Below are 56035 nucleotides of genomic sequence, written 5' to 3'. Positions count from 1 at the left end.
CTGGCCACTGATCTCGAGCAGGCGGATCGCGCGGTAGCGGTGGGGGCGGAGGTCGGCGAGGTACTCGACCATGCCCGCGTCGTCGAGGGGCCGGCCCAGGAGGGTCCAGCCGACGACCGACGCGAGGTGGAAGTCGCCGACGGAGAGTGCGTCGGCGTCGCCGAGGGCGCGCTGGGAGACTTCCGCCGCGGTCCACAGCCCGACGCCGGGGACGGCGCGCAGACGCCGGTAGGCGTCGAGTCGGTCCATGCCGACGGTCTCTTCGAGGCGATCGGCGACGCGGGCGCACGCGACGATCGTCTTCGCGCGCTGCGGGTCGACGTTGGCGTGGTGGAACTCCCACGACGGAACCCGCCGCCACACCTCGGCACCGGGCGGCACCCGCATGCCGTCGGGAGCGGGTCCCGGTGCCGGCGCCCCGAACTTCGTCACGAGCCGCCGCCACGACGCCTGCGCAGCGACGCCGTGTACTCGCTGCTCGAGGATCGCCGGCACCAGTGCCTCCATCACCCTGCCGGTGCGTACGATCCGCAGGTTCGGAAAGCGGCGGTGCGCCTCGGCCAGCTTCGGGTGGGCGGGCGCGAAGTCGTCGGACCGGCCGGCGTCGTCCTCCCCGACGAGACCCGGCAGGTACGTCTCCAACTCCTCCGCACCAGGTCCCCACGCGCGGGCCTCCACCACACTCGGCCCCTGCTGCCGCAGCCGGTAGGTGACCGCGCCCGACGGCAGTAGCGACGTGCGCCACACACTGCCGTCCGGCTCGCGCCGATGGCACGGGTCGAAGCGTCCGCGCCGCAGCGGCGACAGCGTCGGCGCAAGGTCCACGGGACGTCGCGTCGACAGCTCGAACCGCACTTCGGAGGCCGTATCGGTCATCACCGGCAGCCTATCGTCGCCCGGCCGGGACCTGTCCGGCGGCCGTCGGGGCGGCAACGTATTGTCCGAAGCCATGATCATCGTGAGTACCGACGGTTCGTGTCTGAAGAATCCCGGTGGCGCCATCGGGTGGGCGTGGGTCGATCACGAGGGTCCGAGCCGGTCGGGCGGAGCGGTGTCCGGCACCAACCAGATCGCCGAACTGTGGGCGCTGGTGGAGGCGATCGTCGCGCACCCCGGCCCCGAGCCGCTGCTCATCGAATCCGACTCGCAGTACGCTATCAAGTGCGCGTCCGAGTGGCTCCCCGGATGGAAGCGCAAGGGGTGGAAGACCGCGTCGGGCGGACCGGTCAAGAACCTCGAACTGGTGCAGGACATCGACCGCGCGATCACCGAACGATCCGGACCGGTCCGCTTCCGCTGGGTGCGCGGACACGTCGGCAACCACTTCAACGAGATCGCGGACAAACTGGCGGGTGAGGCTGCGCGTGCCGTCGCGTCGACGCCGGAGAAGGCTCGCCCGTGGGCCGGGCTCGGTCCGCGGGAGGTACCTCCACGTCCCGTGGCCGCGGTTACCCCGGCATCCGCGCCGGTGAGGGCGCCGGAGCCGGAGCTCACGCTGTTCTGAAGGCATCCGCTCGGGCGGACGGGCGTGATCCGAGTGTCTTGCGTCGAGAAGCTGTCTTGTTGTCGCGGACGATCGGGGTTGCACCGAGGGCAACCCCGGCAGGTGGGTCGAGCACCGACCTACTGCAGGCGCGCAAGGTACGAATCGAACAGAACAGCCACTTGGTCGAAGCTGAACGTGCGTGGTCGAAGTACCGCGTTCATCGTCAGCCCATCTGTGAAGGCGCGTATCTCCGCACCGGTCACGGCTGGCGCCGAAGCAGGGGCGAGGACGGTAGCGGTCCACTCGCACAGGTGATCGAGTTCAGCGTCGATCGAGTCCAGGACCTCAGCAACCCGCGTGGTCTTGATCGCGACCTGCACTGCCAGCCAAACCTGGGCCTCGAGGCGTGATTCCTCGGTGAGCGGTAACGCCTCCCTCCATAGCTGCTTCACGTGTTGGTGGGGCGTCGCGCTGACCACCATCGAGTCGATTCGGCGCCGTTGCTGTGCCCTGGCGAGTGACAGCGCCTCGGCGAGCATGTCCTCGGAGTTGGGGAAGTAGTGGCGCAACGCAGACGGTGAGCAATTGGCTTCGGCAGCAACCGATCTGACGGAGACCGCACCTATCCCATCGCGCTGCACGACCTTCCACAGTGCTCGACTCAGCGCGTCCCGACGTGCTTGCGGGTCGACAACCTTTGGCATTACCTCTCCTCGGTCAGGCGTTCAGATTTAATAGTACAGTCGTGCGAAATAGGAGGTGGTCATGCATCAAGCGCGCCGCTACACGGCAATCGTTCTGTTCGCGTTCGCAATTGCGACGTCGGCTCCACTCGCCCTCTGGCTCATCGCTGGGTCCGCATCCGTCCTGGCCGAACAGGTTGGGCTCGTCGGCGATCGTCTGGCCGTACCCGTGGGGTGGATGGGGGCCGTCCTCGTGGCAGTTGGCTACATCTCGTACACGCTGTGGTCCGTGCCGTTCGTCCGGGAACACGTCACCGAGATCTCGCCACTGAAGGCGCTCGGCGTGTGGGTGGCCATCACGTCGAGCGCAATCGAAGAGGTCATCTTCCGCAGAATGGTGATGGATGCACTCGCCGATAACGGGATCGGAGCGGTCGGCCAGATCGGCGCATCTGCACTGGCATTCGGCGTTGCCCACGGCGCTTGGGTTCTTCTCGGTCGAGAATGGGCCATAGCGATCCCGGTCGTTGTCTCGACAACATGCCTGGGGGCAGGATTGGCGGCCGTATATCTGCTATCGGATCGCGCACTCCTACCTGCCGTCATCGCGCATATCGCGATCAATCTGGTGATCGAGCCATGGTTGATCTTGTCCGCAGTCACCCGCGACTGGAATCCTCAACACGCGAAGCGATTCCCGCCGCCGCAAGCTCCTTCCGGATGCTCTCCGGAAAGTCTGACGAACGGGACAGGTCTTGACTCGAACACTAGTTCGAACTAAGCTCGTGTCATGAATCCGGGGGGACTCAATACGCTGGTCACGGTCGCCGCGCCGCGACCAGAAGACGTGCACACGCTGCCAGAAATCCTGCTGGTGCAGACCGGCCTCGACATCTGCCACGCGATCGAACAACTCGAAGCACTACGCGCAGCCACCGTCGCCGAGATCGACGAGCGCGCAGTCTCATTCGACACCCTCGGCTTCCGCAGCGTCAAGCAGTGGCTGGCCGCGAACACATTGCTGGAAGTGCCGGCCGCAGCACGGATCCTCGCGTTGGGCCGGATGCTGAGCCGGCAGCCCGAGATCGCCGACGCCTTCAACGCCGGCGATATTTCCGCCGAGCACGCGGCGTTGATCGGGAAGTTCTGCGAGACCCCGCCGCGCGGCATGCCGAACGAAGCGCTTGGTTCGTGCCGGAAAGTGTTGCTGGACGCCGCGTCCGGTCCCGCCGCGACCACCACGACCGTCCGCACCTGCATCTCCCGGCTCGAGCGGATCTTCGAATCCGACGAACTCCCACCCAGCGAAGACACCGAACGCAACGAATTCCACGCCTCGAAAACCCTGAACGGACGGGTCTCGGTCAAGGGTGACCTCGACGCCGTCACCGGCGAGATGCTCCTGACCGCACTGTCCGCGCTGACCAAACCGAGGAATCCGGTCGACGACCCGGCCGAGAAACTCACCCCGGCACGGCAGCGGGCGGACGCGTTCGCCGAGATTCTGCGCCGCCACCTCGACTCCGGCGACGCCCCGATCGAGGGCGGGGAGCGGCCACACCTGTCACTGCACGTGAACGCCAGCGATCTCGCCCGCAGCGAGTCGGCTCACGAGTGGACGCATCCGAACGAAGGGTCGGACCTGTTCGGCGACAAGGACATCGCACGCATGCCCCACATGGGACCGCTCTCCATTGCAACCGCTCGGCGACTGGCCTGCGACTGTCACCTCACCCCCATCGTCATGGACGATGGCGTGCCCCTGAACTTGGGCCGCACCAGCAGAACCGTGTCGAAGAAACAGCGCCGCGCCCTGATCGCCCGCGACCACGGCTGCGCCTTCCCCGGCTGCGGCACACCACCCGCCCACTGCGAAGGCCACCACGTAAAGCACTGGGCAGACGGCGGACCCACCGACCTCGACAACCTCGTCCTACTCTGCCGCTACCACCACCAGCTACTGCATCACAGCCACTGGGGCGTGAGAATCGGCGCCGACCGGCACCCGTGGTTCACCCCACCGAGCACCGTCGACCCGTTCAAGAAACCCGTCCCCGCCCACAACCGGGCGGGCCCACACGCCGCATGACGCTGCTGCCGACACCCCCTTGGAAGGGGGTGCCGGCCACCGGGGGGTGCGGGTCACGCCAGCGTCGGAGTTCACGCCGCCCGGCTTGGCCGGCGGTACCGCACACCGGGCGACGTCGGCAGCGATCATCACGGGCTTCTTTCGGTGGGCCTCGACCCACGGCCCGAGCGGCACAGCCAGTACGGCCCCCGGACATCAGGTGCCCGCGGAGTCGCACTGAGGACGTCGCACCGAGGACTCGGCTCGCCGACCGTTGCGGGTCGGAGCCCTACGCGACGAACTGCGGCCGCCCGCTGTCCAGCCATGCGTGGAAGCGATCGCCGATCCGGTCCGCGATCCGGTCGTAGGTCTCCCAGGTGTCTTCCACCCGGTAGATCTCTTCCGCGGTGGTGTCGAACTCGTCGCAGTAGTCGTCGAGGTAGCGGGAGTCGTCGCTGCGGCCCGCGTAGTACGCGACGGCGAACGCGTTGCCGTCGGCGGTGAGGTCGTCGCTGGCGAACCGCTCGTCGAGCACCTTCATGAGGAAGGCGCCGGGGGTCGTCTCCCGCGTCTCGAGCGGTTCGAGTCGGTCCTCGACCCCTTCGCTCGCGAAGCCGGTGAGCAGGCACCATGCCACGAACATGCCGATGTGGGTGCCGGCCGCAGCCTGGGGGAGGTCGTCGGGGAAGTCGCCGCCGTAGTGCCAGTCGGCGTCGTCGTACTGCGTCAAGGATCGGTTCCTTCGATTCCGGGCTGCGTGGCTGTTGCCGCACAGACGAACCGGTCGCCGCAACGCCTCGCGGAGGTGTTGCGGCGACCGGGTGGATCATGTCGAGCTGGAGGTTACGTCAGCGAGCCCTCGTGGACGTCGCGGACGAACTCGGGCAGCGGCTCACCGGCGCGCAGGCGCGAGGCCAGCGCCGGGTCGGCCAGGTGCAGACGGCCGATCGCGATCAGGTCGAACTCGCCGCCACCGATGCGCTTCTCGAGTTCGGGGATGTTGTCGACGACCGGCGCCGAACCGTCGATGCGGCTGTCGCGCAGCGACTTCCCGATGCCGACGCTGCCGACGGCCATCGTGATCGCGCCGGTGACCTTCTTGGCCCAGCCGGCCAAGGACACGTCGCTACCCTCGAACGCGGGGATGTCGAAGCGGCGGATGCTGGCGTCGAAGACGTCGACCCCGGCGTCGGCGAGCGCACCGAGGATCACCTTCAGTTTGTCGGGCGTCTCTGCGATGCGCGCGGTGTAGTTCTGCTGCTTGTGCTGCGAGAAGCGGTAGAAGATCGGGTAGTCCTCGCCGATCTCGGCGCGAATCGCCTTCACCACGGCGACGGGGAAGCGGGTACGGCGCTCGAGGTCGCCGCCCCACTCGTCGTCACGCTTGTTGGTGCCTTCCCACAGGAACGAGTCGAGCAGGTAGCCGTGGCCGCCGTGCAGGGCGATGCCGTCGAAGCCGACGTCGATCGCGTTGCGGGCCGCGCGGGCGAACGCCGCGATGACGTCCTGGATGTCCTGCTCGGTCATTGCCTCGGTGGGCTCCTGGACCCACGAGGTGTACGACTCCGGGTACGACGTCGTGCCGAGCGGACCCCACTCGCCGGACGGGCGCATCGGCTTGACCGCCGGGTCGACCTTGCTCATCGCGCCCCACAGCGGGCCGACGTGCCACAGCTGCGGAATGATCTTGCCGCCAGCTTCGTGCACGCCGTCGACGACCTTGCGCCAGCCTGCGAGCGACTCCTCGCCGAACAGGCGCGGCACGCGCGGGTTGTCGACCGCGGTCTCGTGGTCGATCGCGACACCCTCGGTGACGATCAGCCCGGTCCCGCCCTCGGCGCGGCGGCGGTAGTAGCCGGCGACGTCGTCACCGGGGACGCCGTCGATCGAGTAGGAGCGCGTCATCGGCGACATGACGATGCGATTCGCGAGTTCGAGCGAACGCACCTTCAGCGGCTGGAACAGGGGAGATGAAGAGGTCATGTCGTCTGCGCCTTTTCGGGATCGTCGTAAACCAAGCAAGTGCTAGGTAGCGTTTCAGGCGGTTTCCGGACCCGTCAAACCGGGGTCTCACTCAGCGCAAACGTCCCGAGACTAGGGTCGGCAGGTGTGCTCGGGGCCACTCGAGTCACCGAACCGAGAGGGGCATGACCGTGTGTGAATCAGCGGTGGGGACGGAACTCGACCGGGAGTCCGAGGCGGCCGGGGTGATCGCCTTCCGTGAGGCGCTGGGCCTGTCCGCGCTGATCGACGTGCACACCCACTTCATGCCCAAGAACGTCATGGACAAGGTGTGGGCCTACTTCGACTCGGCGGGACCGCTCACCGGTAGGGAGTGGCCGATCCGGTACCGGTCGGAGGAGGAGACGCGAGTCGCGCACCTGCGGGAGTTCGGCATCGCCAGGTTCACCTCGATGCTCTATCCGCACAAGCCCGAGATGGCGGCGTGGCTCAACCAGTGGGCGGCCGATTTCGCGGCCCGCACCCCCGACTGCCTGCACACCGCCACCTTCTATCCGGAGGAGTCCGCTGCCGGGTACGTCGCGTCGGCGCTCGACGCGGGTGCGCGAGTGTTCAAGTCGCACATCCAGGTGGGCGACTACGACCCGAACGATCCGCTGCTCGACCCGGTGTGGGGACTGCTCGAGGATGCCGGCACTCCGATCGTGATCCACTGCGGTTCCGGACCGGCGCCCGGCCGCTACACCGGCCCCGACCGGATCGCCACGCTGCTCGCGCGGCACCCCCGCCTGGTGCTGATCGTCGCGCACATGGGAATGCCCGAGTACACCGAATTCCTCGACCTCGCCGACCGCTACCCGCTGGTGCAGCTGGACACCACGATGGCGTTCACCGACTTCACCGAGGCACAGATCCCGTTCCCGCGCACCGAGGTCCCGCGTCTGCGTGACCTGGGGGATCGGATCCTGTTCGGCAGCGACTTCCCCAACATCCCGTACTCGTACCTCGACGCGCTCGAGGCCCTCACCCGCTTCGACCTGGGGGACGACTGGCTGCGTGCCGTGGTGCACGACAACGCGGTGCGCCTGTTCGGAATCGACTGATCGCGCAGCTCAGGGTGATTCGGGCTGCATGACGCTGAATACCGCGTCCTGCGGGTCGGCGAGTACCGCCATCCGGCCCACCGTTGCCACCTCGAACGGGTCGGCCATCAGCGCGCCGCCTTCCCTCGCGGCGGTTGCGACGGTCGCGTCGACGTCGTCCGTGCAGAAGTAGACGTGCCAGTGGTTGGGGACATCGGGGCGCGGTGGGGTGACGCACCCGCCCACGCCGTCCTCGTGGACCTGCAGGACGGTGTACTCGCCGTCCGGCATCGGCATCACCGCGGCACCCAGGCCCACGACGGCGGCGTAGAACGCCAGCGCCGACGACGGGTCGTCGGTGATCAGCTCGTTCCAGATCAGCGTGCCGGCCTCGTTCACCAGGGTGGCGCCGATGTGCGCGCGGGCCTGCCACAGCCCCACCTGTGCCCCCGTGGGGTCCGCGACGAACGCCATCCTCCCGGCATCCCCGACGTCGAACGCCGGGAGGATCAGCTGCCCGCCCGCCGGTTCGACCTTCGCGGCCGACGCGTCGGCGTCGTCCACCGCCAGGAAGGTGTTCCACGTCGACGGAGTATCCGCCGGCGGGGCGCCCACGGGAAGCGGAGCTATCGCCGCGATCTGCTCGTTCCGCAGCGTGGCGATCGAGTAGACCGTGTCCTCGAGCATCGGCCGATCGTCGTACGACCAACCGAACAGTGCGGTGTAGAACTCCTTGGCCCCGGCCTGGTCCGACGTCTGCAGATCGACCCAGCTGGGTGTGCCCTCGGAATAGTTCGAACGGGTAGACATCGCGATGTCCTCTCATCCGCTTCGACGCGTGAAGAAAACGTGGTCGAGTGGGATCGTTCGTGGAAAGGCTATCGCAGAGCGGGGCCTGCCCGCGTCCCCCGGAGCGCAGGCGGGGACGCGGGCAGGCGGGTCGTCACTGGATGTCGGACGAGATGATCTTGTCCATGTTGCGCTCGGCGAGCGCGGTGATCGTGACGAACGGGTTGACGCCGACATTGCCGGGGACGAGCGAGCCGTCCACCACGTACAGCCCGGGGTACTCGGGCAGGCGGCCGAAGTTGTCGGTCGCCTTGTTCAGCAGCACGCCGCCCAGCGGGTGGTACGTGAAGTCGTCGCCCCACGTCTTGTACACGCCGAACAGATCGGTCCGGTAGATCGTGCCTTCCTTCTGGTTGATCTTGTCGAACACCTTCTTGGCCATGTCGATGCCCTTCTGGTTCTGCGACTGAGCCCAGGTGAGATCGACCTTGCCGGTGCCCGAATTGAACTGGAAGCGAGCACGTTCGGGGTTCTTCGTGATGGCCAGGTACAGGCTGACGTAGGTCTCGAGCCCGGCCGGCAGCGGGGCGATCTCCGCGAAGATCGGTGCCGTCGGGTCGGCCCAGTTGTCGATTCCCATCGTCGGGATGGTGGCCTGCTTGGATCCGGTGGCGTCCCACATGTGGTTCGCGCGGCCCACCATGATGTTGCCGTTGTTGCCCCAGCCCTCGCCGACTTGCGACGACAGGTTCGGCAGGTGGCCCTGCGCCTTCATCGAGACCAGGAGCTTGCTGGTGCCGACGCTGCCGGCCGCGAAGAACACCCGATCGGCGGTGACGACCTTGGTGGCGACGACGTTGCCCTGCTCGTCGATCTGTTCCATCGTCACGCTGTAGCCGCTGCCGGTGGCCGGCGCGACCTTGGTGACGCGGTGCAGAGTCGTGATCGTCAGCTTCCCGGTGGCCGCGGCCTGCGCGAGGTAGGTCTTGTCGAGCGACTTCTTGCCGGCGTTGTTGCCGTAGATGACCTCACCGCCGAGGCCCGACTTGGTGACCTGGCCGGCAGCCTCCTTCTTCATGTACTCGAAGTCGTACACGTTGGGCACGAAAGCGGTTGTGAAACCCGAACGTTGGGCGGTCTTGCGGCCGGTGCGGGCGAACTTGTACCACTCGGTGGACTCGAACCACGCCTGGTCGATGTTGTTGACACCCAGACCGGTGTTGGCGCGCGGGAAGTACTTGTTGTACATCTCGTTCGAGTCGACCGACGGCAGGATCTCCTCGAAGTAGTTGCGCTTCGGGGTGACTGCCATACCGCCGTTGACGAGCGAGCCGCCGCCGACGCCGCGGCCCTGGTAGACCTTGATGCCGGAGAACCGCTCGGAGTCGAGGACGCCGACGTACCGGTCGATGCTCTTGTTGATGCCGAAGCCCATGAAGTTGCTGACCGGCTGATCGGTCTTGTCGGCCAACCACATCGAGCGCTTGTCGGGGTTGAGCATCCCGCAGAAGATCTTGCCGTCGGAGCCCGGGGTGTCCCAGCTGCGGCCCATCTCGACGATCTGCGTGGGGATACCGGCCTGCGTCAGCCGCAGCGCGGCGACGGCACCGCCGTATCCACTGCCGATGACGAGGGCAGGGACGCGGTCGCCGTCGGCGAGGGTGCGGCTGGGGGCTGCGGAGGCGGAGGTCGACATCGACGAGAGCGCGATGGCTCCCGCGGTCAGACCTGCGCCCGCAAGGAATCGACGGCGTGAGACGGATGCAACCCCCCGAGTCGCATCGGCTCTGTTCGCCCGGCTATCGGTCATGGAACTCCTCTGTCGGCGGTTTGGTAGGTGGTCCACTTCACAGCGGACTGCCAGGCTTTATACCGCCGACAGAGGAGGTTACGAGGCAGTACCGGAAAATTGGCACACCTCGGACATGGAGTTGTCGGAGCGCGATCAGCGGAGCTTGAGGCTGCCGCCGTCCGCCATGACGGTCTGACCCGTCATGTACTTCGAGTCGTCGCTCGCCAGGAACAGTGCGATCGGGGCGATGTCGGTCTCCGGATCGCCGATGCGCTGCAGCGGAACCTTGGCGATGGTCGCGGCGGCCCGCTCGGGGAACGCCTCCTGCCACGCCACGACTCCCTCGGTGGCCGCGAACGGGCACAGCACATTGACCCGGATCTGGTCCGCGGCCCACTCGTTGGCGGCGACCCGGCTGACGCCCCGGATGGCCTCCTTGGCCGCCGCGTACGACGTCTGCGTGGGCATGCCCTCGAGCCCGGAGCTGGAGCCGAAGTTGATGATCGACCCCTTCGACTCCTTGAGCTGCGGGTAGCAGGCCTGCATGAGGTGCACCGTCGGGTAGAAGCCGGTGCCGAAGGAGAGGTCGAACATCTCCTGCGTCTGCTCGAGCAGCGGAGCCTGACGGGACGCGTGCGCGTTGTTGACGAGGATGTCGATACGGCCGAACGCCGCGACCGCGGCGTCGCGGATCGCCTCGGCCGAATCCTTCTGCGAGATGTCGACGTTGAGGAACTTGCCCTCACCGCCAGCCTCCGCGATCTCCTTCTCGAGTGCGAAGCCGTTCTCGTCGCTGATGTCGACGAACAGCACCTTCGCACCCTCGCGCGAGAACACCCGGGTGATCGCGCGCCCGATGCCACCGGCACCGCCGGTGACGATGGCAACCTTGCCCTGAAGCCTCATGAAGAGTCCGCCGTCCGGATCAGACGCCGGCGGGCGCGTCGGTGGCGAGGGCGATCTTCTCGAGGCCCGCGACGCTGTACGCGGCGTAGGTCTCGTACGGGCCGCGGCCCGAGAAGTACGGCGTCATCTGGCCGGCCAGCTCCTCGACGGAGAACTCGGAACCGGCTGCATCGAAACGGTTCTCGACCTGCGGCGCGGCCATGAGGGCGACCATCTTGCCGTAGACCACGAACACCTGGCCGTTGATCTCGTCCGACGCGGGCGACGCGAGGTAGCGGACCAGCGTGCCGACGCGCTCCGGAGCCAACGGGTCGAGACCCTGCGTGCCGGTGTTGTTCTCGGTGCCGAACGCCTCCGCGGTCATCGCGGTCCGGGCGCGGGGGCAGATCGCGTTGGCGCGCACGCCGTAGCGGGACAGGCCGGCGGCGGTGGAGAGGGTCAGCGCGGTGATACCGGCCTTGGCGGCCGAATAGTTGGGCTGGCCGGCGGAGCCGAACAGGAACGCCTCGGACGAGGTGTTGATGACGCGACCGTAGATCGGGCCGCCGGCGTCCTTGCTCGCCTGACGCCAGTGCACGGCCGCGGCGTGCGACGTCGCGGCGTGGCCCTTGAGGTGCACGCGGATGACGTCGTCCCAGTCCGACTCGGACAGGTTGAAGATCATCTTGTCGCGCAGGATGCCCGCGTTGTTGACCAGGATGTCCATCGAGCCGAAGTTGGACACGGCTTCCTGGATCATGCGCCCGCCGAGCGACCAGTCGGAGACGTCGCCGGTGACGGCGAGGGCCTGCCCACCGGCCGCCTTGATCTCGTCGACGACGTCGTGGGCGGCGGAGCCCATGTCGTTCACGACGACGGCGGCACCGGCGTCGGCGAGGGCGAGCGCCTCGGCGCGGCCGAGACCGGCCCCGGCGCCGGTGACGATGGCCGTCTTACCGGCCAAGCTCAGAGAATCCACCATGTCAGGCTCCTTCAGGTTCCGTGCGATGCAATCAAACTAGTATTCATTCTAGTTTTGGCACAAGGGTCTTGGTCCATCCCGTTCCTCCGTCGCCTCGGGATGCTCCCGCAGATGATGCGGCATCGCCTCCGCCTGTGCTGGCGGAACCCCAGTTCTCCCCGTCGGGCTATTGATCAACCAATAGGAATATGTTCTACTCGGCAGGTTGTGATCTCAGGCACACGAGGGCGGGGTTTGTGGTAGAACGCACTGTTGCTCGATGTGCGATTCACCGAAGGGCCGGATATGACTCTCAATCTCGCTGATCTGACCGAAGCCGTCATCGACGCCGTACCGGACAAGGTCGCGCTCGTGTGCGGATCCGAATCGCGGACGTTCGCCGAGTTCGACGCTGCTGCGAACCGGATCGCGCACCACCTCGCGGAGCAGGGTGTCGGCCCCGGGGATCACGTCGGCCTGCACGCGCGCAACAGCCTCGAGTTCGTCGAATCGCTGCTCGGGTGCCTCAAGATCCGCGCCGTCCCGGTCAACGTCAACTTCCGCTACGTCGACGCGGAACTCACCTACCTCTACAACGACGCGAAGCTGGCCACCGTCATCGCCGACGGCGAGTTCAGCGACGTCATCGCCGACGTCCTGCCCAAGTGTCCCGAGCTGCGGCACATCGTGCTCATCGGCGAGCCGGCCGGACCGGCACTGGCGGACGCCGCTGCCGCCGCCGACGTCTCGGTCGTCGACTATCACAAGGCTTCCGCCGCGCAGTCCGCAGATCGCGACTTCCCGGAGCGCAGCGCCGACGATCTCTACGTCATCTACACGGGCGGCACCACCGGCATGCCCAAGGGTGTGATGTGGCGGCACGAGGACTTCTACCACGCAGCACTCGCGGGCGGCGCGATCATGGGCGGCGACCCGATCCTCTCGCCCGCCGAGCTCGGCGCCGCCGCGGCGGCGAACCAGTTCGCGATGACGTACCTGGTGACTGCGCCGCTGATGCACGGTGCGGCGTCCTACTCGCTCTTCACCTGCATGTTCATGGGCTCCAAGCAGGTCCTCATGTCCAAGTACGACCCGGTCGAGGCGCTCGAGCTGGTCGATCGACACAAGATCAACACCGTCATGGTCGTCGGCGATGCGATCGCCCGTCCGCTCGCCGACGCGATCGAGCAGCACGGCGACCGATTCGATCTGAGCTCGCTGTGGATCATCGGTTCGGGTGGCGCGCTGTGGTCGGCGAGTGTCCGCGGGAAGCTCAACGAGCTGCTCCCCAACGTCTACCTCCGGGACGCGTTCGGCTCGTCGGAGTCCGGCAACGACGGCGAGCTGAAGAAGGACGAGGACGGCCTGCTGCGCATGCCGCCGTCACCGAAGGCTCGCGTCGTCGACACCGACTTCTCGACGATCGAGCCCGGTTCCGACAACGTCGGCTACCTCGCCCGCGCCGGACACGTGCCGCTCGGCTACTTCGGTGACCCGGAGAAGACCGCGGCGACGTTCCCCGTCGTCGACGGCGTGCGGCTCTCGGTCCTCGGTGACCTGGCTCGCGTCGAGGCGGACGGCACCATCGTCGTGCTCGGCCGCGGATCGTCGTGCATCAACACCGGTGGCGAGAAGGTCTACGCCGAGGAGGTCGAGGAGGCACTCAAGAGTCACCCCGGTGTACTCGACGCACTCGTCGCCGGCATCCCCGATCCCATGTACGGGCAGCGCGTGTCGGCCGTCATCTCCGCCCGCGAGGGCGTCGACGATCTCGACGAGGACGACGTGATCGCCCACTGCCGGACCAAGATCGCCGGTTACAAGGTGCCGCGCACACTCGTCGTGGTCCCGGAGGTCGTCCGCTCGCCTGCGGGTAAGGCCGATTACCGTTGGGCGAAGGCAACTCTCGAATCCGTCTCCCAGTAGAGTCCTACCGCTCGACGACACGGCCCGCCTCGCGATCAGCGAGGCGGGCCGTGTCGGTACGGGAGGTCAGCTGCCGGCGCGGCCGAGCAGCTCGGGGGCCTCGGGGCGGCCGTCGAGCACGCGCGAGGTGCGGCGCTGGATCTGCCACGTGCCGTCGATCTTCTTCAGGTCGAAGCGGTTCGCGGTCACGCGCCACACGCGGAACGAATCCTCGTCCTGGTTGCGCAGCAGCAGCTGCGAGTGGCACGTGGCGACGGCCGTGTCGCCGTCGACCACGATGTTGACCGGGTCGAGCAGGTGGCCGCAGCCGTTCTTGATGTAGTCCTGGTGGGGGCTGGTGCGGACCATCTCCATGATCTCCGCGCGCCCGTTCATGTTGCGGATGTCCACGTCGTACACGGCGTCCTCGGCCCACAGTGCGCCGACCTTGTCGGCGTTGCCGGCGTCGACGGCCGGGCCGTACGCGGTGATGAGCTCCTGGATCGCGAGCTTGTCCTCGAGCAGCTCGACCCGCTCGATCAGTGACTGGACGAGCGCAGCGGTATCGGTCATCGGATCTCCTTCGGTGTATGTCCGGCTATCGGGTGAAACGTGAAACCTGTTGCGTGCGAGCCTCGATCGGTGTCCGATCCGGGCTCGGTGGTGCAGCGGCGTCCCGCGGTCAGCGGGGTGCGGGATCGAACTCGATGCCCAGTTCGGCACCGAGTTCGCGCAGGGATTCGAGCTGATCGCAGTAGTGCGCGCAGTCGGTCGCGGAGATCGACGCGCTGGCGATCGTGGCGCCGGCGTCGCGGCGGCGTTCGAGCGCCCGGAGGGTGCGGTCGCGTGCGCCCAGCGGGTCCAGAGGCGCCCCCGCGCTCAGTACGACGTCGAAGTGCGCTGGGACGTCTACCTTTTCGAGCATGCCACGAAGTTCGTCGACGCTCAGGCCGAACGGCGCCCAGCCGTCTCCGTGTGTCGTGGCGCGGCGCAGCGAACGCATCGTGCGACCACCGATCCACAGGGGCACCCGGTCCTGCACGGCGTGCGGTTCGACGAGCAGTCCGTCGTAGTCGTAGTAGGTCCCGTGGTACTCGGGCAGGCTGCGCGAGAGCGATGCGCGGAGCGCGGCGAGGGCGTCGTCGGCGCGAGCCCCGCGGTCCTCGAAAGGCGCGCCCAGAAGATCGAACTCCTCGCGCAGCGTGCCGACGCCGAGGCCGAGGATCAGCCGTCCTCCGCTCACGACGTCGAGAGTGCCGTAGCGCTTGGCGATCTCGAGCGGGTGGTGGTAGCCGAGCACGAGAACCTGGGTGGCGAGCCGGATCCGGGTGGTCCGGGCGGCGAGGAATCCCAGCGTCGCGAGCGGATCCCAGTACGTGCCCCCCCGTGCGGCGGCGACCTCCACCGGGACCGCGACGTGTTCGCTGCAGGTCAGGTGGTCGTAGCCGAGACGGTCCGCGGTCTCCGCGATGCGGGCGAGGTCGGCGATACCGGCGTCGCGCTCCCACGGGGAGTGGGCGTCGGGGTGCAGGACCACGACTGGGGAGACGATTCCGATGTGCATCCCTACAGCTCCGTTGCTGGATCGGCCGGTGTTGCTTCGTTCTACCGGACGGCGGAGGGGCCTTGGGCCCGTTTTTCCGGTGACCGGGAGTCTGATCGACTCGGACGGCGGACGACGGTGCGAGCGGGCATGATCGGGTGTCCGATTCGGACAAACAATCGACCGGAAAAAAGTCCCGCCTAGCGGGACTTTCCTGCTAGCCTGTCAGAATTGATTTCAGTTTTGCGTCGGATTGCCCCTCTGATCAGGGGCTCAGATGTTGCTTGGAGGTGTCGATGACAGTCGTCGATTCCGGTGAGTCGGTCACCACGCCGGCCCCGCGCCGTGAACTGCCGCCTTCGATGGTGGAGCGGATGACCCTGATTCTCGACGCGTTCGACGGTCGCGCATCGCGGCTCACGCTCGAAGAAGTGGCGTGCCGTACGCAGTTGCCGCGCTCGACCGTGCACCGGATTCTCGATCAGTTGGTGCGGCTGAACTGGGTGGAACACGCCTCGTTCGGCTACTGCCTCGGCCGGCGTGCGCTCGGCCTCGGTGGCGGCGACGGCGGGCACAGTGAGATCCGCGCTGCCGCCGCGCCCCTGCTGCACGAGCTGCACATGCAGACCGGCATGGTCGTCCATCTCGCCGTGCTCGACGGCAGCGAGAGCGTCTACCTCGACAAGGTCGGCGGGCGTTTCGCGTCGACGCTGCCCTCGCGAGTGGGCGGCCGCGGACCGGCCTACTCAACGGCCGGCGGGAAGTCCATGCTGGCGTGGCTCGACCCGGAGCGGGTCGACAGCCTGTACGAGGCGCGGCTGAGTCGCTGTACCGACCGGACCATCACCGACATCGCGACCCTGCACCAGGAACTCAACCGGATCCGGCAGCGTCGGGGCCTGGCTTTCGAGCGCGGCGAGTCCGTGCGCGGTGTGGCCTGTGTCGGTGTCGCCGTGCGCGGCTACGAGGGTCCGGTCGCCGGAATCTCGCTGTGTGGCGATGCGCGAACCGCCCAGCTCGAGCGCGTCGCGCCGCTCGTGGTCGACGCGGCCCGCGAGGTGTCGCGCACGCTCTACCCCGACATGGGTGCTCCCCGGCGTGCGCGCCGGGCGCCCGAGCCGCCCGTCAACACCTGGTCCGCGGACGCGATGGATCGACTGCTGTCGATCCAGAGCGGGCAGTGGATCTGACGGGCACCTCCCGACCGCGCCAACGGGAACTGGCGGCACACTTCCACGTCGGAAGGGTGCCGCCAGTTCCCGTTCGAGCGGAGTGGCCGGTGGCCGTCAGACCAGTTCGGGAGCTCCGATGCCGAACTTGCCGCGGAAGAACACCATCGGGCGTTCCTCGCACACCGTGTCCAGCTCGAGCACCCGGCCGATGATGATGTCGTGGTCACCGGCGACGTGGACCTCGTGCACCTCGGCGTGCACCCGCATCAGCACGTCCGGCAGCGACGGCGTGCCCCAACGGGAGACCTCCCAGTCGAGGTCCTCGTACTTGCGGCCCTTGCTCGACCCGAAACGGGAGCACAGGTCCGACTGGTCCTCGTGCAGGACGTTGACGCAGAAGCGGCCGGTCTCGCGGATGCGGGGCCAGGCCCGGCCGCGGTGATCGGCGCAGATGAGGATGAGCGGAGGCTCCAGCGAGACGGAGGCGAACGACTGGCATGCGAAGCCCACCGGGCCCTCGTCGTCGAGACCGGTCACCACGGTGACACCCGTCGCGAACTGGCCCATCACCCGTCGCATGTCCGCCGGAGTCGGCTCTGCTCCCAGCGTGATCTCCTGTGCAATCGCCTCTGTGGACATGGGGCCACCTCCGATTCGATGAAACTGCTCGGCGTCCGCTACGCCGAAGTCGATGTTTGCGAGCGTATGGCCGCAGGTCCGCAGCCCTGAATTGCTGTCTCGATCAGCGGAACCGCCCTCGGCGGAGGTGACCTCGACCAGAGGTGGTCTCGCTGATCGGGATGCGATATGGCCCACTTCGACGCCGACTGGCACCCTTCCGCCGGATGGGCTGTGACCCGGATGACATTTTTTGCAACGGACATGAGGCTGACGATGGCTATTGAGATCAGTTACGAGGATTCCAAGCGGGAACTGCACACCGATCAGGGTGTGCTGCGGTACCACCAGGCCGGCGACGGTCCGCCGCTGCTGCTGCTGCACGGTTCCGGTCCCGGCGTCACCGGTTGGCGCAACTATCGCGGCGTCCTCGCCGACTTCGCGGAGCACTTCACCTGCTACGTGCTCGAGTTCCCCGGCTTCGGCGTGTCCGACCCGTGCGACGGCCACCCGATGGTCGAGGCAGTCGGCGCCGTACCGGCCTTCCTCGAGGGCCTCGGCCTGGGTCCGGTCGACATCATCGGCAACTCGATGGGCGGTGTCGTCGGCGCCCGTATCGCGATCGCGCGTCCCGAGCTCGTCAACAAGTTCGTCTCGATCGGCGGCATGGGCAAGAACGTGCTCTCGTCCAGCCCGGGCGAGGGCATCAAGCTGCTCATGGAGTTCACCGACAACCCGACCCGCGAGGGCCTCATCCGCTGGCTGCAGTCGATGGTCTACAACCCTGCCGTGGTGACCGAGCAGCTCATCGAGGAGCGCTGGGAGCTCGCGACCGAGCCCAAGACCCTCGAGATCGCCCGCCGCATGTACAGCAGCAAGGCTTTCGCCGCGATGGCCGCGGCCAACGCGCAGGCCGACGGCACCCCGTACTGGGCGCAGTTCGGCAAGATCAAGGCGCCCACGCTGCTCACGTGGGGACGCGACGACCGCGTCAGCCCCGTCGACCTCGGCCTGCTGCCGATGCGCGACATCCCCAACGCCGAGTTCCACGTGTTCCCGAACTGTGGGCACTGGACGATGATCGAGGCCCGCGACGCCTGGGTTGCGTCGGTGCTCTCCTTCCTCCTGCGCGACCGTAAGTGAGCTGACGAATCACCATGGCTGAGAACAACAACTTCGACACCGTCGTCGACTTCCTCGTCGTCGGCAGTGGCGGCGGCGGCATGGTCGCCGGCATCACGGCCGCCGACCGCGGCATGTCGTCCCTGATCATCGACAAGGGCAAGACCTACGGCGGGTCCACCGCGATCTCCGGCGGTGGCATCTGGATCCCCAACGCGCCCGTCCTCGTCCGCAAGGGCGCCGGCGACTCGCGGGAATCGGTGCGCCGCTACCTCGACATCGTCACCGAGGGCAAGGTGTCCGACGAGCGTCTCGACGCGTACATCGACAACGGCCCGCCGATGATGGAGCTGCTCGAGCGCAGTCCCCACATCGAGTTCTACTGGGTCAAGGGCTACGCCGACTACCACCCCGAGTACGACGGGGGACGCCCGCTCGGCCGTACCGTCGAGTGCACTCCGTTCGACACCCGCAAGCTCGGTGAGGACGAGAAGTACCAGCGCCCCAACAGCATGAAGGGCCCGTTGGGCCTGTGGGTGACGAGCAAGGACTACCACGACCTCGCAATGGTCAAGCGCACCTGGGCCGGTCGCCGGGCGTCGCTCGTCGCGGCGTGGCGGGTGTCGTCCAACGTGATCCGTCGCCGCCACATGTCCACCGGTGGCCGCGCGCTCGTCGCACGGATGCGCATGGCGCTCAAGGACGCCGGCGTTCCGCTGTGGCTCCGGACGTCGATGAAGGACCTGATCGTCGACGACAAGGGCGCCGTCATCGGTATCACCGCGGAGCGCGAGGGCAAGCTCGTGCGTATCGGTGCCCGCAAGGGTGTCCTGCTGGCCACCGGCGGTTTCGAGCACAACAACGCGATGCGCGCGGAGCACCTCCCCGAGCGTGGCGTGGAGAACATCAGCATGGGCGCCCGGGAGAACGTCGGCGACGGCATCGTCGCCGGCCAGAAGCTGGGTGCTGCAGTCGATCTCATGGACGATGCGTGGTGGATGCCGTCGGTCATGCACCCGATGGGTGCGGTCATCCCGCTGGTGTCGGAGCGCTCGATCCCGCCCTCGGTGATCGTGAACAAGGACGGCAAGCGGTTCACCAACGAGTCGGCGCCCTACGTCAACTTCGTGCACGACCAGCTCGAGGGCGGCCACGTGCCGGCCTACTTCATCATGGACAGCAAGGCCCGGTCGCGGTACCCGTTCGCGCAGGTTCTGCCGGGGGCCCCGTTCCCGCAGGGCTTCTACGACAAGGGCATCGTCCACAAGGCGAATTCGCTCAGCGAGCTGGCCGAGCAGATCGGTGTACCGACGCAGAACCTGCTCGAGACCGTCGACCGGTTCAACGGCTACGCCCGCACCGGCAAGGACGAGGAATTCGGCCGCGGCGACAGCGCGTACGACCGGTACTACGGTGACCCGACGATGAAGAACCCGGCCATGGACGAGATCGTCAAGGGCCCGTTCTACGCGATCCGCATCGAGGCCGGCGACCTGGGCACCAAGGGTGGCCTCGTCACCGACGCCGACGCGCGCGTACTGCGTGAGGACGGCTCGGTCATCGACGGTCTGTACGCCACGGGCAACACGTCCGCGTCGGTCATGGCGAACGAGTACGCCGGCGCCGGCGCCACCATCGGCCCCTCGATGGTGTTCGGGTACGTGGCCGCGAACCGCGTCGCCGACAGCGACGTCGAGCGCGTCGTCGGATCCGGCGAGAAGTAGTCCGGAAGTCTCTCGAAATGCTCACTCAGTGGGACTGGGAAACCGGCTCTGACGTGGCCGAATTCCAGTCCCGCTGAGCGGGAGATGTTTTGTTCTCCCGGGCCGATTCCTGGGACCGTTCGATACACACGATCAGCGCAAGCGGTTGCGTTGATCCCCGATCCGCACCAGGAGGGCGCATGCTCGCGAGCACTGCTTTCCGTCCGAATGCGGGTACCCGGGGCGCCGCGGCCGATATTCTCGTCGTCGGTGTCCTTCCCAGCTTCCTCGAGCATGCCGCGCGCATGCCAAGCCTCACGGCGCACCCGAACCGAGATTCTCGGCTAGGCCGGTCGCCCGAGCTTGCCGGAGGACAGGAAAGACCAATTGCTCTAGAACGCAACCGGTCTGGCCGTTAAGAATTGATCCGCGTCGTGGGATCGCAGAGAGAGAGCTGATAGCTATGGGTCAGGTTTTGGACAACATCATGCAGTTCGCGGACGAGATCCGCGAGGGTGGCATCGAGGGCGAGAAGCTGATGCGCCTCTCGGACGGCAACGCGAAGCGCGTGCGCGACGCAGGCGTCATCCGGATGCTGCAGCCGAAGGAGTTCGGCGGCCTCGAGGCCCACCCGCGCGAGTTCGCGGAGACGGCCATGAAGCTGGGCTCGGTCGACGGCTCCACCGGCTGGGTGTCGGGCATCGTCGGTGTCCACCCGTGGGAGATGGCCTTCTTCGACCCCAAGGCGCAGCAGGAGGTCTGGGGCGAGGACATCGACACCTGGATCGCGTCGCCGTACGCCCCGATGGGTGTCGCAGTGCCGGTCGACGGCGGCTACATCCTCAACGGCCGCTGGTCGTTCTCCACCGGCAACGACCACTGCGAGTGGGTCATGATCGGCGCTCTCGTCGGCGACCAGAAGGGCGTGCCGACCGGCAAGATCCTGCACGTGCTGGTCCCCAAGGCCGACTACACCGTCGACCACGAGAGCTGGAACGTCGTCGGCCTGCGCGGCACCGGCTCGAAGGACTTCACCGTCAAGGACGCCTTCATCCCCGAGTACCGCACGATCGACGCCGAGATCGTCCTCAGTGGCAACGGCGCCAAGCACGCCGGCCGCGACGAGACGCTGTACAAGTTCCCGTTCTCCTGCATCTTCCCGCTCGGCATCTCCTCGTCGCTGATCGGCATGTGCGAGGGAGGTCTCGCCCTGTACATCGCCGCGCAGAAGGAGCGCGTCGCGGTCACCGGTGTCCCGATCAAGGAGGACCCCTACGTCCTGTACGCCATCGGTCAGGCCGCCGACGAGATCAACGCCTCGCGCGTCGCGATCCTCGAGACCGTCGACCGCTTCTGGGACAAGACCGAGAAGGGTGAGGTCGTCACCTTCGAGGAGCGCGCCATCGGTCGCCGCACCCAGACCAACGCCGCATGGCGTGCCGTGAGCGCCCTGGACGAGATCTTCGCTCGCGCCGGCGGCGGTGCCATGAAGGTCACGCTGCCGCTGCAGCGCTTCTGGCGTGACGCGCACGTCGGCCTCACGCACGCCATCCACGTGCCGGGCTCGATCAACCACGCGTCGGCGCTGACGCAGCTCGGTGGCGAGCCGCAGGGCGTCCACCGTTCGATGATCTAGTTCGAACCCAGCTGAATTCCTCACTCAGGGACGGATTGATATGACGGACATTCGGGGTCTCGGTTACCTCAGAATTCAGACACAGGACATCGCCCGCTGGCGTGAGCTCGTCGTCGACGGCCTCGGCATGGCGACCGGCTCGGGCCCCGACCCGGACGGCCTGTACCTGCGTCTCGACGAGCGGCGTGCGCGCCTGATCGTCCTGCCGGGCGACACCGACAAGGCCCAGGCCGTCGGCTGGGAGGTGCGCGACCACTTCGCGCTGCAGCGCGTCCGTGAGGCCGTGGAGAAGGCCGGCATCGCCGTCGAGGAGCTCTCCCTCGAAGAGGCCGACTACCGGGACGCCGAGAAGGTCATCGCGTTCGACGACCCGGCCGGCACGCGTGTCGAGGTGTTCTTCGGCCCCGTGCTCGACCACAGCCCGGTCGTGACGCCGCACGGTGGCCGCTGGGTCACCGGCGAGCAGGGCCTCGGCCACGTCGTGCTGCCGACGGCCAAGTTCGCGGAGTCCTACGCCTTCTACACCGAGGTGCTCGGCTTCCTCCCGCGTGGCGCCATCCGGCTGCAGGACGGCGTCTCGCGCGTCCGCTTCCTCGGCGTCAACCAGCGTCACCACAGCCTGGCGCTGTGCCCGGCGCCGCCGACGGAGGAGCCCGGCCTGGTGCACCTGATGACGGAGGTCGACACCCTCGACGCCGTCGGTCAGGCGCTGGACCGTGTCGCCAAGCTCGGCTTCACGATCTCCTCGACCCTGGGTCGCCACACGAACGACAAGATGATCTCGTTCTACGTGCGCGCTCCCGGAGGCTGGGACCTCGAGTTCGGCACCGAGGGCATGCTGGTCGACGAGACCTTCTACACCGCCGAGGAGATCACGGCGGACAGCTACTGGGGTCACGACTGGTCGGCCTCGGAGCCGCTGAAGGCGTTCATCCCGAAGGCCTGATCACCCGGTAGGTGGTGCTCGACGCGACAGGGCCCCGCACGGATTCGTCCGTGCGGGGCCCTTCGTCGTGCGGGGACCTCTGTCGTGCGGAGGGTCAGACCGGAAGGTCGAGGGAGCGCGCCAGCGTCGGCCATGCCTGCGGCAGCCGGTCGCGCCAGTACGCCCAGCCGTGGATGCCGATCGCCTCGTACTCGAACGTCGCCGGGATGTTCAATTCGTCGAGGCGGGCGTCGAGGAGACGGGTGCAGCCGTTCGCCAGCACCTCCATCGGCCCGCCGATGAACACCCGGTCGAACCAGTCGGACGCCGCGGGATCCTCGTACTTGCCGGGCACACCCGACGCCACCGACACGTAGATGTCCATGCCACGCAGGGCCTCGGCGTTCCGGACGCTGTCGTGGGCGACCCACCCCGGGCCACCGACCTCGCCCCACACGTTGGCGATGTCGCCGCCGCGCGACGACACCGTCGACTGGACGCTGAGCCGGCCCAGGTCGTCGACCGTCGAGTAGCAGCCGCTGAAGACCGCGATGCCGCGGTACATTCCGGGATTGCGGTGGGCGAGCATCATCGCACCCTGTGAACCCATCGAGATGCCGAGCAGCGACTTGACTCCGTTGGTGTTCAGCCGGGCGTCGAGCAGCGTGGGCAGCTCCTGGGTGATGAAGGTTTCCCACTTGTGCAGTCCGACGCCCGGATCGATCCGGTCCCAGTCGGTGTACATGCCGGAGACTCCGCCGTTGATCATCACGACGTTGACGTTCTTGTCCGCGAAGAAGTCCGGCGCGCCGCCGATCGTGACCCACCCGCTGGTGTCCTCACGCGCGTCTACGCCCTCGAGCGCGTAGATCGACGGGCGCGGCACCGAATTGTCCTTCGGAAGGAGCACTTCCACGCCGACCTCGCGGCGCAGCGCCGGCGACGCGACGGTGAAGCGCACGAGCCGATCGGTCTTCTGCTCCTCGCCGGTGATGGCCGCGGCGGCGATGTCGTCCCGCAGCGGTGGCAGCGGCGGATGCTCGTTCTGGAGCGGGCCCGGAATCACCGACCCGGCGGTGACGCTGCCGTTGTCGGAACTGGCGGCAGCGCTGCCGCTCGACCCTGCCGCGGCGCTGCCGAGGCTCCCGGTGCTTCCGGTGCTTCCGGGCGCGGCCGCCGCTTCGCCGGCCAGTGGCAAGGCCACCAGTGCCGCGAGCGATGCGCCCACCACTCCCCGGCGTAGTCGACGTCTCGCCGCGCGTCTCGGATCTGAACCCCACATGGAAGAAAATCCCCCTACATCTCGAATCTGGCGATCAGTAAGGTACCCCGACCTCGGGACAGGAGTTACCGAGTCCGAGGAATCGTCGATCGGACGGACTACACTGCGGCCGCATGGTGGACGTCCGTGTCGGCATCTCCGGGTGGGTGTACCCGGGATGGCGCGGTGGCTTCTATCCGAAGGGCCTCGTGCACCGGGATGAACTGCGGTACGCCGCAGAGCACCTGACGTCGATCGAGATCAACGGGTCGTTCTACGCGCTGCAGAAGCCGTCGAGCTTCGCAAAATGGCGTGACGAGACACCTGACGGCTTCGTGTTCGCCGTCAAGGGTGGCCGCTACGTCACGCACATCCGGCGGCTCCGGGACGTGGAGGTGCCGCTCGCGAACTTCTTCGCCGCGGGCGTCCTCGCGCTGCGCGACAAGCTGGGGCCGATCCTGTGGCAGTTGCCGCCGAACATGCAGTTCGATGCCCGGCTGCTGGAGGAGTTCCTGACGCTGCTGCCGCGCACCACCTCTGCGGCGTGCACGCTCGCGGCCCGTCGCGACGACAAACTCTCCGACGACCGCGTTCTCGACACCACCGACGCCGAACGCCCCATCCGGCATGCGCTCGAGGTGCGGCACCCGAGTTTCGCTGTTCCGGACATGGTTTCGATCGCCCGCGACCACGGTGTGGCGCTGGTGCTGGCCGACACCGCCGGTCGCTATCCCCGGATCGACGAGGACACCGCGGACTTCGCGTACGCCCGGCTGCACGGCGACGCCGAACTGTACGCCAGCGGCTACACCGACGACGCCCTCGACCGCTGGGCCGAGAAGGTGCGTGGGTGGACGGAGTCCGGGCGGGACGCCTTCGTGTACTTCGACAACGACATGAAGGGCTACGCCCCGTTCGACGCGATGGGGTTGCTGCGCAGACTGGGTTGATGCGGACTGCGGAAAGGCCCGTCGTTCCGGGCGTCTCCCGATCTCCGCTCGCCTCCGCGGCGCCACGGGTCGGTCCGCTCACGCGTGACTGCGCACCTTCTCGACGGTCCGGGTGAACACGTCGTCGAACTCGGTGCGAAACTCCTTGCCGTGGTAAGCCAGCACCAGCACGGTGTAGTCGCCGACTGCGGCGTATCCCAGTAGCACCTCGTCGTCAGCCCAGTTCGGATTGTCGGAGTGCGTGACCTCGGAGACGATCACAGCGTCCTCCGACGCGAGCTCGGGCGGTAGATCGAGTCGTTCGGTGCGGACCGTGCGGCCGAAGGAAGCCGGGTCGTCGTAGGCGACGGTGTACGTTGCGCACGATCCGGTGTGGGCATCGGCCATTCGCTGCACGTCCAGGTCGGCCTCGCTGACCAGCATGATGTACGCGCGGTCGTCTCCGAGAAGTGCGCCGGCGGCGGAACCGTTGTCGACCAACCCGATCCGAGCCCCGTCCGAGTAGGCGTTCTCGGCCTCGCACGCGGGTGGATCGAACGTCGTCGTCGCCTCCGATCCGTCGCGCCGGGCAGCAGGCTCACCCGGAATTCCTCCCCGCTCACGGGCGGCGCCGCGTCCGTGGCCCCGCAGCCCACGACGCCGAACAGTCCGGCGATCCCCAGCACCGCAACTCGATACCTCGACATGTTTCCTCCCCGTCGGGTGCCGCAGTCGAGACACCTGTGCAGACGGTATCGGGCAGAACGGTCGATCGTTACGTTGATCCTGAAGGATTTCCGTCGCTCAGCGAGAGAAATCAGAAATCCTTCAGGATCGGACCCGACTGCGGTTACGCGGTGTCGGTGCGCAGTCGGGTCAGACGCATCGATGCGATCCGCCAGTCGTCGCCGGCCTTCCGGTACTCCTCGACGTAGTGCCCGTAGCCGTGCAGGCTGCGCACCGGCGCGCCGTCCGGCCACCACAGCTTGTCCTCCATCGCCCACACCCCGGTCGCGGTGGTGGGGGAGGTCAGGGTGATCTCGGGCATGTGGCCGTGATGGACGGTGGCCACGTTCTCGATGTTCGCCCGCAGGAACGGCATGTACTCGTCCACCGAATGCGTCACGCCGCCACCGGTCTCCGTCATGTCGATCGTGACGTCGTCGGTGAACACGGCCGCCAGACCGTCCCAGTCCTTGGTGTCCATGAGCCGGAAGTAGCGGGCCTTGAGAGCCCGGATCGCCTCGATGTCCGCCGCGGTGGTGCGCGGGTTGACCGGGGACGTCCCGCCGTTCCAGTGGCCGGGACCGGCCCCGAGTACCTCGATCTCCCCCTGGGTGCCGTGCATGTGCTTGGTGCGGTGGCTCATTCGCCATGCTCCGTCGGTGAGCTGCCACTGGTCGTGGTAGTCACCGAGCGTCGAGAAGCTCAGGCCGCGAAGGTCTCCGACGCCGAGATGCAGGTCGGACACGTAGGTGCGGCTGGTCGCGGTGCCGGCCGCCAGGTCGACGTCGATCAGCATGTTGCCCAGCAGGTGCTGGGTGGGCCCGCAGTCGTCGAGGAACGAGCGGATCGCGGCTTCCACCTCGCCCGGCCCGTGCAGTGTTCCGGTCCCGAGATCGGCGGTGGCGTCGGGCAGCATGATGTCGTGCAGCACCGGCCAGTCGCGGTCGTCCATCGCGCGCGCGAACCTCACGACGCCGCGAGCGATCTCGCGTTCGGCCAACAGGATCTCGAGAGTCATCGGTGTTCCCTTCGGTGGCTGGGGGCGAATACGACTGTGGCTGCGACCTTTCGGTCGCAGCCACAGCTTGTCGATCTGAAATTCTACGCGCGGTTCAGCAGCTTGCGCATCGCCTCGGCCGCACCCTTGACCATCTTGTCGCGGGGGAAGCCACTGCGCTTCTCGGCGGCGGCGTAGTTGCCACCGGCCACCCAGACCGGACCGTCGGTGAGGTGCGCGAGCCCCTCGCGCGCCGCGTCCTCCGGCTCCTGGACGATCATGCCCGGGATGTCGAAGTTGAGTCCGGCGCGGATCATCGCGGGCGTGCGGGTGACACCCAGGATCAGCTCCACCACGTGGACGTTGTACGGCGCGAGCTCGAGCCACAGGCTCTCCGCGAACACCCGGCTGAACGCCTTGGCGGACGCGTAGATGCTCTGGTGCTCGGAGCCCATGTAGCCGGCCAGCGAGCCGAGCAGCATGATGCCGCCGCGGCCGCGGTCCTTCATCTTCGCGCCGAAGTGGTGCGACAGCTCGAGCTGCTTGGTGATGTTGAGGTTGATGACGCCGTTGAACCCGTCGAGGTCACCGGTGACGAACTCGTGGCCGTAGCTGTTGGCGCCGGCGTTGAAGATGAGCAGGCCCACCTCGAGGTCGTCGGTCACCTTGCGGATCTGGTCCATCGCGTCGTCGGCCAGGAGATCGAGCGACAGCGTGCGGACCTCGACGCCGTTGGCGCGCACCTTGTCCGCGGTCTCCTCGAGCGGGCCCGGCTTGCGGGCGATGAGCACGAGGTTGAGGCCGGCGCGACTGAGCTCGTCGGCGAAAGCCGCGCCGACGCCCTCGGAGCCACCCGCGATGACGGCCCACGGGCCGTACTGGTTCTTGTCGATCATGAAAGGTCTCTCTCGTCTGCAGTCCGACCTAGTGGTCGACGACCTGCGGGGTGGGGACGGGCTCCTCGTTGGTGATGGCGAGGCGGCCGTCGAGCGCGGCGACCTGGATCGTCGCGCTCAACGCCTCGCACCGCATCACCGGTGCGCCGGGGCGGCCTTCGCGGCCCACCCACTCGTGGATCTCGACGCACTTCTCCTGGGCCGTCTCGTTCCACTGCACGGCGGTGTGTTCCCAGCTGTGCTTCTGGACCTGCACGCAGGCCCCACAGCGATCACACTCCAGCGGCTGCATTCTCACGCGCCTTCTTCTCGAGGTTGTCCTCGACCACTCGACGCCACGAAGCGACGGCCTTGGTGGTGTCCATCTCGTGCTCGAACCGGTCGGTCATGTCCGAGGTGACGTCCGCGCGGTCCACGTAGAACTGCTCGTACCAGCGGCGCAGCTGGTAGACCGGACCGTCTTCCTCGCACAGCAGCGGGTTCTCGATGCGGGTCTTGTTCTTCCAGATCGCGATGTCCTGCTCGAAGCCCTTGGCGATGAACTCGCCGAACTTCTGTGCGGTCTCGAGCGCCTTGTCCCCGAGGACCGGCGACTTCTTGACGATCATGCCGTACATGAGCACGAACTTGTCGGGGCTGACCGGGTAGTGGCAGTTGATGAGGATCGACTCGACGTCGTAGCCCTCGTACTCGTACGCCAGGTCGTCGATCATGAACGAGGGACCGAAGTACGACGCGTCGGAGCGGCTGCCGAGCATCTTCGGAACGCCGGTCGCGTGCGGGCGCATGTCGGTACGGGCCTCGCCGCGCATGAACTGGCTGGCGACCGGGCCCTCGAAGACGTTCTTGAAGAACGTCGGGAACGAGTAGTGCACGTAGAAGAAGTGCGCCATGTCGACGATGTTGTCGACGATCTCGCGGCAGTTGGTGTCGACCTCGGTGGTGTACCAGACCCACTCGGTCCACTCGTCGCTCAGCGCACCCTCGATGTGCGGGATGTACATGTCCTCTTCGGTCGGCGCCTTGCCCTCAGGGTCGTGCCAGATGAAGAGCATGCCGTCCTGGTCCAGGGTCGGCCAGGCGCGGGTCTTGGCGACCGGGGGAACGCGGCGGGCGTAGGGGATGTCGGTGCAGCGGCCCTTGCCGTTCCAGCGCCAGTCGTGGAACGGACACGCGACCGAGTCGCCCTTGATCTCGCCCTGGCTCAGGTCGCCACCCATGTGCCGGCAGTACGCGTCGAGGACCTGGACGTCGCCCTTGCTGTCGGCGAACGCGACCAGCTTGGTGCCGAAGGCGTGGACCGAGTGCGGCTTTCCGTCCTTGAAGGACTCCGAGAGGCCGAGGCAGTGCCAACCACGGGCGAAACGGGTGGGGGCGACACCGGCGACGATCTCGCGGACTTCGGTTTCATCGGACTGATTGAGCGTCACTTCGTCCGTCCTTTCAGGGAAAGCAGTTTTCGAGTTCGGACGCGCTTCGAATGTCGAGCGCTGGCCGCGGATGCGGGCCCTCCACGGTGGAGGATGCACCTGTGGCATTGACGGCCACGCTAGGTGACACCTATCACCCGGTTTTCGACAGTCCCACTGGCCGGGACCGCCCCACGGACCGCCCGGCGGACGGTCCGCGGCCGTCCCGCCCTACCATGCGGGTACCCCCCTGTCCCTACATGTGATCCCGGTCGGGGTCGTGGAGGAGCACCCACATGCCCAACGAGGTCCTGCAGTCGGTCCGCGAACTGTTACCCGCCATCGCCGAGCGCGCCCAGACCGTCGACGAATCGCGGCGCGTCTCCGACCAGACGATCCGGGACCTGACGGCGGCCGGCGTCTTCCGGATGCTGCAGCCCGCGCGCTACGGAGGTCTCGAGACCAGCCCGGTCGACTTCTACGAGGTGGTCCGCGCGATCTCCGGAGTGTGCGGATCCACGGGATGGGTCACGTCGGTGCTGGGGGTGCACCCGTGGCATCTCGCGCTGTTCGACGTCAAGGTGCAGGACGAGGTGTGGGGGCAGGACACCTCGACGCTCGTGTCGTCGGCGTATGCGCCGGTGGGGGAGCTCGTTCCGGTGGAGGGCGGCTACGAACTGTCGGGCAGCTGGCGGTTCTCGTCGGGCTGTGACCATGCGTCGTGGGCGTTGCTCGGCGGGCTCGTGGTCGGTGCCGAGGGGCGGCCCGTGGACTTCATGACCGTGCTGGTGCCGCGCACCGACTACCGGATCAAGGACGTGTGGGACGTCGTCGGACTGCGCGGAACCGCGAGCAACGAGATCACCGTGGAGCGGGCGTTCGTCCCCGAGTATCGGACGATCCGCAACTACGAGGCGGCACAACTGCGCGGGCCCGGACACAAGGTGAACCCCGCGCCGTTGTTCAAGCTCCCGTTCGCGGCGATCTTCACCAGCACCGTCGCGGCGCCGGTCATCGGGACGGTCGCGGGGTGCTACGAGACCTATCTGTCGGCCATGCGGGACCGGGTCCGGCTCAGTCTCGGCGGCGGCCGGTTCGCGGAGGACCAGTCGGCGCAGATCGCGGTGGCGCGGGCGTCGTCGGAGATCGACGCGGCGATCCTGCAGATGGACCGCAACATCCGGGAGCTGCTGGAACTGGCCGAGGCCGGCCAGCCGCTGCCGATGAGCATGCGGCTGCGCGTCCGGCGGGATCAGGTGCGTGGCACGGAGCGGGCCCTCGAGGCGATCGACGTGCTCTTCAAGACCGCGGGCGGCAACTCGCTCACCCGCGGCAACCCGATCGAACGGGCGTGGCGCGACGCGCACGCCGGCAGCGTCCACGTCGCCAACGATGCCGCGCGGGCCCTCGCCATGTACGGCCGTGGAGCCTTCGGTCTCCCGGTGGAGGACAACCTGGTCTGACGCGGTCGGCGCCCCGTCGTCCCACGTGCCGGGTCTGCGTGGTTGTGTCCGCCCCCGTTTTCGGGTTCGATGTGAACTCGATCGGCGGCGCCCACACGGGCTCCGCGATTCCCACTGACCGGAAGCGCTGCGAGCGGACGACGTCAGCTGGGAGCATTCGAAGTGTGCTGCGCGCCCCGCGGCACGCGGTTCGAGGACGAGGACGAGGTAGGGGGTCGACGGTGCCGAGAGTGGCCGAGGCACGGGACGCGGCCGAGCCGAGTTCGGCGGAGCAGCGCGCGCGGTTCGCCCGCATGCTCGACGCCGCCGCCCAGTTGGGCGCCGAGAAGGATCTCGAGCGCGTGCAGATGCACGAGGTCGCCAAGCTCGCGGGCGTCGCGATCGGAACCCTCTATCGCTACTTCCCGTCGAAGACGCATCTGTTCGTCGCGGTGATGGTCGACCAGATCGACCAGATGAGCGAGGGCTTCGCGCGTCGCGCGCAACCGGCGCCGACCCCGCAGGACGAGATCTTCGAGACCCTGTTGCGGGCCACGCGGGCGTTGCTGCGCCGGCCTCTGCTGGCGAACGCGATGATCCAGTCGACCAGTACGGCCAAGGTCACCACGATCCCCGACGTGGCGCGCGTGGACCGGCAGTTCCGGGACGTGCTGTTCGAGGCTGCGGGGCTCGAACAGGTGACGGAGAACGATTCGGTGCTCGTTCGTTTACTGGTATCGGCGTGGTTCGGCATCATCCAGTCCTGCCTCAACGGCCGGATCTCGGTCCCCGATGCCGAGGAGGATCTCCGCACGGCGTGTCGGCTGCTGCTGGCCGATCTGTCGAACGCTCAACTGCCGCCGATCCAGGCGTAACTGAAATGAATTCTAATTCCGGCCCCGTGAGTTGCTCGCGGGGCCGGAGTCGTCGTCGGCCGGCCCTGGGGCCGGTCCCGGCGGCGGCCCGGCGCGCCAGTGTGTAAACGGCTTACTGATTGAGCTGAATGTGCGGCTGGCGCAGTGTTCGCCGAGCGTGCGGTCCAGTTCCCGCGCAGCCATTGCCCTGACCGCGAAAGTAGAATACATTCCAAAAATGAACGAGTTGCAGTCCCGAACGGGGCCGACTCGCAGTTTTCGCACGTATTCGCAGTACTCATGAGGAGCGCTCCATGACCAATGTCGTCATCGTCGAGGCCGCCCGCACCCCGATCGGCCGCCGCCGCGGCGCGCTCGCGGGGCTGCATCCGGCCACCCTGCTCGGATTCGCGCAGCGCGCGGTGCTCGAGCGCGCGGGTGTCGCTCCCGAGGAGATCGGTCAGATCGTCGGCGGCGTCGTCACCCAGGCCGGCGAGCAGTCCAACAACGTCGCACGCAACGCGTGGCTGCACGCGGGGTTGCCGTACACCACGGCCGCCACGACCATCGACTGCGCGTGCGGTTCGTCGCAGCAGGCCGTGCACATGGTGGCGGGCTTGATCGCGTCCGGCCAGATCGACGCCGGCATCGGCTGCGGTGTCGAGTCGATGTCGCGCGTGTTCCTCGGCCAGGCGCTCGCTCCCGGCACCGGTATCCCGTTCCCGGAGGACTGGACCGTCGACATGGGCGACCAGTTCACCTCCGCCGAGCGGATCGCCGCCAACCGCGGGATCAAGCGCGGCGACACCGACGCGTTCGGTCTCGAGTCGCAGCGTCGCGCGGCACAGGCGTGGGCCGAGGGCCGCTTCGACCGCGAGATCGTGCCCGTCGAGGCTCCGGTCGTGACGAAGGAAGACGAACTCACCGGAGAGGTCGCCACCGTGACCCGTGACGGCGGCCTGCGCGAGACCACCGCCGAGGGCCTGGCCGCGCTCAAGCCGGTCATGGACGGTGGCATCCACACCGCCGGGTCGTCCTCGCAGATCAGTGACGGTGCCGCCGCGGTGCTCCTGATGAGCGAGGACAAGGCGAAGGCGCTGGGCCTGCGTCCGCGTGCCCGCATCGTGTCGTCCGGCATGGTCGGCGCCGACCCGTACTACCACCTCGACGGCCCCATCGACTCCACCCGCCACGTGCTGGCCAAGGCCGGAATGTCGCTCGGCGACATCGACATCGTCGAGATCAACGAGGCTTTCGCGGCCGTCGCGCTGTCGTGGGCGCAGGTGCTCGACGCGGACCTGAGCAAGGTCAACGTCAACGGCGGCGCGATCGCGCTCGGCCACCCGGTCGGCTCCACCGGTTCGCGCCTGATCACCACCGCGCTGCACGAGCTCGAGCGTTCGGACCGTTCCACCGCGCTGATCACCATGTGCGCCGGCGGTGCGCTGTCGACCGCCACCATCATCGAGCGCATCTAGGCGGCTCCGCCACCCGTGCGCCTTTTCGGTAGTCCCCACTACCGAAAAGGCGCACGGGCGCGAAGCGCCCGTCGTACTTCATCTACTTCCGAGGACTTTTCGATGACCATTGGTTTGAGTGACGAAGACCGCGAACTCCGCGATTCCGTGCGTGGTTGGGCCGCGCGCCACGCGACCCCGACCGTGATCCGGGAGGCGGTCGAGGCGAAGACCGAAACCCGCCCCGGCTACTGGGGTTCGCTCGCCGAACTCGGCATGCTGGGCCTGCACCTGCCGGAGGAGTTCGGCGGCGCCGGCTACGGGCTCGTCGAACTCGCCATCGTCACCGAGGAACTCGGCCGTGCGATGGTTCCCGGACCCTTCCTGCCGACCGCGGTCGTGTCCACGGTCCTGAACGAGGCCGGCCGCACCGCCGAGCTCGAGGGTCTGGCCGACGGTTCGCTGTTCGGCGCCGTCGCGCTGCAGCCGGGCGGGCTGAAGCTGGTCCGCGACGGCGGCAAGACCACGCTGTCCGGCACGTCGAGCCATATCCTCGGCGGTCAGGTGGGCGACGTGTTCCTGCTGGCCGCCTCCGATGACGACACCGACGCGGCCGAGGGTGGCCTGTCGTTCGTCGTGGTGGCGCGCGATCGCCTCGACGTCACCGAGCTGCCGAGCCACGACGTGGTCCGCCGCAACGCGGAGGTGACGGCCGACGGCCTCGAGCTGTCCGACGGCGATGTGCTGGAACTCGATTCGCAGCGCATTCTCGACATCGCCGCGACGCTGTTCGCGGCGGAGGCGTCGGGCCTGGCGGACTGGGCGACCACCACGGCCGCGGACTACGCGCGGGTGCGTCAGCAGTTCGGCCGGGTCATCGGACAGTTCCAGGGCGTCAAGCACAAGGCCGCCCGCATGTTCAGCCTCACCGAGCAGGCCCGCGTCACCGCGTGGGACGCGGCCCGCGCGCTGGGTGAGGACGTCGACGGCACCGAGGCATCGCTCGCGGCGGCGGTGGCCGGTGCGGTGGCGCTCGAATCCGCGTTCCAGGTCACCAAGGACTGCATCCAGGTCCTCGGCGGCATCGGCTTCACGTGGGAGCACGACGCCCACCTGTACCTGCGCCGCGCGCAGTCGCTGCGAATCCTGCTGGGCTCCACGGCCTCCTGGAAGCGTCGCGTCGCGAACCTGACGATCGACGGCGCCCGCCGCGTCCTCAGCATCGACCTGCCGCCGGAGGCGGAGCAGATCCGCGCCGACGTCCGCGCCGAGCTCGAGCCCGCGACGGCGCTCGAGGGTGCCGAGCAGAAGGCGTACCTGGCCGAGAAGGGCTACACCTCACCGCATCTGCCCGCCCCGTGGGGTAAGGGCGCCGACGCGGTCACCCAGCTCGTCATCGCCGAGGAACTGCGCGCCGCCGCGCTCGTTCCGCACGACATGATCATCGGCAACTGGGTGATCCCCACGCTGATCGCGCACGGTAACGCCGAGCAGATCGAGCGATTCGTCCCGCAGTCGCTGCGTGGCGACATCGTGTGGTGCCAGCTGTTCTCCGAGCCCGGCGCGGGCTCCGACCTGGCCGGCCTGTCCACCAAGGCCACCAAGGTCGACGGCGGCTGGAAGCTCAACGGGCAGAAGGTGTGGACGTCCATGGCCCGCGAGGCGGACTGGGGTATCTGCCTGGCCCGCACCGACGCCGACGCTCCCAAACACAAGGGCCTGTCGTACTTCCTGATCGACATCAAGAACAGCGGACTCGACATCCGCCCGCTGCGTGAGATCACGGGCGAGGCGCTGTTCAACGAGGTGTTCCTCGACGACGTGTTCGTCCCCGACGAGTGCCTGGTCGCCGAGCCCGGTGACGGCTGGAAGCTGGCGCGCACCACCCTCGCGAACGAGCGGGTCTCGCTGTCGCACGACTCCTCGCTCGGTTCGGGTGGTGAGGCGCTGCTCGACCTGGCCGTCTCGATCCCCGGTGGCCTCGACGACGAACAAATGACCGTTCTGGGCAAGGTGCTGTGCGACGCGCAGTCCGGCGGTCTGATGGGCCTGCGCACGACGCTGCGGTCGCTCACCGGCGCGCAGCCCGGCGCGGAGTCGTCGATCGCGAAACTGCTGGGCGTCGAACACATCCAGCAGGTGTGGGAGGTCGCGATGGAATGGGCGGGTCCGTCGTCCCTGCTCGGTGAGCAGCATCGCCGCTCGGCCACCCAAATGTTCCTGAACTCGCAGTGCATGTCGATTGCAGGTGGTACCACCAATGTGCAGCTCAACATCATCGGCGAGCGGATCCTGGGTCTGCCGCGCGATCCCGATCCCGGAAAGTGAGTTCCACACGCATGAGTAATCGCACGTTCGTCGTCGGCGTGGGTATGACCAAGTTCGAGAAGATCGAGTCTCGTGACTGGGAGTACCCGGACATGGTGTCCGAGGCCGTGGGCACCGCCCTGGCCGATGCCGGGATCTCGTACGACCAGGTGCAGCGCGCCGCCGTCGGGTACGTCTTCCAGCCGTCGGCCGCCGGTCAGCGTGCGCTGTACGAGACCGGTCTGACCGGTATCCCGATCGTCAACGTCAACAACAACTGCGCCACCGGCTCGTCGGCGCTCATGATGGCCCGCGAGTGGGTACAGGGCGGCATCGTCGACGTCGCCCTGGCGGTCGGGTTCGAGAAGATGACCAAGACGGCGCTCTCCGGTACCGGCGAGATGCCCAAGGTCACCACTCTCGACGATCACCTGAAGGTGATGACCGCCAAGCACGAGTGGGGCCGCGGTCCCATGACGGCGCAGCTGTTCGGCAACGCGGCACTCGAGCACATGGAGCGCTACGGCACCACCGCCGAGCAGATCGCGTCGGTGGCGGTCAAGAACCACAAGCACTCGGTGAACAACCCCTACGCGCAGTTCCGCGACGAGTACACGCTGGCGCAGGTGTTGGAAGACAAGATGATCCACGCGCCGCTCACCCGGTCGCAGTGTTCGCCCACCTCCGACGGCGCGGGTGCCGCGGTGGTCGTCAGCGAGCGGTTCGTGCGTGAGCACGGGCTCGAGGACCAGGCCGTGGAGATCGTCGCGCAGGCGCTCACCACCGACACCGCCGAGGCGTTCGCGGACAAGTCGATGATCGACGTCGTGGGCGCCCCCATGACGAAGGCCGCTGCCGCACAGGTGTTCGCCGAGTCGGGACTGACGGTCGACGACGTCGACGTGATCGAGTTGCACGACTGCTTCGCGATCAACGAGATCATCACGTACGAGGGCCTCGGCCTGTGCGAACCGGGCGAGGGTGGCAAGCTCGTCGAGTCCGGTGGCACCACGTACGGTGGCAAGTGGGTCGTCAACCCGTCCGGCGGCCTCATCTCGAAGGGGCACCCGCTGGGCGCCACCGGCCTGGCGCAGTGCGCCGAGCTCACGTGGCAGCTGCGTGGTCAGGCCGACGCCCGCCAGGTCGACGGTGCCCGCGTCGGTCTGCAGCACAACCTCGGCCTCGGTGGTGCGTGCGTCGTCACGCTGTACCGGGCCGGGACCATCTCCAAGGAGTCGTAACACCATGCCCATCGACGTGAAGGCCGCGCTGTCGGCCGAACCGACTGTCCGCGAGGCCAACTGGACCGAGCGCGACGTCCTGCTGTACCACCTGGGTCTCGGCGCGGGAGTGAACGCGCTCGATCCCGCGGAACTCGGCTGGGTGTACGAGAAGGGTCTGCGGGTCCTGCCGACGTTCGCGATGGTCGCGGGCCAGGGCATCTCGGCCGGCACCCTGAAGCCGGCCGGAATGAACATGCCCGGCATCGACATCGACCTGCGCAAGATCCTGCACGGCGGCCAGTCGCTGACGCTGCACGCACCGATCCCGACCACCGGTTCCGCGCGGATCTCCTCGCGGGTCGCCGACGTGTGGGACAAGGGCAAGGCCGCGGTCATCGTGCTCGAGCAGTCCGCGACGGACCAGGACGGAAACCCGTTGTGGACCACCGCCATGCAGATCTGGGCCCGCGGTGAGGGCGGCTTCGGCGGCGACGCCGGCCCGGAGGTCGCCAACGCGGTGCCCGAGCGGGACGCCGACAAGGTCCTGGTCTCGCCGACCAGCACCCAGCAGGCGCTCGTCTACCGGCTCAGCGCCGACATGAACCCGCTGCACGCCGACCCGGAGTTCGCGAAGATGGCCGGTTTCGACCGTCCGATCCTGCACGGGCTCGCGTCGTACGGCGTCGTCTGCAAGGCCGTCGTCGACGGCCTGCTCGGGGGCGATCCCGCTCGCGTGCAGAGCTACTCGGTGCGCTTCGCGGGCTCGATCTACCCCGGCGAGACCATCGAGACGTCGGTGTGGCAGGACGGGAACACGCTCACGCTGCTCGCGACCTGCCCCGAGCGCGACGGCCAGCCGGTGCTGACTCACGCCACCATGGAGGTTCGCTCGTGAAGGTCGGTGACCACCCGACAGCGCAGACCCATCCGCACGGCACCGTCCTGACGTCGGCGCCGCAGGATGCGCCGGTCGACCGCGCCACCGCGGCCGCCCGGCGGGTGATCGACGCGATGCTGCGCACCGATCGCGGCAACGCGAATCTGGACCGGGTCGCGGAGGAGTTGAACAGTATCGCCGACCATCTCGAGGAGCACGCTCCCGAGGTGGCCGAGCGGATGATCGACATGTGGAGCGGTGAGGGTGTCACCCGCCACGACCCGATCACCGGTCCGGAGAACGCGATCGCGCCGCCGCTGGTCCTGAAGGGACTCGACGACGGCTCCGTGCAGGGCGTCGTGACGCTGACCCTGCCGTACCAGGGTCCGCCCGGGTGCGTGCACGGCGGCGTGTCGTCGCTGATCCTCGACCACGTACTCGGCGTCGCGAACGCGTGGGGCGGCAAGGCCGGTATGACCGCGCAGCTCAACGTGCGGTACCACAAGCCGACTCCGCTGTTCGAGGAGTTGACCGTCACCGGGAAGCAGATCTCGGTGGACGGCCGCAAGATTCACACCGTCGGCGACATCAAGAACGCCGCCGGTGAGGTGTGCGTGTCGGTGGAGGGACTGTTCATCGACGCTTCGGTGCCGCGCCCGCGGTAACCGTCTGGCCTCGAGCTGAAGGGTCCCTTCGTGCGCTGTCCGCGTGTGAAGGGACCCTTCAGCTCTTCCAACGGAAGAGGAGATCGACTGTGGGGAAGCTCGACGAGAGGGTCGCGATCGTCACCGGTGCCGGCATGGGCATCGGCCGAGGGATCGCGGGAGCGTTCGCGCGTGAGGGTGCGAGCGTGCTGGTGGCCGAGATCGACGAGGCCGCCGGTGAATCGACCGCGCAGTGGCTGCGCGACGAGTGGGGCGTCGAGGCGAAGTTCCTGCGGACCGACATCACCGACAAGGACCAGGTCCACGCGATGGTCGACGGTGCGGTCGCGCAGTTCGGCCGCCTCGACATCCTCGTCAACAACGCGTGGCGCAGCAGCGGCTACGCGCGGCTCGAGAACATCACCGACGAGCAGCTGCGCGGCGGTTTCGACATGGCGGTGATGGCCGCGTTCTGGGCGATGCAGCGAGCACTGCCCGAACTGGAGAAGCGCGGCGCCGGCCGGGTGATCAACCTGTGCTCGCTCAACGGTGTGAACGCGCACATGTACTCGGTGCACTACAACGCCGCGAAGGAGGCACTGCGCACGCTCACCCGCACCGCCGCCCGCGAGTGGGCGCCGAAGCAGGTGTGTTGCAACGTGATCTGCCCGGGAGCGCAGAGCGCTGCATACCAGCGGACCGTCGAGGCCAACCCGCAGATGGCGGCGACGATGGCGTCGGCCAACCCGATGGGTCGCATCGGCGACCCGCTCGACGACATCGGCCCCGTCGCAACGTTCCTGGCGAGCGACGATTCCCGGTACGTCACCGGCAACACGCTGTTCGTCGACGGCGGCGGGCACATCAACGGCGTGCAGTGGGCGCCGCAGGTGGACTGACGACCGGTCAGGCGCTGGGGGAGTCGACGACGCTGCCGTAGGAACTGCCGAAGCTGCCGGTGTTCGAGCTGCCCAGGCTGCCGTTTGACGAGCTGCCCACGCTGCCCGTGTCGAGGCTGCCGAACCCGAGCTGACCGAGCAGCGGCGTCAGGAGCGAGGGAAGGCTGAAGGTGATGCTGCCGGCCGAGCTGCTCGGCTCGGGTGGCTCGGGCAGCGCGGCGGCGGTGCCCGGCGCGAACGCCATCACCGCTGCTGTCCCGGCCGCCACCAGCACGGCCCCGAGCGCTGCCCGCACCCGACGACCCGTCGTATCAGTCACCATGTTGGGTTCCCTTTCGTCAGTTCGGGACGAATGAAACACGACGAAGGCCCCGGTCGGGGCCGGATCGGACGGATTCACCCCGGGCTTCACGTCGGCACCGGACGGCGCTCGGCGAGCCGACGGTGCCCAGCCGAGGGCGCCGATCTTCCGTAGGGTCGGCACCGATGACGTACGAATTGACTGCAATCGAACTGACCGACAGTGCGCGAACGTGGTTGATCGAGCGGCCCATCGAGATCGCGGTCTACATCGTGATCGCGCTCGTCCTGCGCTTCGTGCTTCACCGGGTCGTCGACCGCGCGACCCGGGAGAGACCTGGTGGGGAGCCGGGCCTGCTGCGTCCGCTGCGGGAACGCCTGCCTGCGGGGACGCGGGACTCGGTGGCCGCGCAGCGTCGAGCGCAGCGCGCCCGCACCATCGGGTCGGTACTCAAGTCCGGGGTGTCGATCGTGACGCTCACGTGGTGCGTGCTGCAGATCCTGACGGTGTTCAGTGTCAACGTCGCGCCCCTGGTCGCCTCCGCCGGCGTGGTCGGCGTCGCGCTGGGCTTCGGTGCGCAGAACCTGGTGCGGGACTTCCTGACCGGCATGTTCATGCTGCTCGAGGACCAGTACGGGGTGGGCGACATCATCGACGTCGGTGAGGCGTCCGGGACCGTCGAGACGGTGGGCCTGCGCGTCACCACGATCCGGGACCTGAACGGCACGCTGTGGTACTGCCGCAACGGTGAGATCGCGCGTGTCGGCAACATGAGCCAGGGGCACGCGGTGGCAGTGATCGATCTGCCCATCGCCCCGGGGGCGGCGGTCCCGCGGGCGACCGAAGTGGCGCTCACCGCGGCCATCGAAGCCTCCGAGGACGAAGCGATCGCCGACGCGGTGCTGGAACGGCCGCAGATGCTCGGGGTCAACGGCGTCACCGCGGAGTCGGTGATGCTGCGGTTGACCGCTCGTGTCAAGCCCGGACAGCAGTGGGCGGTGCAGCGGTACATCACTCAGGCCGTGCTCGCCGCATTCGACGAGCACGACATCGCTGCCCCGCTCGCCGCGCTGGCGGCCATGCGGGGAAGCAACTCGAACTGACGGCTGTCCGAAAGATCCAATCGCCGACCGCCGACGCTGTCTAGCGTGGTCACCATGACTCCACAGTTGAACGCAATCGGACTGGTGACGACGGATCTCGCAGCGTCGCTGCGGTTCTACCGTCTCCTCGGGCTCGACATCCCCGAGGACGTCGAGTCCCGGCCGCACGTCGAGGTGGTCGCGGGCGGGGTGCGATTGATGTGGGACACCGTCGAGGTCGTGGAGTCGTTCGGTGGCCCGTACACCCCGCCTACCGGCGACGCGCGGGTCTCGCTCGCGTTCGAGTGCGACGGGCCGGGGGAGGTGGACGCGGTGTGGTCTCGGCTCGCCGAGGCCGGGCACGGCGAGGTGGAACCGTTCGACGCTCCGTGGGGGCAGCGCTACGCGACGGTCACCGACCCCGACGGCAACGGCGTCGACCTGTTCGCAGCCCTGCCGTCCTGACGCAGTTCCCCGAACGGGCGGCCCGTGATGCGGCGCGATTCGCGGATGAGATGGCCCTGGTCGACGTAGCCGCACTCGGCCGCCACGGCGGCGGACGGCAGGCCTTGCCCGGCCAGCTCGCGGGCGCGGGCGAGGCGCAGGATGCCGGCCAGGGTCTTCGGTCCGTAGCCGAAGCTGCGGTTGCCGAGGCGGTGCAGCGCGCGGGCCGACAGTCCGGTGGCCTCGGCGACCCCGGCCACCGGCACCCCCGTCCCGAGGAGGCGGGCCGCGACGGTCACCGCGTGGTCCGGTAGGCCGACATCGGCCAGGCGCCTCACCGCGAACGTCTCGAACGCGTCGGCGGCGCCGGTGGGATCCAGTGCGCTCAGGGCCGCCGCCGGCCGACGGCCGACGACGTCGTCGAGCGGCACCCGCTGGTCACGCAGGTGTGCGGCCGGGACGCCGAGCAGGTGCGGGAGCAGGCCGGGCGGAAACCGCACACCCACACCGGGCTGCGGGGACGCGGTGACGGTGAACGGCCCGGTGTCGGGACCCGCGACCAGGACCGCGCCGTCCCGCCACACGAGATCCATGCAGCCGTCCGGCAGCACCGTGCCGTCCGACGAACGGACCGTGTGCCAGACGGTGGCACCGGGAACCGCGTGTGACGGACGCTCGCTGTACACGGCCCCAGTACAGCACGCGGGGACGACAGGGTCAGCCCACCAGCGTGCGCCCGACCGCCTTCAGTCCCACGGCCCAGTCGATCAGCTCCGGAACCTCTTCTCCCGTCGCGCAGAAGGTGGCCGGTCGGAAGACCACGACCGTCGCGCCGGCGGCATGCCAGGCCAGGGCCTTCTCGGCGGTCGCGTCGAGGTCGACGGTGCCGTCGTCGCGGCGCTCCGGCCCCACCGACACCTGGACGATCGCGGTGCGGGGATCGCGACCGTGCGCCTCGAAGGTGTCGCGCAACAGCGTGACGCTGTCCGCGAAGGTCTGCATGTCGGCGGGGTTGACGGTCCAGCCGTCGGCGACGCGGGCGATGCGGTCGAAGTTGCGCCGACTCGGGCCGAATCCGAAGATCACCGGCACCCGCCCCTGCACCGGCAGGGGGCGGGCGTGGAAGTCCTCGAAGGAGAACTCGCGGCCCTGGAAGTCGGTCGGCGCGTCGGTCCACAGTTCGCGGCACGCGCGGACGGTGTCCTCCAGGCGGCCGAAGCGGGCGTCGAAGGGCATGTTGGTGGCCGTGTACTCGGCTTCCTGCCAGCCGACGCCCATCCCGATCGCCGCCCGCCCCTCGGAGAGCCGGTCGAGGGTGGCGATCTGCTTGGCCAGCAGCACCGGCGGGCGGATCGTCGCGATCAGCACCGACACGTTGAGCAACACCCGTTCCGTGACGGCCGCGACCGACGCCAACAGTGACATCGGCTCGTACCAGTCGTGTTCGATCGGGAACGGGAAGCCGTGGGTACGAACGCGTTCCGCATGCGCGGCCGCGTTGAAGCCGAGGTGGTCTCCGGTGGAGATCATGTCGACTCCCGCGCGGTCCGCGGCAGCGGCCACATCGAGCACCGGGCGGATCCGTCCGGCGTAGAGGTTCTCGGCTCCGAGGATGTTCAGACCGACCTGCATGGTGCTCCTGTTCCGCGGCTACGCGTTCGGCGCCGCCTTCGTCACGGACTTTGCCTCATCGAGAGTCGCAGCGCAGCACCGATTCTCACAGAGTGCGCTGCGCGTGCTCACTGAGGTTGCCGACCAGGTCGATGCAGGTGAGCCGCTGGGTGAACATCCACTCGCCGTCGCGGAACGCGAACGCATCGAAGTAGCGGCCGGTCAGGATCGGCTGCAGGGGAAGCGCGTCCGTTGCCTGCAGCACCGTGAAGTACGACAGGGACGTCGCGGTCCTGCAGTCGTCGGCGACGTCGACCCGCAGGTTGGTGACCACGTGCTTGGTGCGCGGCCGCGGCGGTGTGCCGTGCATCCGGATGAAGCTGCGGCACGCCTCCAGCACGCCGGCGGGGTCGCAGTCGCGCACCGCCCCCACCGGCGTCCCGGTACCGTCGCACTGCCCGTACACCGCGTGCGCGAAGAGGTCGGCTACCTCCTCGAGCCGCGCCTCGTCGACGAGGTGCGTGTAGCGGTGGGCGAGGTCGCGGATCGACTCGACCGCGCCGAGTCGTTCGACGGTCCAGGCGGACATCAGACGTGGATCTCGCGTCGGTTCATCTTGCCGGTCGCGTTGCGCGGCAACAGGTCCGTGGTGATGCGCCACTTCGTCGGCACCTTGAAGTAGGACAGGCGTTCGGATGCGAACTCCCGCAGTTCCTCCTCGGTGACCGTCGCGCCCGGCGTCACCACGACGACCGCCGATACTTCCTGACCCAGATCCGGGTGCGGGGAGCCGACGACCGCGCACTCCTGCACTGCCGGGTGCTCGTCGAGGATCTGCTCGATCTCGGTGGGGTAGACGTTCTCGCCGCCGCGCAGGATCAGGTCCGAGCGCCGACCGGTGAGCCGCAGGCGGCCGTCCTCGACGACGCCGTAGTCGCCGGTGCGCAGCCAGCGGTCGGGGGTGATCGAGTTCTCCGTCGCGACAGGGTCGTTCCAGTAGCCGAGCATGACGAACGGGCTGCGCACGCACACCTCGCCCTCCATACCGTCCGGCAGCCACTCGCCGAACGGATCCCGGATCTCCATGCTGACCGTGATGATCGGCCGCCCCAGCGTGCCCGGGTACTCCTCGAGTTCGGCAGAGGTGGCCACCGCGATGGCGGTGCTGCACTCGGTGAGCCCGTAGCTGTCGACGAGGGCGTTGCGGGCGAACGGAACCTGTTCGCGCAGGCGGTCCTTGAACGCGATCGACGACGGCGCCGACGCGAGCGAGAACGACGTCAGCGACGAGAGGTCGTACTTGTCGAGGTTGCCGTGCTCGAGCAGACGCGAGGCCATCGTGGGCACCGCGCCCCAGTTGGTGACACGTTCGCGCTCGACGAGGCGGAGGATCCGGTCGACGTCGAAGGAACCCTGGTTGATGACCAGCGCGCCGCCCATCGCGAGGCGGGGGACCGCCAGGTTGTGCAGGCTCGCGATGTGGAAGAGCGGGGAGGTGAGCAGGTCGCGCATGTGGGTCGGCACGTCCGGATCGAACTGCTGTCCCGTGAACGACGCCATGATCGCGCCGTTGTAGCGGTGGTAGTCGACGACCGCGAGCAGGTTGCGGTGCGAGTGCAGCGCGCCCTTGGGGCGGCCGCTGGTGCCGGACGTGTACAGGATCACCGACGGATCGTCCTCGTCGACCGCGACGACGGGACGCTGCGCGCCGGCGAACTCGGCGAAGAGGTTGGGAAGGTCCTCTTCCATGGTCAGGATCGTGATCCCGGACGTGTCCACCCCGGCGAGCGCGGCGCCGCGCTTGGCGTCGACGACCAGGACCTTGGGGGCGCTGTGCTGCAGGCCGTACTCGATCTCGCGCGGCACCCACCAGCCGTTGAGGCCGACGGTGATCGCACCGAGCGCCTGCGTCGCCCAGAACGAGATGACCCATTCCGGCGTGTTGGCGCCCAGGATCGCGACCCGGTCGCCCTTCTCCACGCCGTACCGGTCCCGCAGCGCCGCGGCGAGCGCGTAGGCGTCGGCGGCGTGCTGTGCGTAGGAGACGCGACGGTCCTCGGTGACCAGGTAGTCCCGGTCGCCCCACTTCACGGACTGCGCCAGCAGATCGCCGACGGCCCGATCCCGGTTCTTCATGACCGGCATGCGGGTGCCGAGGACCTCTTCCTCGACGATCTCGAACGGTCCGCCGAAGCCGGTGAGACGAGAGATGACCTGATCCAGGTGCAGTTGTGGATCGGCGGGGGCTGTCATGGGTGACCTTTCTTCGATGTCACAGTGTCGCTCCTGTCACCATTGACCAGCGAACACCCAGGTAGATGCCGTGAGGTGTGTCATGTGACGGGTTTCTCACGGCAATTTCTCACGTCCGGAACCCGCGATGGGGGGAGTTACCACTGAGCGAGACTGACGGTGATCTGCGCGACAGCCCGCGGATACTTTTCGCGCATAGGACATGGCTGCCCCGCCGACACCGCCGACGGCCATCAGTACCGCGCCCACCGGCGCCGTGACAGGAGAGAATGAGTTGGAACGCACCACGATTGCCGAGATGCTGCTCGATCGCGTCGGCGACGAGCATCTCGGTCTCCGCACCCGCGAGCAGGACTGGACGTGGGACGAGGTCGTCCGCGAGAGCGCCGCGTGCGGTGATCTCGCCCGATCGCTGCGGACCGACGGGCCGTTCCATATCGGCGTGCTGCTCGAGAACGTGCCGGAGTTCCTGTTCTGGCTCGGTGGCGCGGCGCTGACCGGCGCGACGATCGTCGGGATCAACCCGACGCGTGGCGCGGCGGAACTCGAGGCCGAGATCAAGTACGTCGACTGCCAGCTGATCGTCACCGACGCCGCGGGCATGGAGAAGCTGAAGGGCCTGGATCTGGGGCTGTCCGAGGACCGGTTCGTCCTCGTCGACGCACCGGACTACCGGGAGCGGATCGATGCCCACCGGGTGGAGCCGGCCATGGCCGACGGCATCGACGAGTTCAGCCTGTTCCTGCTGCTGTTCACGTCGGGCACCACCGGGATGTCCAAGGGCGTCAAGTGCAGCCAGGGCCGCCTGTCGCGCCTGGCGTACGCGAACACCGCGAAGTACGGGCACAAGCGCGACGACGTCGATTACTGCCCGATGCCACTGTTCCACGGCAACGCGCTGATGGCGTTGTGGGCGCCGGCGCTCGCGAACGGTGCCACGGTGTGTCTGCCGGAGGCGAGGAAGTTCTCCGCCTCGGGTTTCCTCCCGGACGTGAAGTTCTTCGGCGCGACGTTCTTCACCTACGTCGGCAAGGCCCTGTCGTACTTGATGGCGACCCCGGAGCTGACCGGCGACATCGACAACAAGCTCGAGCGCGGGTTCGGCACCGAGGCCTCTCCGGAGGACAAGGCCGAGTTCGTCCGCCGATTCGGCGCCGAACTGTTCGAGGGCTACGGCTCGTCGGAGGGTGCCGGCTCGGTCAAGCTCGACCCGGAGGCGCCCTCCGGCGCGCTCGGTCGCCCCGCGCACGACGGCATCCTGGTGGTGAACCCGGAGACGCGTGAGGAGTGCGCCCGCGCGATCCTCGACGAGCACGGCCGGGTGCTCAATCCGGACGAGGCCATCGGCGAGATGATCAACACCGAGGGCGCGCGTGCCTTCGAGGGCTACTACAAGAACGACGCCGCCGACGCCGACCGCATCAAGCACGGCTGGTACTGGACCGGCGATCTCGGCTACATCGACGAGGCCGGGTTCATCTACTTCGCCGGACGCAAGGGCGACTGGATCCGCGTGGACGGCGAGAACACGTCGGCGTTGATGATCGAGCGGGTGCTGCGCCGCCACCCGGAGGTCATCGCGACGGGCGTGTACGCGATCCCGGATCCGAAGTCGGGTGACCAGGTGATGGCCGCGATCGAGGTCGAATCGCTCGAAGGCTTCGACCCGGTCAAGTTCGCCGAATACCTCTCCGGGCAGGCCGATCTCGGCAGCAAGGCGACGCCGCGGTTCCTGCGGGTCTCGACCAACCTGCCGATCACCGGGTCCAACAAGGTCCTCAAGCGCGAACTGCAGGCCGAGTTGTGGCGCACCGACGAGCCGGTCTACCGCTGGGTGGGCCGCGGCGAGCCCGTCTACGAGGCGATGACCGCAGAGGACAAGGCCGCGCTCGAGGCGGAGTTCGTCGCCTCCGGTCGCCAGCGTTTCCTGGGAGTCTGACGTGACCCGCAAGGTTGCGCTGGTCACGGGCGCGAGCCGCGGTATCGGCCGGGAGATCGCGCTCGCGTTCGCGCGTAAGGGTTTCGACGTGGCCATCACCGCCCGCACGGTGCGGGAGGGCGACGGCGCCGTGACGCCTCGCACCCGCGCGGAGGGCGAGACGCTGATCGCGGTGCCCGGCAGCCTCGAGACGACCGCTGCCGAGATCGAGGCGTGCGGCGTCCGCGCGCTGCCGATCCGGATGGATCTGCTCGATCTGGAATCGGTGCTGGCCGCCGCGGACGAGGTACTTCGGGTCCTGGGCCGGGTCGACGTCCTGGTCAACAACGCCTACGCGCAGACGGCCGGCCACATGGAACGGATCCTGGACCTGCAGCTCGGCGACGCCGAGGTCATGGTCCGCGGCAACTACCTGCATCAGCTGGCGCTGATCCAGCGGGTGCTGCCGTCGATGGTCGAGAACGGGGACGGGGTGATCGTCGACCTGGTGTCGGGATCGGCGACGACGGACCCGCCGGCCGCGCCCGGCGAGGGCGGCTGGGGCGTCGCGTACGCGGCATCGAAGGCGGCGTTCGGGCGACTGGCCGGTGCCGTCAACGCGGAATACCGCGGGCGCGGTATCCGCGCGTTCAATCTGAGCCCCGGATTCGTGGTCACCGAGTCCGGTAAGGCGCGCGGCGGCACCGAGAAGATCGAGGACGCCGGATTCGACTCGGTGCCCGCGACGGTGCCGGCCGCCGCCGCGGTCTGGCTGGCCACCGCACCCGACGCCGAGCGTTTTCTCGGAAAGGTGGTCTGGGCGCCCAAGCTGGTGAATGATTTCACTGATTCCGCCACGTCCTGACGGGCGTCTCGGAGTCGACCGAGTGCAGGTGGGGTCGCGGTTCCCGCTGTGCGAGACGTGTGACCCGGGGATCCGACTCGGTCGCTAGCGTCCGGGACAACGCAGGCAGACAGTCGCCGGAACCCGGCGGCTGTCTGCCTTTGGTAAACGACGTCGTTTGGTATTAGAGGAGTAACGATGGATTTGAGGGAATCCCCCGAACAGCTCGCGCTCCGCAAGGAGTTGCGTGCGTACTTCGCGGCGCTGCTGCCGGAGGAGAAGCGACGCAAGGCCGGCGAGGAGGGCGTGGGCGGCCAGTACTTCCGCGAGGTCGTCAAGCTGCTCGGCCAGGACGGCTGGCTGGGCATCGGCTGGCCCAAGGAGTACGGCGGACAGGGCCGCTCCATCGAGGAGCAGTTCGTGTTCTTCGACGAGGTCCAGCGCGCCGGCCTGCCGTTCCCGTTCGTCACCGTCAACACCGTCGGCCCGACGCTGATGAAGTACGGCACCGAGGAGCAGAAGGAGCGCTTCCTGCCGGGCATCCTCGCGGGTGACATCGTCTTCGCGATCGGCTACACCGAGCCCGAGGCCGGCACCGACCTCGCGTCGCTCAAGACGCGCGCGGTCGCCGACGGCGAGGACTTCGTGGTCGACGGCGCCAAGATCTTCACGTCGGGCGCGAACACCGCCGACTACGTGTGGCTCGCGGCCCGCACCGATCCGGAGGCCCCCAAGCACAAGGGCATCTCGATCCTCGTGGTGCCCACCGACGACCCCGGCTTCTCGTGGTCGCCGATCAACACCGTCGGCGGTCTCATGGTCACCGCCACGTACTACAGCGGTATCCGGGTGCCGCAGAAGGACGTCATCGGTGACGTCAACGGTGGCTGGCAGCTGATCGCCGCGCAGCTCAACCACGAGCGCATCGGTCTGGCCGCGATCGGTGGCCGCACCTACGGTCTGTGGCACCAGGTCCTGGACTGGGCCAAGGAGAACGGCGCGATCGAGATTCCGTGGGTGCAGCAGGAGTTCGCGCGCACGCACGCCAAGCTCGAGGCCATGCGCCTGCTGAACTGGAAGATGACCGCGGCCGTTGCCGCCGACACGCTGTCCGGCGCCGACGCCGGCGCCACCAAGGCGTACGGCACCGAGACCCACATCGACGTGTACCGCACGCTGCTGGGCATCCTCGGCGCCGCGGGTCGCATCCGCCCCGAGTCGCCGGGCGCGCTGCTGGCCGGTCAGATCGAGCAGATCTCCCGCCAGGGCATGGTCAACACGTTCGGTGGCGGCGTCAACGAGGTCCTGCGCGACATGGTCGGCACGATGGGCCTCGGTCTGGCACGTGAGAAGAGGGTCAAGTGAGCGAATTCCTCACCAAGCTCAAGGCATTCGAGGGTCAGATCCTGACTCCCACGGTGTGGGGTCCGGACGAGGTCAACACCCCGATGATCCGGCACTGGGTCGAGACGATGGGCGACACCAGCCCGATCTACCTCGACGACGACGCGGCCCGGGCGACCGGCCGTGACGGCGCTGTCGCACCGGCGCTGATGGCGCAGGTGTGGACCATGCGCACCTTCAACGACAAGATGGCGAACAACGATCCGTCGCAGGTGTGGACCGATCTGATCGCCACGCTCGACGACGAAGGCTTCACGTCCGTCGTCGCGACCGACTCGGACTTCGAGTTCTTCACGGAACTGCGTCCCGGCGACCGTGTTTCGCTCACCGAGGTGATCGAGTCGATCTCCGAGGAGAAGAAGACCGGCCTCGGCGTCGGACACTTCGTCACGACGCTCAAGACGTACCGCCGCGGCGGCGCCGCGAACGGACACAGTGGGGACGACGAGGTCGTCGCGACGCAGCGTTGGCGGACGTTGCGCTTCAAGCCGAAGGGCAGCGAGAAGGCGGCCGAGAAGCCGGCGGAGAAGTCGGGCGGCCCCATCCCGGGCCTGCGCCCCCGACCGGCTCTCAACGCCGACAACGCTTTCTGGTTCGAGGCCGCCAAGGAGCACCGCCTGGTGATCCAGCGGTGCACCAACTGCGGCGTGCTGCGCCACCCCACGGGTCCGATGTGTGGCGCGTGCCAGTCGCTGAACTGGGACACCGTCGACGCCTCGGGCCGGGGCATCGTCTACAGCTTCGTCGTCAACCACCACCCGCAGATCCCCGGATTCGAGTACCCGCTCATCGTGGCGACCATCGAACTCGAAGAGGGCACGCGCCTGATCGCGAACATGACCGGCATCGCGCCGGACGATGTCGAGATCGGCATGCCGGTGGAACTGGACTGGATCGACGCCGACCCGGATCTGACGCTGCCCGCGTTCCGTCCGGCCGCACGGGAGGACTCCTGATGGACTTCAACTTCAGCGAAGAGCAAGAGGCAATTCGTAACCTCGCCGACGAGGTCTTCACCAGCAAGGCCGACATCGACCGCGTCAAGCAGGTCGAGCTGAGCGACGAGCGCCTGGACCGCGACCTGTGGCGCGAACTCGCCAACACGGGCCTGCTGGGTATCGCGCTGCCCGAGGATCTCGGCGGCGGCGGCATGGGCCTGTCCGAGCTGTACGTCCTGCTCGAGCAGCAGGGCCGCCACGTCGCGCCCGTGCCGATCTGGCAGTCGGCCCTCGCGGCCCTCGCGGTCGCCGAGTTCGGAACCGATGCGCAGCGCACCGCGCTGGTGCCGGGAGTGGCGGAGGGCAGCAGCTTCCTCACGATCGGTCTCGAGGAGTTCGGCCCCTACGTCGAGGGGAACCCGCAGACCACCGCCGCCGAGGCGAACGGCCAGTGGACCCTCACGGGCGCCAAGGCCGTCGTCCCGATCACGCACGTCGCGGATCGCGCGATCGTCTCGGCCACCACGCCGACCGGTGCCGCGCTGTTCGTCGTCGACCTCGCGGGCGAGGGTGTCTCGGTGGAGCAGACGCAGTCCACCACCTGGGAGATCTGCGGCAACGTCACGCTCGAGTCCGCCCCGGCGGAGCTGCTCGGCCCCGCCGACGGCACCACCGCGCAGTGGTTGCTCGACCGTGTCGAGCTCGCGCTCGCCGCGATCCAGCTCGGCGTCGGTTCCGGCGCCGTCCAGCAGGCCGTCACGTACCTCAACGGCCGCCACCAGTTCGGCCGTCCGCTGGCGACCTTCCAGGCCGTCAACCACCAGCTGGCCGACTGCTACATCGACCTCGAGGCCATGCGCGTGACGCTGTGGCAGGCCGCGTGGCTGCTCGCCGAGGGGCAGGAGCTGGGCACGTCGGTGCTCGTCGCCAAGTGGTGGGCCACCGACGGCGGCCAGCGCGTGGTGCACCGCACCACGCACGTGCACGGCGGCATGGGTGTCGACACCGACTACCCCGTGCACCGGCACCTGCTGTGGGGCAAGCAGATCGGCGCCACCCTGGGCGGTTCGGCGTCGGATCTCGCCCGTCTCGGCGCGCAGCTCGCCGCGGGTGTCGAGGTGGTCGCATGACCGCCACCGTCACCGTCACGGGCCGCAGCTACGACGACATCGCCGTCGGCGAGGTGCTGCCGGAGCTGGCGATCCCGCTGACCCGCACGCTGATCGTCGCGACGGCGATCGCGACCCGCGACTTCCAGGACGTGCACCACGATCCGGAGCTGGCGCAGCAGCGCGGCAGCAAGGACGTGTTCATGAACATCCTCACCAGCAACGGGCTGGCCGGGCGGTTCGTGACGGACTGGGCGGGGCCGTTCGCGACCGTGCGCCGGGTCAAGATCCGGCTCGGTGCCCCCAACTACCCGGGCGACACGATGACCATGAGCGGTGAGGTCGTCTCGAAGGAGAACGGTCTCGTCGAGGTGAAGGTCGTCGGCGCGAACAGCCTCGGCAACCACCTCGCGGGCTCCGTCACCGTCGCGTACCCCGCCGCCAGCGAAGGGAAGGACGCCTGATGGCTGTCAGCCCGCTCTCGGGTGCCGCCGCGATCGTCGGTATCGGTGCCACCGAGTTCTCGAAGAAGTCCGGCCGTTCGGAGCTGCAGCTCGCGTGCGAGGCGGTCACCGCGGCCCTCGCCGACGCCGGCATCGACCCCTCCGAGGTCGACGGTCTGACCACGTTCACGATGGAGACCAACGGCGAGATCCTCGTCGCCCGCAACTGTGGGCTCGGGGAGCTCAAGTTCTTTTCCCGGATCGGCTACGGCGGCGGCGCGGCGTGCGCGTCGGTGCAGCAGGCCGCGATGGCCGTCGCGACCGGCATCGCCGACGTCGTGGTGGTCTACCGCGCGTTCAACGAGCGCTCCGGAATGCGCTTCGGTGCGGGCCAGCACGACCGCCCGATGGACTCCACCGCCGACCGCGCAGCGTACGCATGGTTGACCCCGCAGGGACTGGCGACTCCCGCCCAGTGGGTCGCGATGTTCGCCCGGCGGTACATGTACCAGTACGGTGCCACGAGTGAGGATTTCGGCCGGGTTGCTGTCGTGGACCGCAAGCATGCCGCGAACAACCCGAAGGCGTGGTTCTACGGCAAGCCCATCACGCTCGAGGACCACCAGAACTCCCGGTGGATCGCCGAGCCGCTGCACCTGCTCGACTGCTGCCAGGAGACCGACGGCGGTCAGGCCCTCGTCATCGTCTCGGCCGAGCGCGCCAAGGACCTGCGTCAGAAGCCCGCGATCATCAAGGGCGCTGCGCAGGGCTCCGGCAAGGACCAGCACATGATGGCGAGCTACTACCGGCCCGACATCACCGGGATCCCGGAGATGGGTCTGGTCGGCCGTCAGCTCTACGCCCAGGCCGGGCTGACGCCGGACGACATCGACGCCGCGGTCCTCTACGACCACTTCACTCCTCTGGTGCTCCCGCAGCTCGAGGAACTCGGTTTCTGCCGTCCCGGCGAGGCCAAGGACTTCATCCGCGAGGGCAATCTGGAGATCGGTGGACGGCTGCCGAGCAACACGCACGGCGGCCAGCTCGGTGAGGCGTACCTCCACGGCGTCAACGGCATCGCGGAGGCGGTCCGGGTGCTGCGGGGCACGTCCACCAACCAGCCCGAGAAGGTCGAGAACATGATCGTCACGGCGGGAACTGCGGTCCCCACGTCCGGTCTGATTCTCGGCGTCGCCTGACCGAATTACCTGGAAGGACCGAAGAATGACGGCAGTGGAGCAGAAGCCGGCCGGCGCGTGGCGTGGGGTCGACCTCGGCACCCGCACGGTGAGCTACGACGAGCGTGACGCGATCCTGTACGCGCTCGCCGTCGGCGCCAAGGCCACCGACCTGGACCTCGTGATGGAGGACCGGCTGCGGGTGCTGCCGACGTTCGCGCTGACCCTGGCCCAGTGGGCCCCCGACGAGCTGGGGCAGCGCGGTGCCTTCGACACGAAGACCGCGCTGCACGGCTCGCAGGAGCTGAAGGTGCTCGCACCGCTGCCGCGCAGCGGTGAGCTGTCGCTGAAGGCCACGGTCGGCGAGGTCTGGGACAAGGGCGCAGCGGCGGTGTTCGAGGTACGCGTCGAGTGCGAGTACTTCGTGGCCACCTGGTCGCTGTTCGCCCCGGGCGCAGGCGGATTCGGTGGCGAGCGCGGCCCGTCCAAGCCGCCGGCGCCGGAGGGCGAGCCGAACCTGACCACCGAGCTGGTCACCGCCGCGAACCAGACGGCGCTGTACCGGCTGCTCGGCGACATGCACCACATCCACATCGATCCGGAAGCGGCCGCGCACATCGGTCAGCCGCGACCGATCATGCACGGACTGTGCACACTCGCCGCGTCGACGCTGCCGCTCGCCCGGGAGCTCGGCGTGCACCCGGCGGACCTGAAGGAGCTGCAGGGCCGCTTCGCTGCCCCGATGTTCCCCGGTGACACCGCGGAGCTGAAGGCGTGGGGTGACGCCTCGGGTCTGTCGTTCGAGCTGGTCCGCGAGGGCAAGGCGGCGATCTCCGGCGGTTACGCGGTCTTCGCCGAGTAGCCCCGTCAGGACTTCAGCTGCGGGAGCGTTCGACTTCGGTCACGCTCCCGCAGCTGTTTTCACGTCCGGGCTCAGTTGCCCTGCGTCGCCATGTAGCGGGCCGGGTACTCGCCGCCACCGTGGACCGCGAGGTCGGCACCGTTGACGTACGACGACAGGTCGCTGCCCAGGAACAGGCAGGCCTTCGCGATGTCCGACGGCACGGCCATGCGCTCCATCGGCAGGGTGCGGGTGACCGCGGCGCCGCCGTCCTCGCCGTACACCGACGCCGCCGCCTCGGTGCGGATCAGGCCCGTTGTGATGTGGTTGACGCGCACCTTCGGGGCCCACTCGAGTGCGAGGGCCTTCGTCAGGCCGAGAAGGCCGGCCTTCGCGGCGGTGTAGGCGGCGGTGCCGGGCTGCGGCTGGTGCGCGGAGACGCTGCCGATGTTCACGATCGCACCGCCGGTCTCCTGTTCGCGCATCACCAGATTCGCGGCCTGCGCCATGTAGGCCGGTGCCAGCAGATTCAGGGCGACGATCTTCTCGACGAAGCGCGGCGAGACGGTGGCGGCGTCGGCGTCGGGGGAGCCACCCGCGTTGTTGACCAGCACGTCGAGGCGGCCGAAGCGGTCGACGGCGTCCCGCACGAGGGCGGTCGCGTCGTCGGGGTCGCGGACGTCCACGGCGCGGAACGCGGCGCTGCGCCCGTCCACGGTGGGCAGGTTCTCGGGCTCGTTGCGAGCGCACACGAGAACGTCGGCGCCGGCCTGCAGGAAGTGCTCGGCGATGACGAAGCCGATGCCCTTGGTGCCGCCGGTGACGATCACTGCGCGGCCGGTGAAGTCGACCGGGTTGGGGTAGTTCATCCGAACTGCCTTTCTGTCGTATCGCAGCGCCGTACGCCACGAGGCTCATTGGTGCTCAGAAGTTTTCGCCGCCGATTTCGCGAAAACGCTGCGCGCAAGCAAATGCTTGGTCGAGAATAGTCGACTGGAGGTCTGTCACACCAGATCTTCCCAGTTCACGAGACTTCGAGAGCGAGTACACATGGGCAACCTCGACGGCAAGATCGCACTCATCACGGGCGCCGGTCAGGGCATCGGCCAGGGCATCGCGCACGCGCTGGCCAAGGAGGGCGCGTCGATCGTCGTCTCCGGCCGGACCGAGTCGAAGCTGATCAAGACGGTCGAGCAGATCGAGGCGTACGGCGGCAAGGCATTACCGGTTCCGTGTGATGTCAGCAGCGGTGACGACATCGACGCGCTCGTGGCGCGCACGATCGAGCACTTCGGCGGGGTCGACATCCTGGTGAACAACGCCAACGACTGCAAGCCCGGCCCGCTGCTGTCGGTCACCGACGAGGACTTCGAGCGCTCGTTCGCGACGGGCCCGCTCGCGACGCTGCGCCTGATGCGCGCGTGCTACCCGTCGATGAAGGAGCGCGGCGGCGGATCGATCATCAACCTCGTCACGTCGGCGGCGGTCCGCTGGGATGCCAGCAACTACGGCGCGTATGCGGCGACCAAGGAAGGCATGCGCTCGCTCACCCGCGCCGCGGCCTGCGAGTGGGGCATCGACGGTATTCGTGTCAACGCGATTGCACCGCACGCGCTGTCGCCGGCACTCGAATGGTGGATCAACGAGTACCCCGAGGAGGCCGAGGAGTTCAAGGCCGGCATTCCGCTGCGCCGCATCGGCGACCCCGAGAGCGACATCGGACGCGCGGTCGTCTTCCTGGTGAGCAACGACGCCGGTTACCTCAGCGGTGCCACCATCCCGCTCGACGGCGGTCAGTCCCGCTGGGGCTGACGGACGTGGACGCACGGCCCGACCCCGCCCGGATCCTGGTCCTCACCACCGATCCGGCGATCGAGCGCGCCGTCGGTGAGGCCGTCGGCGACTCGGGAACGCTCGTCCGGCCGAGGTCCCGCACCGCGTCCGCGGTGCGGGACCTGCTGCCGGGTGTCGACGTGGTCGTGGCGGACTGGAGCGGACAGCTGCCGCTCGGCGCCGCCGAGGCCGCACTCGGCCGGCACCTGCGGCTGATCCAGCAGCCGGGCGTCGGCATCGCCTACATCGACGTCGACGCCTGGACCGAAGCCGGTGTACCGGTCGCGAACACCCCCGGAGGAAATGCGGCGTCGGTGGCCGAGTGGGCGGTCGCCGCCGCCGCGAACCTGTGTCGGTCGATCGCCTGGGCGGACGCCGAGATGCGCCGCGGGCGGTGGCCGCAGACGTCGGTCCGACAGCGGGACTGCCGGGATCTCGGCGATCGTCGGATCGGTCTGGTCGGGTTCGGTGACATCAATCGCCGCTGTGCTGAGCTGTTCACGGCGTTCGGGTGCGAGGTCGCCTACCACTCGCGCCGGCCGCACCCGGACGCGCCGGTGCCACACCTGCCGCTCGACGACCTTCTGGCGGTGTCGGACGTGGTGGTGGTCGCGGTCCCGCTGACCGCGGACACCCGGGGGTTGATCTCGGCACGCGAGCTCGAACTGCTGCCTCGCGAGGCGCTCGTGGTGAACGTGGCCCGCGGGCCGGTCGTGGACGAGACGGCGCTCGCCGACGCGATCCGGTCCGGCACGGTGGCCGGTGCGGCCCTCGACGTCTTCGCGCGGGAGCCCGTCGAGACCGACAGCCCGCTGTTCGACCTCGACAACGTGCTGCTCAGCCCGCACATCGCGGGAGGCAGTTCGACGGCGCTGGCCCGGATGTACGCGATGACGGCGGAGAACGTCGCGCGGGTGTGCCGCGGGGACGATCCGCTGTGGACGATCGGCTGAGAATCCCGTCGGCCTTCCGGCGCCACCGGCATCGAAACAAGCGTTCGACGGATTCTCGGTAGGCTCTGCGCACCGGTCCCGCTGGGTGGGACGGCGATCGTAGGAGGCACCGGATGATGACATCGCTGCTGGGCAAGGTGCGCCTACTTCTCGAGTCCTTCGACGCCGAGTCGGGTTCGTTGTCCCTCACCGAACTGTCGCGGCGCAGTGGTGTCGCGAAGGCGACCGTGCACCGACTCGCGGCCGAGATGGTCGAACTGGGACTGCTCGAGCGCATCGGAACCGACTACCGGCTGGGCCTGCGGCTGTTCGAACTGGGACAGCTCGTCCCGACGCAGCGCATCCTGCGCGAGGCCGCGCTGCCGTTCCTGCAGGAATTGCACGCGATCACCCGCGAGACCGTGCACCTGGCGATCCGTGACGGCCTCGACGTGCTGTACATCGACAAGATCTCCGGCCACGGTTCGGTGGAGCTGCCGTCCCGCGTCGCCGGCCGGCTGCCGGTCGAGGTCACCGCCACCGGCAAGGTCATGCTCGCTTTCTCGTCGCCGGCGGTGTTCGAGCAGGTCGTCGCCCGCGGGCTCGCGAAGTTCACGCATCGCTCGGTGGCGTCGGCGGCGATGCTGCGGC

Annotated in this window: 55 protein-coding genes (2 of these 55 only partly in view); 32 read left to right on the top strand and 23 right to left on the bottom strand. The window is 68.3% G+C overall.

The genetic code is table 11. The features are described 5' to 3' along the window. On the bottom strand, positions 1-876 hold the 5' portion of the coding sequence (locus A6I89_RS09805) for a DNA-3-methyladenine glycosylase family protein (RefSeq protein ID WP_022598329.1). 57 nt of this gene lie to the left of the window's left edge; only the first 876 of its 933 coding nucleotides appear in the window; the start codon lies at positions 874-876; its stop codon lies beyond the left edge, outside the window. 73 nt (positions 877-949) lie between these two features. Between A6I89_RS09805 and A6I89_RS09800 the strand changes: the two genes are divergently transcribed. Beyond that, positions 950-1504 carry a ribonuclease H family protein gene (locus A6I89_RS09800; protein WP_022598327.1) on the top strand — a complete coding sequence of 185 codons (555 nt, stop codon included), beginning with the start codon at positions 950-952 and terminating at the stop codon, positions 1502-1504. Positions 1505-1623: 119 nt separating this feature from the next. Here the strand turns inward: A6I89_RS09800 and A6I89_RS09795 are convergent, their stop codons facing one another. Beyond that, positions 1624-2190 (bottom strand): TetR/AcrR family transcriptional regulator, encoded by a 567-nt coding sequence (locus A6I89_RS09795; RefSeq protein ID WP_080668444.1) that lies wholly within the window; start codon positions 2188-2190, stop codon positions 1624-1626. Positions 2191-2251: 61 nt separating this feature from the next. Here A6I89_RS09795 and A6I89_RS09790 point away from each other — a divergent pair, with 61 nt between their 5' ends. Continuing rightward, a complete protein-coding gene (locus tag A6I89_RS09790) occupies positions 2252-2950 on the top strand; it encodes a CPBP family intramembrane glutamic endopeptidase (RefSeq protein WP_022598322.1) in 699 nt (232 codons plus the stop codon). Positions 2951-2959: 9 nt separating this feature from the next. After that, on the top strand, positions 2960-4258 hold the full coding sequence (locus A6I89_RS09785; RefSeq protein WP_084967889.1) for an HNH endonuclease signature motif containing protein: 1299 nt from the start codon (positions 2960-2962) through the stop codon (positions 4256-4258). 268 nt (positions 4259-4526) lie between these two features. On the opposite strand, the gene A6I89_RS09780 is transcribed toward A6I89_RS09785, so the two are convergent. After that, the gene (locus A6I89_RS09780) at positions 4527-4967 is read right to left on the bottom strand and encodes a DUF7832 domain-containing protein (RefSeq protein WP_022598318.1); all 441 of its coding nucleotides are present in this window, start codon (positions 4965-4967) and stop codon (positions 4527-4529) included. A 113-nt stretch (positions 4968-5080) separates the two neighbouring features. Further along, a complete protein-coding gene (locus tag A6I89_RS09775) occupies positions 5081-6220 on the bottom strand; it encodes an NADH:flavin oxidoreductase (protein WP_022598316.1) in 1140 nt (379 codons plus the stop codon). 164 nt (positions 6221-6384) lie between these two features. On the opposite strand from A6I89_RS09775, the gene A6I89_RS09770 reads away from it, so the two are divergent. Then, positions 6385-7302, top strand: a complete 918-nt coding sequence (locus A6I89_RS09770; RefSeq protein WP_005517119.1) for an amidohydrolase family protein — start codon at positions 6385-6387, stop codon at positions 7300-7302. A gap of 9 nt (positions 7303-7311) precedes the next feature. Here the strand turns inward: A6I89_RS09770 and A6I89_RS09765 are convergent, their stop codons facing one another. The 4 genes from A6I89_RS09765 to A6I89_RS09750 form a co-directional block, all read right to left on the bottom strand. Further along, a complete protein-coding gene (locus A6I89_RS09765) occupies positions 7312-8091 on the bottom strand; it encodes a VOC family protein (protein ID WP_022598313.1) in 780 nt (259 codons plus the stop codon). Between the two features lie 133 nt (positions 8092-8224). Then, complete coding sequence (locus A6I89_RS09760) at positions 8225-9766, bottom strand: GMC family oxidoreductase N-terminal domain-containing protein (protein ID WP_022598311.1); 1542 nt, start codon at positions 9764-9766, stop codon at positions 8225-8227. A gap of 249 nt (positions 9767-10015) precedes the next feature. Further along, the gene (locus tag A6I89_RS09755; protein WP_005517125.1) at positions 10016-10768 is read right to left on the bottom strand and encodes an SDR family NAD(P)-dependent oxidoreductase; all 753 of its coding nucleotides are present in this window, start codon (positions 10766-10768) and stop codon (positions 10016-10018) included. A gap of 19 nt (positions 10769-10787) precedes the next feature. Continuing rightward, positions 10788-11729 (bottom strand): 3-oxoacyl-ACP reductase, encoded by a 942-nt coding sequence (locus tag A6I89_RS09750; RefSeq protein ID WP_013417438.1) that lies wholly within the window; start codon positions 11727-11729, stop codon positions 10788-10790. Between the two features lie 285 nt (positions 11730-12014). Here A6I89_RS09750 and A6I89_RS09745 point away from each other — a divergent pair, with 285 nt between their 5' ends. Continuing rightward, positions 12015-13634 carry an acyl-CoA synthetase gene (locus A6I89_RS09745; protein WP_005517128.1) on the top strand — a complete coding sequence of 540 codons (1620 nt, stop codon included), beginning with the start codon at positions 12015-12017 and terminating at the stop codon, positions 13632-13634. Positions 13635-13700: 66 nt separating this feature from the next. Here A6I89_RS09745 and A6I89_RS09740 read toward each other — a convergent pair whose 3' ends face one another. Together A6I89_RS09740 and A6I89_RS09735 are read right to left on the bottom strand one after the other, a co-directional pair. Then, on the bottom strand, positions 13701-14186 hold the full coding sequence (locus A6I89_RS09740) for a nuclear transport factor 2 family protein (RefSeq protein ID WP_005517129.1): 486 nt from the start codon (positions 14184-14186) through the stop codon (positions 13701-13703). Between the two features lie 109 nt (positions 14187-14295). After that, positions 14296-15177, bottom strand: a complete 882-nt coding sequence (locus A6I89_RS09735; RefSeq protein ID WP_013417436.1) for a TIGR03619 family F420-dependent LLM class oxidoreductase — start codon at positions 15175-15177, stop codon at positions 14296-14298. A gap of 275 nt (positions 15178-15452) precedes the next feature. On the opposite strand from A6I89_RS09735, the gene A6I89_RS09730 reads away from it, so the two are divergent. Further along, complete coding sequence (locus tag A6I89_RS09730) at positions 15453-16346, top strand: IclR family transcriptional regulator (RefSeq protein WP_005517133.1); 894 nt, start codon at positions 15453-15455, stop codon at positions 16344-16346. A gap of 96 nt (positions 16347-16442) precedes the next feature. Here the strand turns inward: A6I89_RS09730 and A6I89_RS09725 are convergent, their stop codons facing one another. Then, on the bottom strand, positions 16443-16967 hold the full coding sequence (locus A6I89_RS09725) for a flavin reductase family protein (RefSeq protein ID WP_005517134.1): 525 nt from the start codon (positions 16965-16967) through the stop codon (positions 16443-16445). Positions 16968-17222: 255 nt separating this feature from the next. On the opposite strand from A6I89_RS09725, the gene A6I89_RS09720 reads away from it, so the two are divergent. The 4 genes from A6I89_RS09720 (at position 17223) to bphC (ending at position 22353) form a co-directional block, all read left to right on the top strand. Then, a complete protein-coding gene (locus A6I89_RS09720; protein WP_084930961.1) occupies positions 17223-18089 on the top strand; it encodes an alpha/beta fold hydrolase in 867 nt (288 codons plus the stop codon). Between the two features lie 14 nt (positions 18090-18103). After that, on the top strand, positions 18104-19792 hold the full coding sequence (locus A6I89_RS09715) for an FAD-binding protein (protein ID WP_060934533.1): 1689 nt from the start codon (positions 18104-18106) through the stop codon (positions 19790-19792). 442 nt (positions 19793-20234) lie between these two features. Then, positions 20235-21407, top strand: coding sequence for an acyl-CoA dehydrogenase family protein (locus A6I89_RS09710; RefSeq protein WP_022598279.1), 1173 nt, complete (start codon positions 20235-20237; stop codon positions 21405-21407). A 40-nt stretch (positions 21408-21447) separates the two neighbouring features. Next, entirely contained in the window at positions 21448-22353 is a 906-nt protein-coding gene (bphC, locus tag A6I89_RS09705; protein WP_005517141.1) for a biphenyl-2,3-diol 1,2-dioxygenase, read from the top strand. 94 nt (positions 22354-22447) lie between these two features. On the opposite strand, the gene A6I89_RS09700 is transcribed toward bphC, so the two are convergent. Next, the gene (locus tag A6I89_RS09700) at positions 22448-23614 is read right to left on the bottom strand and encodes an alpha/beta hydrolase (protein ID WP_060934532.1); all 1167 of its coding nucleotides are present in this window, start codon (positions 23612-23614) and stop codon (positions 22448-22450) included. 113 nt (positions 23615-23727) lie between these two features. Between A6I89_RS09700 and A6I89_RS09695 the strand changes: the two genes are divergently transcribed. Further along, positions 23728-24543: a DUF72 domain-containing protein gene (locus tag A6I89_RS09695; protein ID WP_022598275.1), complete on the top strand. Its 816-nt coding sequence runs from the start codon at positions 23728-23730 to the stop codon at positions 24541-24543. Positions 24544-24621: 78 nt separating this feature from the next. Here A6I89_RS09695 and A6I89_RS09690 read toward each other — a convergent pair whose 3' ends face one another. The 5 genes from A6I89_RS09690 to A6I89_RS09670 form a co-directional block, all read right to left on the bottom strand. Further along, complete coding sequence (locus A6I89_RS09690) at positions 24622-25023, bottom strand: hypothetical protein (RefSeq protein WP_022598274.1); 402 nt, start codon at positions 25021-25023, stop codon at positions 24622-24624. A gap of 349 nt (positions 25024-25372) precedes the next feature. Then, positions 25373-26266: a nuclear transport factor 2 family protein gene (locus tag A6I89_RS25030; RefSeq protein ID WP_005517153.1), complete on the bottom strand. Its 894-nt coding sequence runs from the start codon at positions 26264-26266 to the stop codon at positions 25373-25375. A gap of 83 nt (positions 26267-26349) precedes the next feature. Beyond that, the gene (locus A6I89_RS09680; protein ID WP_022598272.1) at positions 26350-27141 is read right to left on the bottom strand and encodes an SDR family NAD(P)-dependent oxidoreductase; all 792 of its coding nucleotides are present in this window, start codon (positions 27139-27141) and stop codon (positions 26350-26352) included. Positions 27142-27169: 28 nt separating this feature from the next. Then, complete coding sequence (locus A6I89_RS09675) at positions 27170-27433, bottom strand: hypothetical protein (protein ID WP_005517156.1); 264 nt, start codon at positions 27431-27433, stop codon at positions 27170-27172. Continuing rightward, positions 27414-28571 (bottom strand): 3-ketosteroid-9-alpha-monooxygenase, oxygenase component, encoded by a 1158-nt coding sequence (locus A6I89_RS09670; RefSeq protein WP_022598270.1) that lies wholly within the window; start codon positions 28569-28571, stop codon positions 27414-27416. The genes A6I89_RS09675 and A6I89_RS09670 overlap by 20 nt, the downstream gene beginning before the upstream one ends. 275 nt (positions 28572-28846) lie before the next feature. Between A6I89_RS09670 and hsaA the strand changes: the two genes are divergently transcribed. The 8 genes from hsaA to A6I89_RS09630 all read left to right on the top strand — a co-directional run bounded on the left by hsaA (position 28847) and on the right by A6I89_RS09630 (position 38253). Beyond that, positions 28847-30013 (top strand): 3-hydroxy-9,10-secoandrosta-1,3,5(10)-triene-9,17-dione monooxygenase oxygenase subunit, encoded by a 1167-nt coding sequence (gene hsaA, locus A6I89_RS09665; RefSeq protein ID WP_013417426.1) that lies wholly within the window; start codon positions 28847-28849, stop codon positions 30011-30013. Between the two features lie 221 nt (positions 30014-30234). After that, positions 30235-30867 carry a TetR/AcrR family transcriptional regulator gene (locus A6I89_RS09660; protein ID WP_172504543.1) on the top strand — a complete coding sequence of 211 codons (633 nt, stop codon included), beginning with the start codon at positions 30235-30237 and terminating at the stop codon, positions 30865-30867. A 293-nt stretch (positions 30868-31160) separates the two neighbouring features. Further along, positions 31161-32324: a steroid 3-ketoacyl-CoA thiolase gene (locus tag A6I89_RS09655; RefSeq protein WP_022598269.1), complete on the top strand. Its 1164-nt coding sequence runs from the start codon at positions 31161-31163 to the stop codon at positions 32322-32324. A gap of 102 nt (positions 32325-32426) precedes the next feature. Next, a complete protein-coding gene (locus A6I89_RS09650; protein ID WP_022598268.1) occupies positions 32427-34631 on the top strand; it encodes an acyl-CoA dehydrogenase family protein in 2205 nt (734 codons plus the stop codon). Positions 34632-34642: 11 nt separating this feature from the next. Beyond that, positions 34643-35851, top strand: a complete 1209-nt coding sequence (locus A6I89_RS09645; protein WP_005517165.1) for a lipid-transfer protein — start codon at positions 34643-34645, stop codon at positions 35849-35851. A 4-nt stretch (positions 35852-35855) separates the two neighbouring features. Then, positions 35856-36728 (top strand): MaoC/PaaZ C-terminal domain-containing protein, encoded by an 873-nt coding sequence (locus A6I89_RS09640; RefSeq protein ID WP_022598267.1) that lies wholly within the window; start codon positions 35856-35858, stop codon positions 36726-36728. Further along, on the top strand, positions 36725-37375 hold the full coding sequence (locus A6I89_RS09635; RefSeq protein ID WP_005517167.1) for a PaaI family thioesterase: 651 nt from the start codon (positions 36725-36727) through the stop codon (positions 37373-37375). The genes A6I89_RS09640 and A6I89_RS09635 overlap by 4 nt, the downstream gene beginning before the upstream one ends. An 89-nt stretch (positions 37376-37464) precedes the next feature. Next, positions 37465-38253 carry an SDR family NAD(P)-dependent oxidoreductase gene (locus tag A6I89_RS09630; RefSeq protein ID WP_022598266.1) on the top strand — a complete coding sequence of 263 codons (789 nt, stop codon included), beginning with the start codon at positions 37465-37467 and terminating at the stop codon, positions 38251-38253. 7 nt (positions 38254-38260) lie between these two features. On the opposite strand, the gene A6I89_RS09625 is transcribed toward A6I89_RS09630, so the two are convergent. Beyond that, entirely contained in the window at positions 38261-38575 is a 315-nt protein-coding gene (locus A6I89_RS09625; protein ID WP_005517169.1) for a hypothetical protein, read from the bottom strand. Between the two features lie 164 nt (positions 38576-38739). Here A6I89_RS09625 and A6I89_RS09620 point away from each other — a divergent pair, with 164 nt between their 5' ends. Both A6I89_RS09620 and A6I89_RS09615 read left to right on the top strand, forming a co-directional pair. After that, positions 38740-39657, top strand: a complete 918-nt coding sequence (locus A6I89_RS09620; RefSeq protein ID WP_005517174.1) for a mechanosensitive ion channel family protein — start codon at positions 38740-38742, stop codon at positions 39655-39657. A 54-nt stretch (positions 39658-39711) separates the two neighbouring features. Then, positions 39712-40101 carry a VOC family protein gene (locus A6I89_RS09615; protein ID WP_005517179.1) on the top strand — a complete coding sequence of 130 codons (390 nt, stop codon included), beginning with the start codon at positions 39712-39714 and terminating at the stop codon, positions 40099-40101. Here A6I89_RS09615 and A6I89_RS09610 read toward each other — a convergent pair. The 4 genes from A6I89_RS09610 to casG all read right to left on the bottom strand — a co-directional run bounded on the left by A6I89_RS09610 (position 40038) and on the right by casG (position 43944). Further along, on the bottom strand, positions 40038-40766 hold the full coding sequence (locus A6I89_RS09610; RefSeq protein WP_005517182.1) for a helix-turn-helix domain-containing protein: 729 nt from the start codon (positions 40764-40766) through the stop codon (positions 40038-40040). The genes A6I89_RS09615 and A6I89_RS09610 overlap by 64 nt on opposite strands. A 31-nt stretch (positions 40767-40797) precedes the next feature. Then, positions 40798-41712: a TIGR03619 family F420-dependent LLM class oxidoreductase gene (locus A6I89_RS09605; RefSeq protein WP_005517184.1), complete on the bottom strand. Its 915-nt coding sequence runs from the start codon at positions 41710-41712 to the stop codon at positions 40798-40800. Positions 41713-41797: 85 nt separating this feature from the next. Then, positions 41798-42280, bottom strand: coding sequence for a nuclear transport factor 2 family protein (locus A6I89_RS09600; protein ID WP_005517186.1), 483 nt, complete (start codon positions 42278-42280; stop codon positions 41798-41800). Beyond that, a complete protein-coding gene (gene casG, locus A6I89_RS09595) occupies positions 42280-43944 on the bottom strand; it encodes a steroid-24-oyl-CoA synthetase (RefSeq protein WP_005517189.1) in 1665 nt (554 codons plus the stop codon). The genes A6I89_RS09600 and casG overlap by 1 nt, the downstream gene beginning before the upstream one ends. Positions 43945-44242: 298 nt before the next feature. Here casG and casI point away from each other — a divergent pair, with 298 nt between their 5' ends. The 8 genes from casI to A6I89_RS09555 all read left to right on the top strand — a co-directional run bounded on the left by casI (position 44243) and on the right by A6I89_RS09555 (position 52640). After that, entirely contained in the window at positions 44243-45883 is a 1641-nt protein-coding gene (casI, locus tag A6I89_RS09590) for a steroid-22-oyl-CoA synthetase (protein ID WP_037085920.1), read from the top strand. Between the two features lies 1 nt (position 45884). Continuing rightward, entirely contained in the window at positions 45885-46727 is an 843-nt protein-coding gene (locus A6I89_RS09585; protein WP_005517193.1) for an SDR family NAD(P)-dependent oxidoreductase, read from the top strand. Positions 46728-46904: 177 nt separating this feature from the next. Beyond that, on the top strand, positions 46905-48071 hold the full coding sequence (locus tag A6I89_RS09580; protein ID WP_005517194.1) for an acyl-CoA dehydrogenase family protein: 1167 nt from the start codon (positions 46905-46907) through the stop codon (positions 48069-48071). Further along, the gene (locus A6I89_RS09575) at positions 48068-49066 is read left to right on the top strand and encodes a bifunctional MaoC family dehydratase N-terminal/OB-fold nucleic acid binding domain-containing protein (protein WP_005517195.1); all 999 of its coding nucleotides are present in this window, start codon (positions 48068-48070) and stop codon (positions 49064-49066) included. Before A6I89_RS09580 ends, A6I89_RS09575 begins: the two co-directional genes overlap by 4 nt. After that, complete coding sequence (locus A6I89_RS09570) at positions 49066-50178, top strand: acyl-CoA dehydrogenase family protein (protein WP_005517196.1); 1113 nt, start codon at positions 49066-49068, stop codon at positions 50176-50178. The genes A6I89_RS09575 and A6I89_RS09570 overlap by 1 nt, the downstream gene beginning before the upstream one ends. Then, complete coding sequence (locus tag A6I89_RS09565; RefSeq protein ID WP_005517200.1) at positions 50175-50621, top strand: MaoC family dehydratase; 447 nt, start codon at positions 50175-50177, stop codon at positions 50619-50621. The genes A6I89_RS09570 and A6I89_RS09565 overlap by 4 nt, the downstream gene beginning before the upstream one ends. Further along, positions 50621-51799, top strand: a complete 1179-nt coding sequence (locus A6I89_RS09560) for a lipid-transfer protein (protein WP_005517201.1) — start codon at positions 50621-50623, stop codon at positions 51797-51799. Before A6I89_RS09565 ends, A6I89_RS09560 begins: the two co-directional genes overlap by 1 nt. A gap of 25 nt (positions 51800-51824) precedes the next feature. Continuing rightward, positions 51825-52640 (top strand): MaoC/PaaZ C-terminal domain-containing protein, encoded by an 816-nt coding sequence (locus tag A6I89_RS09555; RefSeq protein WP_005517202.1) that lies wholly within the window; start codon positions 51825-51827, stop codon positions 52638-52640. Positions 52641-52711: 71 nt separating this feature from the next. Here A6I89_RS09555 and A6I89_RS09550 read toward each other — a convergent pair whose 3' ends face one another. Next, positions 52712-53488 carry an SDR family oxidoreductase gene (locus A6I89_RS09550; RefSeq protein ID WP_005517203.1) on the bottom strand — a complete coding sequence of 259 codons (777 nt, stop codon included), beginning with the start codon at positions 53486-53488 and terminating at the stop codon, positions 52712-52714. Positions 53489-53669: 181 nt separating this feature from the next. Between A6I89_RS09550 and A6I89_RS09545 the strand changes: the two genes are divergently transcribed. The 3 genes from A6I89_RS09545 to A6I89_RS09535 all read left to right on the top strand — a co-directional run. Beyond that, positions 53670-54431, top strand: a complete 762-nt coding sequence (locus A6I89_RS09545; RefSeq protein ID WP_005517205.1) for an SDR family NAD(P)-dependent oxidoreductase — start codon at positions 53670-53672, stop codon at positions 54429-54431. A 5-nt stretch (positions 54432-54436) separates the two neighbouring features. Next, the gene (locus tag A6I89_RS09540) at positions 54437-55405 is read left to right on the top strand and encodes a 2-hydroxyacid dehydrogenase (RefSeq protein ID WP_022598258.1); all 969 of its coding nucleotides are present in this window, start codon (positions 54437-54439) and stop codon (positions 55403-55405) included. Positions 55406-55518: 113 nt separating this feature from the next. Further along, positions 55519-56035 carry the 5' portion of an IclR family transcriptional regulator gene (locus A6I89_RS09535; RefSeq protein WP_005517207.1) on the top strand. 230 nt of this gene lie beyond the right edge of the window, so 517 of the gene's 747 nt are visible here — the first part of the coding sequence; the start codon lies at positions 55519-55521; its stop codon lies off the right edge, out of view.

It is taken from the genome of Prescottella equi (assembly GCF_002094305.1).
Lineage (GTDB): Bacteria > Actinomycetota > Actinomycetes > Mycobacteriales > Mycobacteriaceae > Prescottella > Prescottella equi.
This window is presented reverse-complemented; position numbering and strand designations above follow the sequence as displayed.

Bases quoted from the DNA above. Each gene is read 5' to 3' on its own strand.
- A6I89_RS09800 (WP_022598327.1), top strand. From the start codon at position 950: ATGATCATCGTGAGTACCGACGGTTCGTGTCTGAAGAATCCCGGTGGC.
- A6I89_RS09795 (WP_080668444.1), bottom strand. From the start codon at position 2,190: ATGCCAAAGGTTGTCGACCCGCAAGCACGTCGGGACGCGCTGAGTCGA.
- A6I89_RS09790 (WP_022598322.1), top strand. From the start codon at position 2,252: ATGCATCAAGCGCGCCGCTACACGGCAATCGTTCTGTTCGCGTTCGCA.
- A6I89_RS09785 (WP_084967889.1), top strand. From the start codon at position 2,960: ATGAATCCGGGGGGACTCAATACGCTGGTCACGGTCGCCGCGCCGCGA.
- A6I89_RS09775 (WP_022598316.1), bottom strand. From the start codon at position 6,220: ATGACCTCTTCATCTCCCCTGTTCCAGCCGCTGAAGGTGCGTTCGCTC.
- A6I89_RS09770 (WP_005517119.1), top strand. From the start codon at position 6,385: ATGACCGTGTGTGAATCAGCGGTGGGGACGGAACTCGACCGGGAGTCC.
- A6I89_RS09765 (WP_022598313.1), bottom strand. From the start codon at position 8,091: ATGTCTACCCGTTCGAACTATTCCGAGGGCACACCCAGCTGGGTCGAT.
- A6I89_RS09760 (WP_022598311.1), bottom strand. From the start codon at position 9,766: ATGTCGACCTCCGCCTCCGCAGCCCCCAGCCGCACCCTCGCCGACGGC.
- A6I89_RS09755 (WP_005517125.1), bottom strand. From the start codon at position 10,768: ATGAGGCTTCAGGGCAAGGTTGCCATCGTCACCGGCGGTGCCGGTGGC.
- A6I89_RS09750 (WP_013417438.1), bottom strand. From the start codon at position 11,729: ATGGTGGATTCTCTGAGCTTGGCCGGTAAGACGGCCATCGTCACCGGC.
- A6I89_RS09745 (WP_005517128.1), top strand. From the start codon at position 12,015: ATGACTCTCAATCTCGCTGATCTGACCGAAGCCGTCATCGACGCCGTA.
- A6I89_RS09740 (WP_005517129.1), bottom strand. From the start codon at position 14,186: ATGACCGATACCGCTGCGCTCGTCCAGTCACTGATCGAGCGGGTCGAG.
- A6I89_RS09735 (WP_013417436.1), bottom strand. From the start codon at position 15,177: ATGCACATCGGAATCGTCTCCCCAGTCGTGGTCCTGCACCCCGACGCC.
- A6I89_RS09730 (WP_005517133.1), top strand. From the start codon at position 15,453: ATGACAGTCGTCGATTCCGGTGAGTCGGTCACCACGCCGGCCCCGCGC.
- A6I89_RS09725 (WP_005517134.1), bottom strand. From the start codon at position 16,967: ATGTCCACAGAGGCGATTGCACAGGAGATCACGCTGGGAGCAGAGCCG.
- A6I89_RS09720 (WP_084930961.1), top strand. From the start codon at position 17,223: ATGGCTATTGAGATCAGTTACGAGGATTCCAAGCGGGAACTGCACACC.
- A6I89_RS09715 (WP_060934533.1), top strand. From the start codon at position 18,104: ATGGCTGAGAACAACAACTTCGACACCGTCGTCGACTTCCTCGTCGTC.
- A6I89_RS09710 (WP_022598279.1), top strand. From the start codon at position 20,235: ATGGGTCAGGTTTTGGACAACATCATGCAGTTCGCGGACGAGATCCGC.
- bphC (WP_005517141.1), top strand. From the start codon at position 21,448: ATGACGGACATTCGGGGTCTCGGTTACCTCAGAATTCAGACACAGGAC.
- A6I89_RS09700 (WP_060934532.1), bottom strand. From the start codon at position 23,614: ATGTGGGGTTCAGATCCGAGACGCGCGGCGAGACGTCGACTACGCCGG.
- A6I89_RS09695 (WP_022598275.1), top strand. From the start codon at position 23,728: ATGGTGGACGTCCGTGTCGGCATCTCCGGGTGGGTGTACCCGGGATGG.
- A6I89_RS25030 (WP_005517153.1), bottom strand. From the start codon at position 26,266: ATGACTCTCGAGATCCTGTTGGCCGAACGCGAGATCGCTCGCGGCGTC.
- A6I89_RS09680 (WP_022598272.1), bottom strand. From the start codon at position 27,141: ATGATCGACAAGAACCAGTACGGCCCGTGGGCCGTCATCGCGGGTGGC.
- A6I89_RS09675 (WP_005517156.1), bottom strand. From the start codon at position 27,433: ATGCAGCCGCTGGAGTGTGATCGCTGTGGGGCCTGCGTGCAGGTCCAG.
- hsaA (WP_013417426.1), top strand. From the start codon at position 28,847: ATGCCCAACGAGGTCCTGCAGTCGGTCCGCGAACTGTTACCCGCCATC.
- A6I89_RS09655 (WP_022598269.1), top strand. From the start codon at position 31,161: ATGACCAATGTCGTCATCGTCGAGGCCGCCCGCACCCCGATCGGCCGC.
- A6I89_RS09650 (WP_022598268.1), top strand. From the start codon at position 32,427: ATGACCATTGGTTTGAGTGACGAAGACCGCGAACTCCGCGATTCCGTG.
- A6I89_RS09645 (WP_005517165.1), top strand. From the start codon at position 34,643: ATGAGTAATCGCACGTTCGTCGTCGGCGTGGGTATGACCAAGTTCGAG.
- A6I89_RS09640 (WP_022598267.1), top strand. From the start codon at position 35,856: ATGCCCATCGACGTGAAGGCCGCGCTGTCGGCCGAACCGACTGTCCGC.
- A6I89_RS09625 (WP_005517169.1), bottom strand. From the start codon at position 38,575: ATGGTGACTGATACGACGGGTCGTCGGGTGCGGGCAGCGCTCGGGGCC.
- A6I89_RS09620 (WP_005517174.1), top strand. From the start codon at position 38,740: ATGACGTACGAATTGACTGCAATCGAACTGACCGACAGTGCGCGAACG.
- A6I89_RS09615 (WP_005517179.1), top strand. From the start codon at position 39,712: ATGACTCCACAGTTGAACGCAATCGGACTGGTGACGACGGATCTCGCA.
- A6I89_RS09605 (WP_005517184.1), bottom strand. From the start codon at position 41,712: ATGCAGGTCGGTCTGAACATCCTCGGAGCCGAGAACCTCTACGCCGGA.
- A6I89_RS09600 (WP_005517186.1), bottom strand. From the start codon at position 42,280: ATGTCCGCCTGGACCGTCGAACGACTCGGCGCGGTCGAGTCGATCCGC.
- casG (WP_005517189.1), bottom strand. From the start codon at position 43,944: ATGACAGCCCCCGCCGATCCACAACTGCACCTGGATCAGGTCATCTCT.
- casI (WP_037085920.1), top strand. From the start codon at position 44,243: ATGCTGCTCGATCGCGTCGGCGACGAGCATCTCGGTCTCCGCACCCGC.
- A6I89_RS09580 (WP_005517194.1), top strand. From the start codon at position 46,905: ATGGATTTGAGGGAATCCCCCGAACAGCTCGCGCTCCGCAAGGAGTTG.
- A6I89_RS09570 (WP_005517196.1), top strand. From the start codon at position 49,066: ATGGACTTCAACTTCAGCGAAGAGCAAGAGGCAATTCGTAACCTCGCC.
- A6I89_RS09565 (WP_005517200.1), top strand. From the start codon at position 50,175: ATGACCGCCACCGTCACCGTCACGGGCCGCAGCTACGACGACATCGCC.
- A6I89_RS09560 (WP_005517201.1), top strand. From the start codon at position 50,621: ATGGCTGTCAGCCCGCTCTCGGGTGCCGCCGCGATCGTCGGTATCGGT.
- A6I89_RS09555 (WP_005517202.1), top strand. From the start codon at position 51,825: ATGACGGCAGTGGAGCAGAAGCCGGCCGGCGCGTGGCGTGGGGTCGAC.
- A6I89_RS09550 (WP_005517203.1), bottom strand. From the start codon at position 53,488: ATGAACTACCCCAACCCGGTCGACTTCACCGGCCGCGCAGTGATCGTC.
- A6I89_RS09545 (WP_005517205.1), top strand. From the start codon at position 53,670: ATGGGCAACCTCGACGGCAAGATCGCACTCATCACGGGCGCCGGTCAG.